General features: G+C 65.7%; 57 protein-coding genes and 2 pseudogenes (1 of these 59 only partly in view). 16 read left to right on the plus strand and 43 right to left on the minus strand.

Features of this window, described 5'->3' with window-relative positions:
* The first annotated feature begins 365 nt into the window (after positions 1 to 365).
* Positions 366 to 830, plus strand: a complete 465-nt coding sequence (locus EDF24_RS18280; RefSeq protein ID WP_132050598.1) for a hypothetical protein — start codon at positions 366 to 368, stop codon at positions 828 to 830.
* A 69-nt stretch (positions 831 to 899) separates the two neighbouring features.
* Here the strand turns inward: EDF24_RS18280 and EDF24_RS18285 are convergent.
* From EDF24_RS18285 to EDF24_RS18295, 3 genes and pseudogenes are all read right to left on the minus strand, one after another.
* A pseudogene (locus tag EDF24_RS18285) lies at positions 900 to 1,282 on the minus strand (HAD family hydrolase); the annotation flags it as partial.
* A 353-nt stretch (positions 1,283 to 1,635) separates the two neighbouring features.
* Positions 1,636 to 2,745, minus strand: a complete 1,110-nt coding sequence (locus EDF24_RS18290) for a cellulase-like family protein (RefSeq protein WP_260233508.1) — start codon at positions 2,743 to 2,745, stop codon at positions 1,636 to 1,638.
* A gap of 29 nt (positions 2,746 to 2,774) precedes the next feature.
* The gene (locus EDF24_RS18295; RefSeq protein WP_165931576.1) at positions 2,775 to 3,575 is read right to left on the minus strand and encodes a FadR/GntR family transcriptional regulator; all 801 of its coding nucleotides are present in this window, start codon (positions 3,573 to 3,575) and stop codon (positions 2,775 to 2,777) included.
* 75 nt (positions 3,576 to 3,650) lie between these two features.
* On the opposite strand from EDF24_RS18295, the gene EDF24_RS18300 reads away from it, so the two are divergent.
* The 8 genes from EDF24_RS18300 to EDF24_RS18335 are packed head-to-tail and all read left to right on the plus strand — an operon-like array spanning position 3,651 to position 12,382.
* Positions 3,651 to 4,979, plus strand: a complete 1,329-nt coding sequence (locus EDF24_RS18300) for an ABC transporter substrate-binding protein (protein ID WP_123704806.1) — start codon at positions 3,651 to 3,653, stop codon at positions 4,977 to 4,979.
* 10 nt (positions 4,980 to 4,989) lie between these two features.
* The gene (locus EDF24_RS18305) at positions 4,990 to 5,979 is read left to right on the plus strand and encodes a carbohydrate ABC transporter permease (RefSeq protein ID WP_123704808.1); all 990 of its coding nucleotides are present in this window, start codon (positions 4,990 to 4,992) and stop codon (positions 5,977 to 5,979) included.
* The gene (locus EDF24_RS18310) at positions 5,976 to 6,860 is read left to right on the plus strand and encodes a carbohydrate ABC transporter permease (protein WP_123704810.1); all 885 of its coding nucleotides are present in this window, start codon (positions 5,976 to 5,978) and stop codon (positions 6,858 to 6,860) included. Before EDF24_RS18305 ends, EDF24_RS18310 begins: the two co-directional genes overlap by 4 nt.
* 7 nt (positions 6,861 to 6,867) lie before the next feature.
* Entirely contained in the window at positions 6,868 to 8,067 is a 1,200-nt protein-coding gene (locus EDF24_RS18315) for a mandelate racemase/muconate lactonizing enzyme family protein (RefSeq protein WP_123704812.1), read from the plus strand.
* Positions 8,064 to 9,116 carry a zinc-binding dehydrogenase gene (locus EDF24_RS18320; RefSeq protein WP_123704814.1) on the plus strand — a complete coding sequence of 351 codons (1,053 nt, stop codon included), beginning with the start codon at positions 8,064 to 8,066 and terminating at the stop codon, positions 9,114 to 9,116. The genes EDF24_RS18315 and EDF24_RS18320 overlap by 4 nt, the downstream gene beginning before the upstream one ends.
* 7 nt (positions 9,117 to 9,123) lie before the next feature.
* Positions 9,124 to 10,029, plus strand: a complete 906-nt coding sequence (locus tag EDF24_RS18325) for a fumarylacetoacetate hydrolase family protein (RefSeq protein WP_165931577.1) — start codon at positions 9,124 to 9,126, stop codon at positions 10,027 to 10,029.
* Positions 10,030 to 10,074: 45 nt separating this feature from the next.
* Complete coding sequence (locus EDF24_RS18330; protein ID WP_123704818.1) at positions 10,075 to 11,529, plus strand: aldehyde dehydrogenase (NADP(+)); 1,455 nt, start codon at positions 10,075 to 10,077, stop codon at positions 11,527 to 11,529.
* 4 nt (positions 11,530 to 11,533) lie between these two features.
* On the plus strand, positions 11,534 to 12,382 hold the full coding sequence (locus EDF24_RS18335) for an SMP-30/gluconolactonase/LRE family protein (RefSeq protein WP_123704820.1): 849 nt from the start codon (positions 11,534 to 11,536) through the stop codon (positions 12,380 to 12,382).
* A gap of 239 nt (positions 12,383 to 12,621) precedes the next feature.
* On the opposite strand, the gene EDF24_RS19720 is transcribed toward EDF24_RS18335, so the two are convergent.
* From EDF24_RS19720 to EDF24_RS18390, 11 genes are all read right to left on the minus strand, one after another.
* Positions 12,622 to 13,473: a substrate-binding domain-containing protein gene (locus EDF24_RS19720; RefSeq protein ID WP_123704822.1), complete on the minus strand. Its 852-nt coding sequence runs from the start codon at positions 13,471 to 13,473 to the stop codon at positions 12,622 to 12,624.
* A gap of 253 nt (positions 13,474 to 13,726) precedes the next feature.
* Positions 13,727 to 15,559, minus strand: a complete 1,833-nt coding sequence (locus EDF24_RS18345) for a glycoside hydrolase family 2 protein (protein ID WP_207909668.1) — start codon at positions 15,557 to 15,559, stop codon at positions 13,727 to 13,729.
* 21 nt (positions 15,560 to 15,580) lie between these two features.
* The gene (locus EDF24_RS18350) at positions 15,581 to 16,954 is read right to left on the minus strand and encodes a glycoside hydrolase family 28 protein (protein ID WP_123704825.1); all 1,374 of its coding nucleotides are present in this window, start codon (positions 16,952 to 16,954) and stop codon (positions 15,581 to 15,583) included.
* Positions 16,951 to 19,464 (minus strand): glycoside hydrolase family 2 protein, encoded by a 2,514-nt coding sequence (locus EDF24_RS18355; protein WP_165931578.1) that lies wholly within the window; start codon positions 19,462 to 19,464, stop codon positions 16,951 to 16,953. The genes EDF24_RS18350 and EDF24_RS18355 overlap by 4 nt, the downstream gene beginning before the upstream one ends.
* A gap of 46 nt (positions 19,465 to 19,510) precedes the next feature.
* Positions 19,511 to 20,152, minus strand: a complete 642-nt coding sequence (locus EDF24_RS18360) for an SGNH/GDSL hydrolase family protein (protein WP_123704829.1) — start codon at positions 20,150 to 20,152, stop codon at positions 19,511 to 19,513.
* Positions 20,149 to 21,138 (minus strand): glycosyl hydrolase, encoded by a 990-nt coding sequence (locus EDF24_RS18365; RefSeq protein ID WP_123704831.1) that lies wholly within the window; start codon positions 21,136 to 21,138, stop codon positions 20,149 to 20,151. Before EDF24_RS18365 ends, EDF24_RS18360 begins: the two co-directional genes overlap by 4 nt.
* 51 nt (positions 21,139 to 21,189) lie before the next feature.
* Positions 21,190 to 22,038, minus strand: a complete 849-nt coding sequence (locus tag EDF24_RS18370) for an ABC transporter ATP-binding protein (RefSeq protein WP_123704833.1) — start codon at positions 22,036 to 22,038, stop codon at positions 21,190 to 21,192.
* A complete protein-coding gene (locus EDF24_RS18375) occupies positions 22,035 to 22,901 on the minus strand; it encodes an ABC transporter ATP-binding protein (protein ID WP_123704962.1) in 867 nt (288 codons plus the stop codon). Before EDF24_RS18375 ends, EDF24_RS18370 begins: the two co-directional genes overlap by 4 nt.
* Positions 22,901 to 23,830 carry an ABC transporter permease gene (locus EDF24_RS18380; protein WP_123704835.1) on the minus strand — a complete coding sequence of 310 codons (930 nt, stop codon included), beginning with the start codon at positions 23,828 to 23,830 and terminating at the stop codon, positions 22,901 to 22,903. Before EDF24_RS18380 ends, EDF24_RS18375 begins: the two co-directional genes overlap by 1 nt.
* Positions 23,831 to 23,845: 15 nt before the next feature.
* Positions 23,846 to 24,832: an ABC transporter permease gene (locus tag EDF24_RS18385; RefSeq protein WP_123704837.1), complete on the minus strand. Its 987-nt coding sequence runs from the start codon at positions 24,830 to 24,832 to the stop codon at positions 23,846 to 23,848.
* A 33-nt stretch (positions 24,833 to 24,865) separates the two neighbouring features.
* Complete coding sequence (locus EDF24_RS18390) at positions 24,866 to 26,551, minus strand: ABC transporter substrate-binding protein (protein WP_165931580.1); 1,686 nt, start codon at positions 26,549 to 26,551, stop codon at positions 24,866 to 24,868.
* Between the two features lie 459 nt (positions 26,552 to 27,010).
* Here EDF24_RS18390 and EDF24_RS18395 point away from each other — a divergent pair, with 459 nt between their 5' ends.
* On the plus strand, positions 27,011 to 29,158 hold the full coding sequence (locus EDF24_RS18395; RefSeq protein ID WP_165931581.1) for a cellulase family glycosylhydrolase: 2,148 nt from the start codon (positions 27,011 to 27,013) through the stop codon (positions 29,156 to 29,158).
* A gap of 36 nt (positions 29,159 to 29,194) precedes the next feature.
* Positions 29,195 to 30,880, plus strand: coding sequence for an ABC transporter substrate-binding protein (locus EDF24_RS18400; RefSeq protein ID WP_123704843.1), 1,686 nt, complete (start codon positions 29,195 to 29,197; stop codon positions 30,878 to 30,880).
* A 15-nt stretch (positions 30,881 to 30,895) separates the two neighbouring features.
* Here EDF24_RS18400 and EDF24_RS18405 read toward each other — a convergent pair whose 3' ends face one another.
* The 3 genes from EDF24_RS18405 to EDF24_RS18415 form a co-directional block, all read right to left on the minus strand.
* Entirely contained in the window at positions 30,896 to 34,147 is a 3,252-nt protein-coding gene (locus EDF24_RS18405) for a glycoside hydrolase domain-containing protein (protein ID WP_243698434.1), read from the minus strand.
* A 274-nt stretch (positions 34,148 to 34,421) separates the two neighbouring features.
* Positions 34,422 to 35,561: a cellulase-like family protein gene (locus EDF24_RS18410; protein ID WP_165931582.1), complete on the minus strand. Its 1,140-nt coding sequence runs from the start codon at positions 35,559 to 35,561 to the stop codon at positions 34,422 to 34,424.
* A 186-nt stretch (positions 35,562 to 35,747) separates the two neighbouring features.
* Positions 35,748 to 36,554: a FadR/GntR family transcriptional regulator gene (locus tag EDF24_RS18415; RefSeq protein WP_123704850.1), complete on the minus strand. Its 807-nt coding sequence runs from the start codon at positions 36,552 to 36,554 to the stop codon at positions 35,748 to 35,750.
* A gap of 140 nt (positions 36,555 to 36,694) precedes the next feature.
* Between EDF24_RS18415 and EDF24_RS18420 the strand changes: the two genes are divergently transcribed.
* On the plus strand, positions 36,695 to 37,771 hold the full coding sequence (locus EDF24_RS18420; RefSeq protein ID WP_123704852.1) for a Gfo/Idh/MocA family protein: 1,077 nt from the start codon (positions 36,695 to 36,697) through the stop codon (positions 37,769 to 37,771).
* A gap of 85 nt (positions 37,772 to 37,856) precedes the next feature.
* Here EDF24_RS18420 and EDF24_RS18425 read toward each other — a convergent pair.
* The 4 genes and pseudogenes from EDF24_RS18425 to EDF24_RS18440 all read right to left on the minus strand — a co-directional run bounded on the left by EDF24_RS18425 (position 37,857) and on the right by EDF24_RS18440 (position 40,099).
* Positions 37,857 to 38,840 (minus strand): annotated as a pseudogene (locus tag EDF24_RS18425) (IS481 family transposase).
* Positions 38,841 to 38,922: 82 nt separating this feature from the next.
* Positions 38,923 to 39,279 (minus strand): hypothetical protein, encoded by a 357-nt coding sequence (locus tag EDF24_RS18430; RefSeq protein WP_123704854.1) that lies wholly within the window; start codon positions 39,277 to 39,279, stop codon positions 38,923 to 38,925.
* A 10-nt stretch (positions 39,280 to 39,289) separates the two neighbouring features.
* Positions 39,290 to 39,667 (minus strand): TetR/AcrR family transcriptional regulator, encoded by a 378-nt coding sequence (locus EDF24_RS18435; protein WP_123704856.1) that lies wholly within the window; start codon positions 39,665 to 39,667, stop codon positions 39,290 to 39,292.
* Between the two features lie 33 nt (positions 39,668 to 39,700).
* Positions 39,701 to 40,099, minus strand: a complete 399-nt coding sequence (locus tag EDF24_RS18440) for a hypothetical protein (RefSeq protein ID WP_148070930.1) — start codon at positions 40,097 to 40,099, stop codon at positions 39,701 to 39,703.
* An 88-nt stretch (positions 40,100 to 40,187) separates the two neighbouring features.
* Here EDF24_RS18440 and EDF24_RS18445 point away from each other — a divergent pair, with 88 nt between their 5' ends.
* The gene (locus EDF24_RS18445) at positions 40,188 to 41,108 is read left to right on the plus strand and encodes a hypothetical protein (protein ID WP_148070931.1); all 921 of its coding nucleotides are present in this window, start codon (positions 40,188 to 40,190) and stop codon (positions 41,106 to 41,108) included.
* Here EDF24_RS18445 and EDF24_RS18450 read toward each other — a convergent pair.
* Together EDF24_RS18450 and EDF24_RS18455 are read right to left on the minus strand one after the other, a co-directional pair.
* Entirely contained in the window at positions 41,097 to 41,321 is a 225-nt protein-coding gene (locus EDF24_RS18450) for a hypothetical protein (RefSeq protein WP_123704862.1), read from the minus strand. The genes EDF24_RS18445 and EDF24_RS18450 overlap by 12 nt on opposite strands.
* A gap of 32 nt (positions 41,322 to 41,353) precedes the next feature.
* Positions 41,354 to 41,818: a helix-turn-helix domain-containing protein gene (locus EDF24_RS18455; protein WP_123704864.1), complete on the minus strand. Its 465-nt coding sequence runs from the start codon at positions 41,816 to 41,818 to the stop codon at positions 41,354 to 41,356.
* Between the two features lie 153 nt (positions 41,819 to 41,971).
* Between EDF24_RS18455 and EDF24_RS18460 the strand changes: the two genes are divergently transcribed.
* On the plus strand, positions 41,972 to 43,186 hold the full coding sequence (locus EDF24_RS18460) for a competence protein CoiA (RefSeq protein WP_165931583.1): 1,215 nt from the start codon (positions 41,972 to 41,974) through the stop codon (positions 43,184 to 43,186).
* On the opposite strand, the gene EDF24_RS18465 is transcribed toward EDF24_RS18460, so the two are convergent.
* The 12 genes from EDF24_RS18465 to EDF24_RS18520 form a co-directional block, all read right to left on the minus strand.
* Entirely contained in the window at positions 43,144 to 43,359 is a 216-nt protein-coding gene (locus EDF24_RS18465; protein WP_123704868.1) for a hypothetical protein, read from the minus strand. The genes EDF24_RS18460 and EDF24_RS18465 overlap by 43 nt on opposite strands.
* Positions 43,360 to 43,378: 19 nt before the next feature.
* On the minus strand, positions 43,379 to 43,615 hold the full coding sequence (locus EDF24_RS18470) for a hypothetical protein (RefSeq protein ID WP_123704870.1): 237 nt from the start codon (positions 43,613 to 43,615) through the stop codon (positions 43,379 to 43,381).
* Positions 43,612 to 43,836, minus strand: a complete 225-nt coding sequence (gene nrdH, locus EDF24_RS18475) for a glutaredoxin-like protein NrdH (protein ID WP_123704872.1) — start codon at positions 43,834 to 43,836, stop codon at positions 43,612 to 43,614. Before nrdH ends, EDF24_RS18470 begins: the two co-directional genes overlap by 4 nt.
* A gap of 16 nt (positions 43,837 to 43,852) precedes the next feature.
* Positions 43,853 to 44,071 carry a hypothetical protein gene (locus tag EDF24_RS18480; protein ID WP_123704874.1) on the minus strand — a complete coding sequence of 73 codons (219 nt, stop codon included), beginning with the start codon at positions 44,069 to 44,071 and terminating at the stop codon, positions 43,853 to 43,855.
* Positions 44,068 to 44,256: a hypothetical protein gene (locus EDF24_RS18485; RefSeq protein ID WP_123704876.1), complete on the minus strand. Its 189-nt coding sequence runs from the start codon at positions 44,254 to 44,256 to the stop codon at positions 44,068 to 44,070. Before EDF24_RS18485 ends, EDF24_RS18480 begins: the two co-directional genes overlap by 4 nt.
* A complete protein-coding gene (locus EDF24_RS18490) occupies positions 44,253 to 44,675 on the minus strand; it encodes a hypothetical protein (protein ID WP_123704878.1) in 423 nt (140 codons plus the stop codon). Before EDF24_RS18490 ends, EDF24_RS18485 begins: the two co-directional genes overlap by 4 nt.
* Positions 44,676 to 44,895: 220 nt before the next feature.
* A complete protein-coding gene (locus tag EDF24_RS18495; protein WP_123704880.1) occupies positions 44,896 to 45,408 on the minus strand; it encodes a hypothetical protein in 513 nt (170 codons plus the stop codon).
* Positions 45,290 to 46,231 carry a DUF1524 domain-containing protein gene (locus EDF24_RS18500; protein ID WP_311316816.1) on the minus strand — a complete coding sequence of 314 codons (942 nt, stop codon included), beginning with the start codon at positions 46,229 to 46,231 and terminating at the stop codon, positions 45,290 to 45,292. The genes EDF24_RS18495 and EDF24_RS18500 overlap by 119 nt, the downstream gene beginning before the upstream one ends.
* The gene (locus EDF24_RS18505; RefSeq protein ID WP_132050610.1) at positions 46,177 to 46,599 is read right to left on the minus strand and encodes a hypothetical protein; all 423 of its coding nucleotides are present in this window, start codon (positions 46,597 to 46,599) and stop codon (positions 46,177 to 46,179) included. Before EDF24_RS18505 ends, EDF24_RS18500 begins: the two co-directional genes overlap by 55 nt.
* Before the next feature lie 5 nt (positions 46,600 to 46,604).
* Entirely contained in the window at positions 46,605 to 47,072 is a 468-nt protein-coding gene (locus tag EDF24_RS18510; protein ID WP_123704884.1) for a hypothetical protein, read from the minus strand.
* Positions 47,069 to 47,377: a hypothetical protein gene (locus tag EDF24_RS18515; protein ID WP_123704886.1), complete on the minus strand. Its 309-nt coding sequence runs from the start codon at positions 47,375 to 47,377 to the stop codon at positions 47,069 to 47,071. The genes EDF24_RS18510 and EDF24_RS18515 overlap by 4 nt, the downstream gene beginning before the upstream one ends.
* Positions 47,378 to 47,445: 68 nt before the next feature.
* Complete coding sequence (locus tag EDF24_RS18520) at positions 47,446 to 47,853, minus strand: hypothetical protein (RefSeq protein ID WP_148070932.1); 408 nt, start codon at positions 47,851 to 47,853, stop codon at positions 47,446 to 47,448.
* A gap of 39 nt (positions 47,854 to 47,892) precedes the next feature.
* Here EDF24_RS18520 and EDF24_RS18525 point away from each other — a divergent pair, with 39 nt between their 5' ends.
* Positions 47,893 to 48,105, plus strand: coding sequence for a hypothetical protein (locus tag EDF24_RS18525; RefSeq protein ID WP_132050620.1), 213 nt, complete (start codon positions 47,893 to 47,895; stop codon positions 48,103 to 48,105).
* A 135-nt stretch (positions 48,106 to 48,240) separates the two neighbouring features.
* Positions 48,241 to 48,777: a hypothetical protein gene (locus EDF24_RS18530; protein WP_123704892.1), complete on the plus strand. Its 537-nt coding sequence runs from the start codon at positions 48,241 to 48,243 to the stop codon at positions 48,775 to 48,777.
* 166 nt (positions 48,778 to 48,943) lie between these two features.
* Here the strand turns inward: EDF24_RS18530 and EDF24_RS18535 are convergent, their stop codons facing one another.
* The 8 genes from EDF24_RS18535 to EDF24_RS18570 form a co-directional block, all read right to left on the minus strand.
* The gene (locus tag EDF24_RS18535; protein ID WP_123704897.1) at positions 48,944 to 49,543 is read right to left on the minus strand and encodes a prepilin peptidase; all 600 of its coding nucleotides are present in this window, start codon (positions 49,541 to 49,543) and stop codon (positions 48,944 to 48,946) included.
* Positions 49,540 to 52,599 carry a LysM peptidoglycan-binding domain-containing protein gene (locus tag EDF24_RS18540; RefSeq protein ID WP_123704899.1) on the minus strand — a complete coding sequence of 1,020 codons (3,060 nt, stop codon included), beginning with the start codon at positions 52,597 to 52,599 and terminating at the stop codon, positions 49,540 to 49,542. Before EDF24_RS18540 ends, EDF24_RS18535 begins: the two co-directional genes overlap by 4 nt.
* A gap of 138 nt (positions 52,600 to 52,737) precedes the next feature.
* Positions 52,738 to 53,628, minus strand: a complete 891-nt coding sequence (locus EDF24_RS19590; RefSeq protein WP_243698435.1) for a hypothetical protein — start codon at positions 53,626 to 53,628, stop codon at positions 52,738 to 52,740.
* Positions 53,629 to 53,771: 143 nt separating this feature from the next.
* Positions 53,772 to 54,413 (minus strand): hypothetical protein, encoded by a 642-nt coding sequence (locus EDF24_RS18550; RefSeq protein WP_123704901.1) that lies wholly within the window; start codon positions 54,411 to 54,413, stop codon positions 53,772 to 53,774.
* A gap of 17 nt (positions 54,414 to 54,430) precedes the next feature.
* Positions 54,431 to 54,805, minus strand: coding sequence for a hypothetical protein (locus EDF24_RS18555; RefSeq protein WP_123704902.1), 375 nt, complete (start codon positions 54,803 to 54,805; stop codon positions 54,431 to 54,433).
* A 4-nt stretch (positions 54,806 to 54,809) separates the two neighbouring features.
* Positions 54,810 to 55,268, minus strand: a complete 459-nt coding sequence (locus EDF24_RS18560) for a hypothetical protein (protein ID WP_260233506.1) — start codon at positions 55,266 to 55,268, stop codon at positions 54,810 to 54,812.
* Complete coding sequence (locus tag EDF24_RS18565; RefSeq protein WP_123704903.1) at positions 55,250 to 55,651, minus strand: TadE/TadG family type IV pilus assembly protein; 402 nt, start codon at positions 55,649 to 55,651, stop codon at positions 55,250 to 55,252. Before EDF24_RS18565 ends, EDF24_RS18560 begins: the two co-directional genes overlap by 19 nt.
* Before the next feature lie 43 nt (positions 55,652 to 55,694).
* Positions 55,695 to 55,830: the 3' portion of a hypothetical protein gene (locus tag EDF24_RS18570; protein WP_123704904.1), read on the minus strand. It continues 80 nt past the right edge of the window; 136 of the gene's 216 nt are visible here — the last part of the coding sequence; its start codon lies off the right edge, out of view — the gene reads right to left on this strand; it ends in the stop codon at positions 55,695 to 55,697.

A 55,830-nucleotide genomic window follows, 5' to 3' on the forward strand; every position in this document is an offset into this window, starting at 1 on the left:
TCGTCGAGGCCGCCCGCAGCACCCTCGTCATCGGCACCACCTGACCCGACACCGATCGCAGCGAAAACGACGACACAGAGCGAGGCTGCTCACAGAGATGTCACCTACTTGTCACTTGCGACAAGTAGCGCGGACACCGACTCAAGCTCACCCGATCGGTCGTCCGGTATTGGGCCAGCTGCCGAGCAGCCGTAACACGCCTCTCAAACCGATGTCGCCGGCAACCGACATAGTGCAACCATGGGATCAAAACCGAACGAGGCCGAAGCGCACGAACGCACGCAGCCGAGTCTGCAGAGCAAGCACTTGCCCTGCTGTTCCCGCACCTGATCGAACGAGAGCACCCGCGTCGGACAAGGGCAGGTGTGACCCGAAAGGGCATGCGCACCGCAATACGCGACCTGTACCAGTACGAGTTGGACTACCTGCCGGGCCGTACTCTCTTCCTGCAACCAAGGATGACCGTCGGTCGCCAGCGCGGCACGTTTGACCTCGCCCGAACCGAACCCAGCGGCCCGATCTTGACGAACACCTGGACGTTCAACGCCGCGACACTGGACCACCTCGAGCGGGACATCCAGTCCTGGAACTACCTCGTCTCGCGATTCCGCAGCGACGGTGGCGATGCCACCCTCGACGCTACGGAAACGCACCTCGCGGGTCACGAGCCCATTGAGGCTGTATACGTCAAGCCGACGGCAGAAACGAACTCGTCCTGGCGGACGGACATCTTCGAAGCGGCACTGGAAGCTTGGCGGCTCGCCGATGTTCAAGCCGTCCCGTACAACGACTACATCAACACCCACGCCTCGATCGGCGCGCACTCGTAAGGCTGCAACGCGATTCGATCCGGCGCTGCAGCTGAGTGCCACTGATCTCAGGTGACGGCTTAAGTCGTTCTAGCCGCGTCCGTACGACCGCAGCCGAAGACTGTTCGAAACGACGAGCGTTGATGACAGCGCCATCGCGGCGGCGGCAATGAGCGGATTGAGGAGTCCTGCTGCTGCGAGCGGGATGGCGGCGATGTTATACCCGAACGCCCAGACGAGTCGACGACGGCGCGGAGGTCTTCACGGACGATGATGATGTCGGCGGCCTTCATGGCGATGTCGGTACCCTGCATGACGGCGACGCCGAGGGTTGCGGTCGCGAGGGCTGCGGAGTCGTTGACGCCGTCGCCGACCATGGCGACGTGGTGTCCTGCCGCTTGCAGCTGAGCGATGCGTTCGGCTTTCTCGTCGGGGAGGACGCGGGCGATGACCTCGTCGACGCCGACCTCAGCAAAACCTAACGACACGGTATCGCGGTCCGGCCGGCAGAAATTGACGCCGACGCCCGTCATCGTTACCTCGGCGATGGACATTTCTTTGTGCGCCGGACATGTACAGGGTGATGGCGCGTTGGTGAAACGATGACCCACACCCCTGATCTCTTAGGCCTGCTCCTCGATGCCGGCGCTCGAGGCCCGTCTCCGCCGGAGGCCGCCTGACACGGTGATCGGTACGAAAAGCAGCCGAATGTTGGCAGCCTAGTTACCTTCGTACATATCGGATCAAACTTGGGTACCAGAAGTCCGACATCGTCTGCCCCTTCGTCGAGCCAACCTCGAACGTCAAGCCGTGCTCATTAGAGCGGTCACCGGTTATGGATCAGGTCATTCATTCGTCGGTGCCAGTCCGCATCGGCCCAGAGCGCTTTGTGGTGCGGCTGAGAGAAGTTGCTGGTAGCGATCCCGACCCACCCGTACTCGATGGCCCTCGGCACAGCGAACTCGGCAACGTCCCTTACATATGCCCAAGGGTCTGCGTCATCAGAGAGATCGGGGTTCCAGAACACGCTCGCCCAGCACTCCGTCGTCCAGAGCGGAAGCCCGCGATCGTCCGCCCAGTGCTTCCAACGGCGCATCAATTGGTCAAGGTCATCCATCCACCGGGCTCTGTCCGGCCAGTAGGCCTGCGCGACCGCACGTTGATGTTCGGCCAGGCGGTCCCATGCGACCGGGGAGTTGGCGAAGGACGTGTCGCGGACGAAGTCGGGGGTCGAGCTCAGCCAGAGGTGGGCCTCGGCGAGGTCGTACCCGTCCGTCGCGATGCGCATGCAGTCGTCTGCCGCTGGCAGTTCCGCGTTCCGGAGACAGTAGGAGAACAGCACGGGAAGCTCCGGGAACCGGTCCTTGACCGCACGGACAGCGGCCGCGAACGCGTCGATGCGTGCAACTTCTTCGTCGGACCACGGCTCGAGGTGTTCTCCGTGTGGTGCGCCGTCGGGCCAGATCGTCGTCTGCGGTCCGGGCGTGAACAGCGGCCACTCGTTGCAGAGATCGACGTAGTCGATCAGATTCGTGTAACCGGCTTCCTCGATCAGGGTGAGCGTTTCGATCCAGACGCGGGCGAGGTCCTCCGGCGTGCGGACCTGTTCGGAGCGCGCCGTGGCGTCCGGGGTCAGCCATGTCGACAATGCAACTCGGAGTCCTCGGGCACGCAGCCCGTCGAGGAACTCCAGCAGGGCCGTCGTCGGCTCGACCTCTACCGTCTCGTGGTTGCCCCACATGAACGTCGTGCCCTGCGGAAGTGCCGTGATGCGTTCCGTCCTGACCCCGTTCTCATCCGCGGCGACCCAGTGCGGGAATGCGTCGATCCGGACGCTGTCGTATCCGCGCTCTGCAAGCTCGTCGAGGACGCGGTCGACATCGGCGTACTCGGATTCACGGCCGTGACGGCGCAGGAGCCAGGAGAAGTCCCACATCGTCACCGAGGTGGGGCGAGTTGCAATGGTCATACCGGTTGCTCTTCCTTCGTGGGCAGGGATTGACTGGCGCTGATCCAACGTGACAAGAGGTGGTCGCGGGACCACTCGAGGTGATCGCGCATGGCTGCCGCGGCGAGGTCCGGATTGCGGGCAGCAAGCTGGTCGTAGATGCGTTGGTGGTCGACCTGCGCCTGGTCGAGCGCGTGCGGGATGGTGTTGGTCAGTCGTCGGCTGGATCGGAGCGGCTGTTCGATCGAACTCAGGATCGAGTGGGCGATCATGTTTCCCGCAGCGGCGGTGAGGATGTCGTGGAACTCGACGTCGTGCTGCAAGAAGGCTTCGGGGTTGGTCAGCTCGTCGGACATCAACGCCAGGAGCCCCGCGAGCCGGCGGAGATCGTCCGCGCCGATCGCTGTGGCAGCCTCCCGGGCCAGCTCTGGCTCGAGCATGGTCCGCACGGCCATCAACTGCTCGAAGGCTGCCGGAGTCGGATGGTTCTCGAGCATGGCCGACAGCACGAGAGGATCGAGGAGGTTCCACTCGGAGGGCGCGCTGACGACTGCACCGCGTCCCTGGCGGATGGTGATCATGCCGCGGCTCTCCACAAACTTCAGCGCTTCGCGGAGCACAGTACGGCTCACCCCGAAGCTCCGCTGCAAGGACGGCTCCGGGGGCAGCCGGTCTCCTGCTCCGAAGTCGCCGCGAGCGAGCATCCGGACGACTTCCTCGGCGACGACGTCCCCGAACCGTTGCGGGCGCTCGAGCCGACGCAGTACCGGATCTGGGGAGCCGCCGACTGCGGACGGAACTTCTTCTTCGGCGGTCACGCTGGACAACATACCCCTGACTGTGCATATCATTCAATCGTCGTATGATTCCATGACTCCAATGAGGGAGATCTGATGGACCGAGTTCCGCACACTCCTGCCGCCATGTACGGCCGGCGGAGTTTCCTCGGCCTGGCCGGCGTCGCGGCCACGGCCGTGCTGGCCGGTTGCGCCAGTGGCAGCAGGCAGCAAGCGAAGACAGCCGGGGCGCTCGACCTGGACGTCTGGACGAACGACCCGAACTACGTCTCGTACTTCACGGAGCGCGCGAAGGAGCTCACCGCGTCGCGCACGACGCCGTACAACCTGTCGATCAGCTCGCTCATCCAGTCGCCGGACCAGATCGTGACCAAGATGCTGACCTCGTACATGTCCGGCACGAAGCTGCCCGACATCGCGGGGTTCGAGATCAGTCAGTTCTCACGGTTGCAACGCGACGACATCGGCGGTGACATCGCGGTCGACCTCCGTGCGGAGATACCGGATCTCGACAGCCGGTTCTACACCTCGCGGATCGTTCCCTACAGCGTTGGTGACGCCGTCTACGGCCTAGAGTCGGACATGTGCCTCGGGGCCTACTTCTACCGCGAGGACCTCTGGAAGAAGTTCGGGCTCCCGACGGACTTTGAGACGTGGGACGACCTGGTGGAGATCGGAGCCGCCGCGCACAAGAAGCACCAGGTCTCGGTTGCGGCAGTGAGTTCGAGTGACATCGCCTGGATGGCGATGCTCATGCTGCAGCAGGGCGGACAGTTCTTCGACGATCGCGGGAAGCTCCAGGTCGACAACCCGTACACCCACACCGCACTGGAGCTGCTCCGGCGAGGTGTCGATTCCGGCGCGTTCCTCAGCCTCTCGAACTTCTACGGCGCCGCCGGCGTCGCCGCACTCAACTCTGGTCAGGTCATCGGGTACTTCATGCCCGACTGGTTCCTGCCGTTCGTACTGCAGCTGAACGCTCCGAAGCAGACCGGTCAGTGGCGAATACGCGAGTTCCCCAGGTTCCCGGAGGGCGGTCCGACCGGAGTCTGGGGCGGCACCGGTTTCGGCGTGCCGAAGGACCAGGCCGGAACGAGAGCCGCCCTCGACCTACTCAAGCAGGCGTACACCACGACCGACGGTCAGGTGCAGCGCTACCTCCAGGCCAGCTACCTCCCGACCATGAAGGACGCCTGGAAGGACGACCGGCTGTTGTCGTACGAGTCGAAGTTCCTCGGTGGCCAGCGCCCGTTCGACGTCTACGGCACGATCGTCGACCAAGCACCGACGATGACGACCAGCCCCTACTGGGACGTCATGAGTGCCCGGATGGTCATCGCACTGTCCGACGTCATGAGTGGCAACACCAAGTCAACGGACGCGGTGCGCGACGCCGCCGCGTCGATCCGATCCCAGATGGCGTGAGGCACCGACCATGACATCCGACATCTCGTCCGCACGGACGACGCGACCACGAGACACGCGACGCCGCGAGCAGGCGGCACCGTCGACCGAGCCGCGGCGTCGACAGCCGTCACACCATCGATCGGCGCAGTACCGGCGGGGGGTCCCGTACGCGTTCCTCTCCCCGTTCTTCGTCCTGTACGCCCTGTTCCTCCTGATCCCGACGTTGATCGCGCTGTGGATCAGCCTGCACACCTGGACCGGGATCGGTGCGATGCAATGGGTAGGGCTCGACAACTACGTACGGCTCTTCCGTGACACGAGTTTCCAGACCGCCGCGCTGAACACCTTCTGGTACGTCGCGGCCAGCGTCCTGATCATCGTGCCCATCTCCCTGATCATCGCGACCGCGCTCGCAGCGAAAGGCCTCCGAGCACGCGACCTGTTCCGCGTCGCGTTCTTCATCCCCTTCATACTGTCGCCGGTCGTCGTCGCACTCGTGTTCACGATCCTGTTCGACCCCAATGCGGGACTCGTCAACAGCCTGCTCAACAGCCTGTTCGGGATCGGACCCGTGAACTGGCTCGGCGATGCGTTCTGGGCGAAGGTCACCGTCATCATCCTCATGGTTTGGCGGTACACCGGGTACCTGGTGATCTACTTCCTCGCCGGCCTGCAGTCGATCCCGACCGAGCTCTACGAGGCCGCAGAGCTGGACGGTGCCGGACTGTTCGCCAAGTTCCGCAACGTGACCATCCCGATGCTCGCTCCGGTCACCGCGTTCGTCGCCATCACCTCGTTCGTGGGCGCAGCGCAGATCTTCGAAGAACCCTTCATCTTGACACAGGGCGGCCCGGGCGAATCGACGCTGAGCATCGCCTACTTCATCTACCGCGCCGCGTTCACCAGAGAGCAGCTCGGGTATGCGGCCGCTGCCAGCTTCCTGCTGTTCATCGTGCTCTTCATCTTCACGCGGTTGGCGCGACAGTTCTTCGGCATCGGACGAGAGGACCGAGCATGACCGCCACGACACCTCGACCGCCTCGGGCCGCGACGGGGCGGCTCGAACACGCGAAGAGCCGACGCATCCTGCTCAGGACGCTCCTCTACGTGGTCCTCGTGATCATCTTGGTCATCGCCGTGCTACCGATGGCCTGGGCTGTGTCTGGATCGTTCAAGGGCATCACTGAGATCTTCGCGATACCGCCGAACCTGATCCCGACGAGCCCGACACTCTCGAACTACGCCGCCTTGTTCACCGAGATCCCGCTGCCGCGGTGGTTGTGGACCAGTTTGTGGGTCGCGGTGGTCAGCACGACGATCGCTGTGGTGTTCTCCACGATGGGCGGCTACGCGTTCGCGAAGTTCCGGTTCCGCGGCGACCAGCTCCTGTTCGATGTGATGTTCTCCTCCATGATGATCCCCATCACCGTGCTGGTCATCCCCTTGTTCGTGATGATCGCGAAGGCCGGTCTCGGCAACACCTACGTCGCCCTGATCCTGCCGTGGCTGGCACCGGCGTTCGGGGTCTTCATGATGCGACAGTTCATCATCCAGGCCGTACCCGACCAGATGATCGAGGCTGCTCGCATCGATGGCGCCGGCGAGCTCCGGATCTTCTTCACCATCGTGCTCCCGGTGTTGCGGCCCGCACTCGGTGCACTGGCTGTGTGGCTGTTCCTCACGAGCTACAACAACTTCATGTGGCCGCTGATCGTGCTCGCCGACAGCAGCAAGTACACGCTGCCGCTGGGGCTGAACTCGCTGACGAGTGCCTACACTGCGAACTACGGTGTGATCCTGGCCGGTTCCGTGATCGCCGCGATACCGACAGTCGCGTTGTTCATCGGACTCAGGAAACAGCTCATCAACGGTCTCACCGTCGGAGCCGTCAAGGGATGAGGACATCATGATCGTCGCTGTCGAGACACTCCGCCCAACCGTCCAACCCAATCTGTTGTTCGTCCTGCTGCACACCGACGACGGCGAGATCGGTCTCGGCGAGGCGTTCTTCGGAGCGAGGACCGTCGAGGAGTACATCCACGAATCTGCGGCGGAGGTCCTCCTCGGAGCACTCGACCCGACCCCGGAGAGCGTGGCCCGCGCGTTGAACCCGTACACGGGGTACCAAGGCGCCGGTGCCGAGGTGAAAGGCAATGCAGCAATCGACCTTGCCCTGTGGGACCTCATCGGCAAACGCGCAGGACTGCCACTGGTCACGCTCTTCGGTGGCCCAGCCAGGTCGGACATCCCGATCTACAACACCTGCGCCGGCCCCGGGTACGTCAGCACGAGCACACGCCAAGAGCCGAGCAACTGGGGCGTTCCGACAGACCCGACCGCGAGCGCCTGGGAGGATCTCGAAGCATTCCTCACTCAGCCCGCTCGTCTCGCTAGGGAGCTGTGGGACGAAGGCATCCGTGGGATGAAGGTGTGGCCCTTCGACCGTGCCGCGGAGACGACGAACGGCACCCACATCTCCGGGCCAGCGCTGGCGGACGGCATCCGGATCATCGATGCCATCCGCGGAGAGGTCGGTCCGGAGATGAACCTCATGGTCGAGATGCACGGTCTGTGGAACCGACGTGGAGCGACGACGATCATCGGGGCGCTCGAGCCGTATGCGCCGTACTGGGTCGAGGATCCGATCCGGCCCGACGCGATCGGTTCGCTCGCCGCGCTCCGTGCCGATGTCGGTGTACCGATCGCAGCGGGCGAGACGGTCGTCGGCCGACGGGGATTTCTCCCGCTGTTGGCCTCCAACGCCATCGACGTCGTCACGGTCGACGTGCAGTGGACGGGCGGCCTGACCGAAGCTCGGAAGGTGGCGTCCCTCGCAGATGCCTACGGGATCCCGATCGCACCACACGACTGCACCGGCCCGGCAACCCTCGCCGCCTGCGCCCACCTCGCACTCTCCGCCCCGAACGGTCTGATCCAGGAGACGGTCCGGGCCTTCTTGCGCACCTGGTACGACGAGCTCGTCATCGGCGTGCCGGAGATCGTCAACGGTGTCATCGTGCCTCCCACCACGCCCGGACACGGCGTCAGTCTGCGACCGGGGATCCGGGAGGACGGGTCGGTCCAGCGACGGGTCAGCAACCGGTGACCAAGACGTTCTCGCGTCCCGACACCATGCACGCGCTGCGCTGGCACGGCGCCCGCGATGTCCGCTACGAGGAGGTTCCGGTCCCCCGAGCCGGCGCGACCGAAGTCCTGATCGCCGTCGAACGGGTCGGACTGTGCGGCAGCGACCTCGAGGAGTACCGTCACGGGCCAGTCGCGATCCCACCCGAGGCTGTTCCGCTGATCCTCGGTCACGAGGTCGTCGGCACTGTCGTGGAAAGCCCCAGCGGACTCCCCGCGCCCGGTACCCGCGTCGTTCCGGACGTGGTCGTCGGCTGCGGTCACTGCTGGTGGTGCAACCGCCACGAGGAGGGGCTGTGCCCGCAACTCCGTGTGCGCGGGCAGCAGCAGGACGGCGGCCTGGCCGAGTACATGCTGGCTGATGCAGCGACGTGCGTCACGGTTCCCGAGACGCTGGACCTCGACGTTGCAGCGTTCGCAGAACCCGTTGCGGTCGCCGTACGAGCGATCCGGAAAGCAGGGGATCTCACCGGCGCCACCGTCGCCGTGGTCGGAGGGGGCACGGTCGGCAACCTCGTCGCGCAGATCGCACTCGCCAGCACGTGCCGAGACGTCGTCACAGTCGACCCCAACGCTTCACGCCGTGACCTCGCTGCGCGGTTCGGAAGCCGGACGGCTGCCCCCGAGGACGCTGCCGCCCGGATCGGGTCGATCACCGGCGGTCGCGGCGCCGACGTCGTGTTCGAGTGCGCCGGCGCGCGAACGACGCCCACGGCCGCGGTACGCCTGTCCAGGAGAGGCGGGACGATCCTCCTCGTCGGCTTCCGCGCCGGGACACTGGAACTCCCGTGGCTTGACGTCGTCCTCCAGGAACGGCACCTCATCGGATCAGCAGCGCATCTCTGGGACGAGGACGTAGCCGCGGCCGTCGCGATGCTCGCTCGGAGCGTGGTCGATCCGACGCCGCTGCACTCGGCGACCGTCAGTCTGCGTCAGGCTGCAGACGCCTATGCCCGCCTCGACACGGAACCGGACCTCACGAAGATCCTCGTCGCACCAACCGACAGATGATGACCGATTGTCCGAGCTCCCGCTCCGGACCGATCCAGGAGAGCACCCGATGATCCTCCGCTACCGCCACCACGACCACACCCAGATCGGTTGGGCCGACGGCAACGTCGTCGTCCCGCTCGCCGACAGTCTGAGCGATCTCCTGCAGCTGCGCATCGATGACCTGCGTCGGATGATCGACAAGCGGGGCGACACCTCCGTTCCACGCACCGACGTGGAGGTGCTGGCTCCCATCGACGGACGAACTGAACTCTGGGCCGCGGGCGTGACCTACGCCACGTCCCAGAGCGCCCGCATCGACGAGAGCGAAAGCTCGGCCGACGTCTACGCAAAGGTCTACGACGCGGACCGCCCTGAGCTGTTCTTCAAATCGGTCGGCTGGCGCGTCATCGGCGACGGCGGAACGATCCGAGCGCGCGCCGACTCCGTCGTGGACGTCCCGGAGCCAGAACTCGCCGTCCTCGTCAACGCACACCGTGAGCTCGTCGGCTTCGCGGTCTGCAATGACATGAGCTCCCGAACCATCGAGGCAGCCAACCCCCTGTACCTCCCACAGGCCAAGATCTACGAAGGATCCAGTGCCCTGGGCCCAGGTGTCGTACCCGTGTGGGAGATCGCCGACCCGTACGAACTCGAACTCCGTCTCACCATCGTCCGCGACGGCAAAACCGCATGGGCAGGCTCCGCCGTCGTCGCGCAACTGCACCGGCGTATCCACGACCTCGTCGACTGGCTCCACCGTGAACTGCGGTTCCCCGACGGAGTGTGGCTCTCCACCGGCACCTGCCTCGTACCGGAGCTCCCGTTCTCCGTCGCCGATGGCGACGAGATCATCATCGACATCCCGACTGTCGGCACGCTCACCAACCTCGTCCAGCGCGTCCCGCCGGCGCCTGCACCGATGGCGGGATGACCGCCGCAAGTGATCGTTCGTCCTCAGAACCCACTGAAGGAAGCCATGACCCCAGAACTCGATTCGATCCTCACTGATGCAGCTAACGCCAGCACCAGCGTTGCCGGGAGCACTCCGTCCGAACGGGCGACCTGGCTGCGTGTCATCGCCGACGGGCTCGACGCGGCGGTGGGCGAGCTCGTGGATCTCGCCACGCGGGAGACCCACCTGGAGATCGGGCGTCTTGAGGGCGAGGTGGCACGCACGAGTTTCCAACTGCGCTTCACCGCCGATGCAGTCGTGGAGGGTTCCTGGCTCGAAGTGACCATCGACCACGCTGATGCGGCCTGGCCAGTTGCACCACGACCGGATCTCCGACGCATGCTCCAGCCCGTCGGGCCGGTGCTCGTCGTCGCTGCCAGCAACTTCCCGTTCGCGTTCAGTGTCGCCGGCGGGGACACCGCCACCGCGCTCGGGGCCGGCTGCCCCGTCATCGTGAAGGCGCACCCCGGCCACCCGCTGCTCTCACGCCGGACGGCGCAAATCGTCACCGACGCTCTGCGCAGAGCTGGCGCACCCGAAGGCACATTCGCGATCATCGAAGGAGAAGACGAGGCACGGGAAGCGCTCGCTGACACGCGTGTCAAGGCTGGCAGCTTCACCGGCTCCGTGCGCGGCGGCCGGGCCCTCCTCGACATCGCTTCGGCACGGCCCGACCCGATCCCCTTCTACGGCGAACTCGGCAGCGTCAACCCGGTCCTCGTCCTGCCGTCTGCCCTCGCGAACCGGAGGCGCGCCGTCCTCGAGGGCTTCGTCAACTCCTTCACCCTCAGCGCAGGACAGTTCTGTACCAAACCCGGGGTCATCTTCGTACCTCGTGCATCTGGTGTTCAAGAAGAACTCACTGATCTCGTCGCTGCCGTGTCCGGTTCCCAGTTGCTGAACCCACACATAATGGACGGGTTCAACGACCGCATCCAGGCCATGCAAGAAGATTGGTCTCAGGTGCAGCGCGGAGCGAGTTCGGACAGCAGCGCATCGCCGTCACTGTTCGAAGCCTCCATGCAACAGGCCCGCTCGGCGCCAGACGCGCTCTTCGCGGAGACGTTCGGGCCTGCCGCTGTCCTGATCCAGTACGACGACCCGGCGGAGCTCGTCGAGGTCATCGCCACCCTTCCAGGCCAGTTGACCGCTACCGTCCACAGCGACGACAACGACCCCGCCGCGCAGCCGATCATCCACGCGCTGATCGAACATGCCGGACGAATCGTGTGGAACGGCTGGCCCACTGGAGTGTCCGTGACGTGGGCCATGCATCACGGCGGTACCTGGCCGTCGACGACTGCCTCCCTCCACACCTCCGTCGGTCCGACCGCGATCCGCCGGTTCGTACGCCCAATTGCTGTGCAGGGGCTTCCCGCGAAGCTCCTGCCACCGGCAGTTCGGGATGACAACCCTTGGAACGTATGGCGTCGCGTCAATGGTGTCCCCACCGGTCCGGTGACCGAGCGAACGAGCTGAACCGATGCGAACCGAGCAGCTGACTGCAGCGGTCACACACCACGCTGAGGGTCCCGCCTGGGCGCCGGAATGGGCAGGCCCACGCTGGGTAGACATGCTCGCCGGCGACGTCTGCGAGCTCCGACCCGATGGTGGGGTCCGCCGGCGCAACGTCGGCACAATCGCGGCAATGATCAGGCCGAGAAGTGATGGCGGCTTCGTCGTGGCGACCGAACGCGGTCTCATCCTGGCTGAGGATGACGATCTCGATGCCCGATTCAATACATTGCCCGACATCGTCACCAGCAGCGCAGTCCGGATGAATGAGGGCGGCTGCGACCCAGCGGGGAATCTCTATGTCGGCACGATGGCTCACGACAGTTCCCCGGCTCGTGGCACCTTATACCGGATCGACAGGGCGCACTCCCCCACCGTCGCGGAATCAGGGGTCACGATATCGAATGGCATCGACTGGTCGCCCGACGGCAGGTCGTGCTACTACGTCGATTCCCCTACGCAGCGGATCGACCAGTACGACTGGTCGCCCAGCGGGCTCAGCAACCGGCGTCCCCTCGCCGACGTCGCCGGTGCCGGAGCGCCCGATGGCCTGACCGTCGACGCAGACGGCAACATCTGGGTCGCGATCTTCGGAGGCAGTGAAGTCCGGTGCTACTCGCCGACCGGTCGCCTCGAACAAATCGTCGGCCTTCCGGTCAGTCAAGTCACGGCCGTCGCGTTCGTCGGCGAACAGCTAGATACGCTTATTATCACCACGTCTCGACACGGTCTCGTCGACCCAGAACCGCAAGCCGGAGCGATCTTCACGTGCCACCCCGGCGTACTAGGCCAACCAACGCGGCCATATACCGGATAAGGTAAAGCAGGCTCGATATGCCCATTCATAGCCAATGCAAACCAAAGCATTCGATCTCTCGGTTTGACTAGCAGTGGCGACGATTTCGCTACCTTTGTTGTGAAACCATTCCGAGTGGGCGCAATGAAAAAATGTCTAGATAACCAACCACCGGGCAACCCAAATGATATACTACTAAGCCAGGTGGCTCACTATCGAGACGTTTGATCACCCCTCGTTGGCCGGAAATACGGGTCAGCTTAGGGAGACACATCGATTGAGGCCCTTGCAAGACATGAGGCCGTCGAAGCCTTCGCGATTGACGCCGTTCCTGAACGCAAGAGCGCAAGAAGCACATCAGCCGCCAATTGGCCGATTTTCTGAATGTCGTAAATCATCACAGCAAGATTTGGATTCGATAGCTGGCAAGCTACCGAGTCACCCCAGGCCAAGATGGATAAAACCTTGGGTATCTGCAATCCGAGGATCTGCGCCGCAGCAACCCCGCCAAGCGCCATCAGATCGTTATCATAAATGATAGCAGTGGGTGAATGGGGCAGTGCCAGTATGCTCCGGGTCGCGTCAGCCCCACCTACTTCCGTGTAGTCGGAAATTATATGGACTGCATCAATATGAAGGGCTTTTGCCCGCGATCGGAAAGCATTCAATCGAATCTGAACGTGAGCGTGCCGCTGAGGCCCCGAAACGAAACCGACGCACCGGTGGCTAAGCTCGAACATCCGGTCGACAGCATCCCGCATCGCTTCGGCATCGTCAGTCCAAACTGCCGCAAATGGACCAGCCGTGGCCGGGTCTCCAATCACGACAGTGGGAATACCGAGCGCGGCGAGAAGGGCAACGCGGTCATCGTCGTAAGCGAGATCTGTGAGGAGTACCGCGCTCACCATGCCACCACGCGCCCAGCGCTCGTACGTTGCGCGCTCGTCGGCTTCGCGTGCGACCACCTGCAGGACAACGGTTATTCCCGAGAAACTGAGCACACCCTCCAGTCCAGCAAGGAACTCCTCATAGAACAACTCTGATGCTGATTGCAGGCTTGGGCCGACGAGAACGAGACCGACCGGCGGAGAAACTTGCTGAGAAGCCTTCACAAGTCAGCGTCTGGATTCGAAGTTGGCCCAAAGCGCTTCCCACGAAACGACCGGTATGTCTCGCCGCCCCAGCGCATCCCCTACCTTGCGATACATCACCGCACCGTCGCGGGTGTGCGTGAGGCTGGTGTCAAGACGACCCAGGTCGACAGAATGCCCTCTCGACGCGAGGTGTGATTGCACGAGCGACAGCGTCGCAGAAGACGAGTCGATGTCCATGGTGCGGGTGGGACGGCTCTGTTGGTCGTTTCCGTCATACGCCGCTGCTTCCGTTGCGGAGCTGCGCGGCCCGGATCCGGGATACGTCGAGTTTCTCGGAACGGTCGAACCGGTAGATGCCGTTCTGCTCCTGGAACACGTCCGTCAACTGCGTGTAGCAGTAGCCGAACATGCGGGCATCGTCGAGGAGCACGCCGACCAGGCCGGCGAAGCGCTGCTGGAGGACTTCCTCGGAACCCGGCAGGGCGCCGTAGCCCCAGGAGCGCTCGCGGTCGACGTCGGTCTCCGGCGCAGACGCCGACTCAGCCGCTGCCTCCGGGTTCCACCAGATCCCGCCGAACTCGGAGCAGAAGTACGGCTGGCCCGCGTACGGGACGGAGATCGGCCGGCCGTCGTCGTTGACGTTCGTGTACGCCCGCCCCTGGTCGAGACCCTCCATCTGACGAGCGAACTCGACCGGATCTTGCTCGTAGTTGTGCGAGTCGTACACATCGGACCCAGGAACGCGGTGGGAGTACCCGGACGCGTCCACGACGGGTCGCGTCCGGTCGGCCAGTTTCGTCGCGTTGTACATGGCCAGGGTCACGTCGTCGAGCTGGCGGATGTGGTCGGTGATGACCTGCTGCGACTCGTTGAGCGGGCACCATCCGACGATCGCGGGGTGGTTGTAGTCGCGCTCGAGCGCCTCCAGCCACTGGGCCACGAAGGAGGCGGTCGGCTGCTGCGAGTCGTCCGGGTCTCCGTACCCTCCGGACCCCCAGTCCCCGAACTCCCCCCAGACGAGGTAACCGAGACGGTCCGCGTGGAACAGGAACCGCTCTTCGAAGACCTTCTGGTGCAGCCGCGCACCGTTGAACCCCGCTGCCAGACCGAGCTCGATGTCCCTGATCAACGACTCGTCGTCAGGCGATGTCATCAGCGAATCCGGGTAGTACCCCTGGTCCAGGACGAGCCGCTGGAACACCGGCTCTCCGTTCAGCAGCAGACGTTGTCCGTCGATCGCGATCGAGCGGACGCCGGCGTAGGAGCGGACGGAGTCGAGAACGGTGCCGGCTCCGTCGAGCAGTTCCAGGACGACGTCGTAGAGGTGGGGGTCGTCGGGCGACCACAGGCGCAGCCGAGCCGGAGGTATGACGAGCCGCGCTGCTGGTACGAGGTCGAGGTGCGCCGCCACCTCCTGCGAGACGACCGTGCCCTCCGCGTCGCTGATGACGACCCGCACGGTGTCGTCCGGCCGGTTGGCGCTGAGGGGGACTTCGACGGTCAGGCTGCCGTCGGACAACGACGGTGTGATCCGCGGGACGAGGATGCGGACGTCGGGGACGGCTTCGAGCCAGACGGTCTGCCAGATGCCGGTCGTGCGCGTGTAGTTGCAGGAGGCGTTCCCGAACGGGACGGACTGCTTGCCGCGCGCCTGCGGACCGCTTCGAGGGTCCCGAGCCCTGACGACGATGGTCGCCTGTTCACCCGGCTGCGCCACCGCGTGGAGATCGGCGGTGAACGAGGTGAAGCCACCCCGGTGTCGAACGACCTCGGTGTCGTTCACCCACACGGTGCAGTCGTGGTCCACTGCACCGAAGTGGAGGAGTGCGCGCTTGCCCCTCCACTCCGCAGGGATCGTGACCGTTCGGCGGTACCAGACCGCGTGCATGAAGTCGACGTTCTCCACGCCGCTCAACTTCGACTCGGGAGCGAACGGGACGAGTACCTCGCCGGACAGCTCCCGATCTCGGAGTCCTCGCTCGAGGCCGGAGTCACCCGGGTCCACTTCGAACCCCCACACGCCGTTGAGGTTCACCCAGTCGTCCCGCACGAGCTGTGGGCGCGGATGTTCCGGCTTCGGGATGGCGGGGATCTTCAAAGACATACAAATTCTCCGTCGAAGGAATTAGCGTCGCGCGTCGGCGGTCGCACGGGTGCGCTCGACGATCGCGTCGAGGTCCTCCGGGTGCGCTGCCGCTCCGCGGAAGCCCTCGATGGTCAGCCCGCTGACGTCGATCGCCTCGACGGCGTGCGCGAAGTTCTCCGGACGACTCCCCCACACGACCTCGCAGTTCCGCAGCGTGACGTCGGTGGCGGTGTCGATGTGGAACCCGCTCGTCGGGTGCTGGTAGATCTCCTGCCCGCGGTCGTACGGGCGCCGGTCGTACTCGCCGCCGGGCCAGTGCGACCACCGGTCGAGTTCGACCCGGACGCCGTCAAGCACGACCCCCTCGATGAGGCCGACCGACTCGGCGGCGACGTACACGCCGTTCTCGGAGCGCGCGAGGATGTTCCGGAAGCGCACGTTCCGCATGCGTCCGACCTCATTGTGCCACGGGAAGGCGCTGACGTAGATCGGCTCGCCGTGTCCCCACCAGGCATCGTCGAAGTGGCGCGTCTCGACCACGCAGCCGGAGAACAGGATGTTCTCGAAGTCGCCGCGCTGCCCGAGGTTCACGGCGAGGCCGCGGTGCGACGAGCGGATCACGCAGTTCGACACGACCACGTTGCGGATCGGCTCCACGGCGTCCACCCCGACGACGATCGCGCTCGAGGTCGAACGGATCGTGCAGTTCGTGATGACGATGTCCTCGGTGGGTCCGAGGTCCGGGAACTCCTCGCACGTCTTCAGCGAGATGCCGTCGTCACCGCTCGAAATCTCGCAGTCGCTGATCCGCACCTGACGGCAGCGGTCGATGTCGATGCCGTCGGCGTTCGGGTACTTGAGGTCGGTGTCCACGCGGATCCCGGTGATGAGCGCACGGTCCACGCCGGTGAGCCGGATGCACCAGAGCCCGGCGTCGGTGAACGTGGTGTCGCGGAGCGTGACGTCCTCGCAGCGGATGAGGAACACCGTGAACGGCCTGGCGTTCGGGCACTCGTAGATGTACCCGGTGTCGCCGGTGATGAAGTGCCGGCCACCACCCCGTACTGTGCCGCTCCCCGTGATCGCGATGTCCCGGGCGTCCCGCGCGCCGATCAGGATGAACGCGTCGTCCGTGCCGTCGCGGAGCTCACCGCCGGAGAGCGCCGACACCGTGAAGCGCTCGGTGTAGTCGGCGGGGTCCGCACTGCCGTCGAGCACGGATCCGCGCTCGAGGTGCAGCTCGACGTGGTCCTTCAGCATGATCGAGCCGGTGAGGAACACGCCGTCGCTCGGCACGAGCACGCGGCCACCGCCCGCGGCGGAGCACGCGTCGATCGCCGCCTGGATCGCCGGAGCGTCGTTCGTGACGCCGTCACCGACGGCACCGTGGTCCCGGATGGAGACGGTGGTCATGCGCTGATCCCCTCGAGGTCGGTCACGGCGACGGAGATGTCGTCCGGGTGTGCGAGCACGTTGGCGGCCTGCAGGACGGGGTGACGGAGGAAGGCCGTCGGATCGGGTGCCCCGGAGGTCCGGACCGTGAACCGGTGGGTCTCCCCCGGGAACAGCGTGACCAGCTGGTCGTCGACGACCGCGTCCGCTGCGACGCGGTCGGCGGCGAGGACGAGGTCCTTCGTGAACGCGTCTGCGCGCACGTCGACGACGACCCCGTCCCGGGTCGCCGTCGCGGATGCTGCGATCGTGAGCGGCGGGAGCGCGAGGTGCCGGTCCTCCGACGCGTACCAGACGGCGCGCCGCGCCGATCCGGCCGTCGCGACGAGCACCTCTGACGACGCGTCCTGGACCGTCGCGACGTAGGACGGGAGGATCATCGTGAATGAGCCACGGGCATCCAGGTCCACGGTGACCACCGCCCGACCCTGCTCGGTGCCGTCCAATGTGGTGCGCACGACCGTGACCGACTCCGCCCAGCGGGTCGCGGTGTCGTTGTGCGCGACGAGCGCGAGCCCCTCCGGACGCGGCTGGAAGGTCAGCAGACGCGGAGCGTTCACCGCGCGCAGCGCGTACCAGACCGGCTTCCGACGGCGGTCGCCGTCGACAATCGCCCAGCTCGTGACGGGCCAGCAGTCGTTCAACTGCCAGATCACGCTACCCGTCGTGCGCGGCCAGTAGGACCGGAAGTGTTCGACCCCGAAGGTGATGGCGCGCGCCTGCGTGAGCTGTGTCGCGAAGTGCCAGTCGTCGAAGGACGTGGATGCGGCCACGTGCGGTGCCATCCCGCGTTCAAGCTTCCCGTTGCCGTCCTCCGCCTTCTGGTGGGCGAGGAAGCCGGGGGCGTCCGCGCGCAGCGGCTCGTCGTGCACCGCGCGGGTGAGGGTCGCCCAGTTCGGCGGTCCCTGATACCCGAACTCGGCGACGAACCGGGGGATGTCGTTGCGGTACGCCGAGTAGTCCTCGCGGTTCCACACCTCCCAGCTGTGGACGCTGCCGTCGGACGGTTCGCGCGGGTGCTCGTAGTCGTTCGGCGAGAAGGGGCTCGACGGCAGGTAGGACCTGGTCGGGTCCACTTCGCGGACAATCCGGGGCAGCAGCTCGTCGTAGTACCCTCGACCCCAGTCCACGCCCTCGCCGAGCGCGTCACGCCACCCCCACTCGTAGTAGCCCTCGACGTTCTCGTTGCTGCCGTTCCAGAACACCAGCGACGCGTGCGCGGCAAGTCGACCGACGTGCTCCCGGGCCTCGGCCTCGACCTCGTCGCGGAGCTCGTCCGCCTCGGAGTACGCGGCGCACGCGAACAGGAAGTCCTGCCAGACCATCAGCCCCTCGCGGCTGCATGCCTCGTACAAGGCGTCGTCCTCGTACAGGCCACCGCCCCAGATCCGGAGCAGGTTGAAGCCACCGTCGACGGCGTCGCGGACCCCGGCCTCGTAGTCCTGAGCGGTCACCCGCGACGGAAAGCAGTCGTCCGGGATCCAGTTCGCGCCCTTGACCCAGACGGGTGTCCCGTTCACGACGAAGACGAAGCTCGTGCCGAACTCGTCACGGTCGTTCCGGACCTCGACCGTACGGAACCCGACGGAACGCGACCAGGCGTCGATCGGCTCGCCGTCAGCGAGGAGGTCGACCTCGAGCCGGTACCGCGGCTGGTCACCGTACCCGCGCGGCCACCAGAGCGCAGCGTCCGGCACGATGAGCACCCCGGTCACGTCGTCACCGGGCGCGTCCACGCTCACCTCGTCCCGGCTGGCTCCGTCCGGACCGACGATCCGGACGCGGACGGCGACCGGGGCGTCGGTGGCGTGTTCCAGGTGCACCCGGGCCTCTACCGTGCCGACGCCGTCGGCGCCGACCGTGACGAGCGGTACGACCTGGTCGATGCGCGCGGTCGACCACGCGTGGACCGAGATGGGCTTCCAGATGCCCGCGGTCACGAGGACGGGTCCCCAGTCCCAGCCGAAGTTGCAGGCCATCTTCCGGATGGCGTTGTACGGCAGAGCGTTGCCGACGAACGGCCGGGCACCGATCCGCTCCTCGGCGCCGCGCGCCCAGCGGAGCGCCGACGTGAAGTCGACCGTGAGCTCGTGGTCGCCGTCGGGGTGCTGGTCAAGCGCTTCCCGGAGGTCGAAGCGGTGGGTCCGGTGCTGGTTGCGGGTCTCGCCGATCACCACGCCGTCGACGCGGATCCGCGCGATGGTGTCGAGCCCCTCCGCAACGAGGTCGATGCGGTCGTGCTGCCCCTCTGGGACGCTGAACCGGGTCGCGTAGGCGAAGTCCGACTCGCCGATCCACGAGAGCTCGCGCTCGTTCTCGTCCAGGTACGGGTCTGGGATGAGACCGGCGGCGAAGAGATCGGTGTGGATCGTGCCTGGGACGGTCGCGGGGACCTCGGGCGGGAGGGTCGTCGGTACCGGGCCGCCCGTAGGGCGGAGCGTCCAGCTTCCCGTCAGCGCGAGCTTGTTCATCTGATGCTCTTCTCTTGTGCCTTGTCGTGCGTCAGTCGGTATGTGATCACGCGTCGCCACGTCCCACGACCGTCCTGATCCACTCCGCTGCCAGCAATGCGTGTCCGAGCGGGGTGGGATGCACCCCGTCCTCCAGCAGGTCTTTGGGGTCGCGTTCGGTCGCCCATCGTGCGAACGATGCATGCGCCGGCACGAGGAGAGCGCCGTGCGCGTCGGCAAGTTCATGTACGACGGCGATTCGTGCAGCGATGTCGTCCGACCAATCCGGGGTGACTACGCCGATCGGCAGCGTGAACGGCTCGATCAGGACGATCTCTCTGACTCCCCCTTCGCGGGCGCGGGCGATGAGGTCGTGCAGCGTGTCCCGGAATGTCTCGGCCGTCGTGATGTCGCCTGCGTCGAAGCGACGCCAGGTGTCGTTGACGCCGATGAGGAGCGACAGGACAGTCGGTTGGAGGGCGAGGCAATCCTCCTCCCAGCGTTCCCGGAGATCGACAGCGCGATTGCCCCCGATGCCCCTGTTCCGAACGTCCATGCCGGCGAACGTCGGGTCATCAGCGAGCTCCTCGGCGACCAGGGCTGGGTACCCGCTCCCGAGGCTGGTCGGGTCGTCACGGTCTCGTCCGCTGTCGGTGATCGAATCACCGATGAAGAGCAGTCGGTCGCCTGGGTGTAACACACAGGTCATGACGCAGCGTCATCTCCATCCGACCGCCAGCTCATGGCCGGCCGGTTCAACACCCGCCCGTCGGCGAACAGATCGCGCACGTCATGACGATCGTTCCCCGTGGTGAGGAAGTCGGTCCACGTCATGAACCACGTCCACTGCGGCTGCTCAGCGAGGACGGCAGGCGATGGCATCGTGCCCACTTCACCGAGCGCGACCGGTCGCCCGTCCGCGAGAGCAACCAATCCGTCGTGGTGGTCCTGCCGGAAGTCGTTCGCGTAGATGTCGACTGCGAGGACGTCAACGACGTCATGCCCGGGGTAACAGTCTCCGTAGGGCAGGATCTTCTCGTTCGGTGTACTGCCGTTCCAGACCCAGACGAGGTTGTCGAGGTGGTGCACCTGGACGAATCGCTCGTACATCATCCGGTACAGCGCCGCGTACCCGTCCTGCCCCGCACGACCACACCACCAGAACCAGTCGCCGTTCATCTCATGGTACGGCCGCCAGAGCACGGGGACATGCGCGTCGCGGAGCTCCGCGAGATGGCCAGCGATCACGTCCACCTGGCGTTCCCAGCGGGTGTGTACCTCGGTTCCTTCGGTCAAGAGGTCTCGCCAAGCCGACGCTTCGAGCGGTCCCCGACAGACACTCCCCTCGAACGTCACCGGCTCTTCTTCGGTGGGACGGACGGCGTGCCACATCAGCGTGATGACTGCACCAGCAGCGTACTGCGCCTTTGCCTCGCTGACGATGGCGGGCCGGAAGTCGATCCCGTCCATGTCGCCGTTAGCGGCGAAGCCGAAGTCCTGACCCCAGACGGCGGGCGCACGTCCGGTGATCTCCTCGGCCTCGTGACTGTACTTCGAGATCTCTCGGGGTGTGTTGTGTTGTCCGCTCATCGTTCGTCGCCCTGCCAGGGTGTACAAGAAGGCGAGCAATTGCCGTGCCTCCGTCGAGGCGCTCGGATTGACGGGCTCACGAGTGGTCGAGGGGTGGTTGTTCATCGAGATGGGAGTTCCTTTCGGGACGTGGTGCTGCTTCACAGCGACTGCAGTTCAGGGTTGTCTGGGACTCGTGCCGAGTCCTCTGCGCCGTTCGGCTTCTCGAACGAACCGTTCACTGCGGGCCGGCTCAGGAGCTGCAGCAGCAAGTGCCTTTGTGAAAGCGGCCTGCGGGCGGAGGATGACGTCATCGGCCGCGCCACGCTCCACGACCTTCCCCTGGTACATCACGAGGATCTCGTCCGAGAAGTGCCGCGCGGTTGCGAGGTCGTGCGTGATGTAGAGCACCGCGAGGTTCTCCTCGCGCTGGAGTCGCGCCAACAGGTTCAGGATGCCGAGTCGGACGGAGACGTCGAGCATTGAAACGGGCTCGTCCGCGATCAGGACTGACGGCGAGGGCGCAAGCGCTCGTGCAATCGCGACACGCTGACGCTGCCCCCCTGACAGCTCGTGCGGTTTCCGATCGATGAAGTCCGACGCAGGCGACAGGTTCACTCGTTCAAGGAGTTGCAGCACCTGGTCGCGCACAGAGCGCCGATCCTTCGCGACCCCGTGCAGTACGAGCGGCCGGGCCAGATGGTGCGCGATGGTGTGGAACGGGTTGAGCGAGGCGAACGGATCCTGGAACACCATCTGGACTTCGTCGCGGTACGCAGCGAGCCTGCGGCCGCGTCCCCCGATCGCTTCGCCGTCAAGCAGCAGGGCACCGCTCGTGGGCCGCTCAAGCTGAGCGATGATCCGAGCAACAGTAGACTTTCCACTCCCCGACTGACCGACAAGGGCCACGGTGCGGCCGGGCTCGAGCTCGAACGACACGTCGTCCACCGCCTGCAGGCGCGTGACTCGGAGCCCGTGACGAAGGTTGAACGTCTTGTTGAGAGACCGTACGGACAGGGTCGTCATCGTCCTCCTCCTTCGTTGGCGTCGATCCCGCTTCGGATGAAGTCACCGCGATCACCGGTGAGACTCGGGAACGAACCGAGTAACCGGCGCGTATAGGGATGCTGCGCATCGAAGAAGACGTCCTCCGCTGACGCCTTCTCCACGATCTCACCGTCCTTCATGATCGCGATCGTGTCGCTCACCTCGAGCAGTAGCGGCAGGTCATGTGTGATGAAGACGACGGCAAACCCGAACTGCTCTCGTAGCCGCATGATCTCGGTGAGGATGTCGCGCTGCACCACGACGTCAAGCGCTGTCGTCGGCTCATCCATGATCATGAGCTGCGGCTGCAAGGCAAGCGCCATCGCGATCATCACCCGCTGACGCATCCCGCCGGAAAGTTCATGAGGGAAGCTCCCCAGCCGTCCTTCGTCCACGCCGACGAGTTGCAGCAGTTCGCGTGAACGCTCTTCTCGCTCGGGCTTGGTCAAGTCCGGCCGGTGTGTGGTGAACACGTCCGCGAGTTGCGCCGCGACGTTCGTGACGGGGTTCAGGGAGTTCATGGCACCCTGGAAGACCATCGACACCTTGCTCCAGCGATAACTCCGCAGGGCACGACCCTGCAGACGGAGGACGTCGATGTCCTCACCGGACTCTTCGTGGAACACGACCTCACCCGCGATGATGGCGGCGGGCGGTCGAAGCAGCTGGTTGAGTCCGTACGCAAGAGTGGACTTGCCACACCCGCTCTCACCAGCAAGTCCAAGGATCTCCCCGCGCGCGAGCTCGAGGTCCACGGAACGGACGGCATGGGTGGTCCGCGGACCCTCGTAGTCGATGCTCAATCCGCGTACCGAGAGGAGCGAGGGGTTGTCTGGAGACATCACGCGGTGATCTCCTCGGTCTTGACGACGGGAGACGTCCGCTGCGACCGGAGCTTGGGGTTGATCACTTCGTCGAGGCTGAAGTTGATCAGCGCGAACCCACACCCGAACACAGCGATCAAGAGGCCCGGCGGCACGAACCACCACCATCCACCCAGGAGTAGCGCTTGCCCGCTCTGCGAGTTGGCCAACATCGTTCCCCAGGTGATCGAGTCCGACGCTCCGATGCCGATGAACGACAGGCCTGCCTCGCCGAGGATCGCCCCGACGATTGCGAACACGAAACCGCTGGACATGACCGGTAGCAGATTGGGCAGGATCTCAACGAAGATCACGCGCCACGCTCGTTCGCCGGAGACCCGCGCTGCGAGGACGTAGTCGCGACCGCGGATCGAGAGTGTCTGGGCCCGGAGCACCCGTGCGCCGGCAGCCCAACCCGTAAATGCAAGGACCGCTGCCACGAGCAAGATCCCGCGCTGCGGGACGTAGCTGCCGATGACGATCATCAGTGGAAGGCCCGGGATGATGAGCATGACGTTGCTGATCAAGGAGAACGTCTCATCGAGCAAACCGCCCGCGTACGCGCCGAATATGCCGAAGACGGCGGTCAGTGCGGTCACCATCACAGCCACCAGGACACCGATGAGCAGTGACCCACGTGCGCCGTAGGCGAGCTGAGCAAGCACATCCTGACCTGTCTGGGTCGTTCCGAGGAGGTGCTGAGAGCTGGGCGCCGTCATACCGATATCCGACACCGCTCGCGGATTCTGTACGAGCAGCGGACCGATGAGTGCGAACAGGACGATCGCGATGACGATCACGGAACCGACGACGAACTTCCCGCTGAGCAAGCGGCGCAGACCGCGCTTCTCCCCCAGGTCTGATTCCGCCACGGAGGTGGCGCCTGCATTGATGAGCAATTCACTCATGGCTTTTCCTTTAGCTCAGGCACGGGCGCGGGTCCGGGGATCGATGATCCCGTACAAGATGTCGACGATGAGGTTCGCCGCAAGAACGGCAATGGTGATGATCAGGAAAAGCCCCTGCATGAGCGAGTAGTCGTTGTTCCCAACGGCGTCGAGCATGCGGTTCCCGATACCGGGGTAGGAGAAAACCTGCTCGGTCACGATCGATCCCGCCACGACGAATCCGAGCGAGATGGCGAACCCGGCCACCGACGGCAGCACTGCGTTTCGCGCGGCGTAGGTGATCATGACCCTCATGGGGTGCAGCCCCTTCGCCTCCGCTGTGACGACGTAGTCCTCCGACAGTGTCGAAACCATCATGTTGCGCATCCCGAGCAACCAACCCCCGATCGAGGAGAGCACGATGGTGAGCGCTGGAAGGGTCCCGAAGACGATCGCACTCGAGATGAACGACCACGAGAACCCGGGAACCACCGTGTTCACGTCGTACCCACCGTTGATCGGGAACCAGCCCAGAGCCAACGAAAAGACATAGACGAGAACCAGCGCCAGCCAGAAGTACGGAATGGACTGCATCAGGGTCGTGGCGGGGATGATCGAATCGACCCAGGTCCCTCGTTTCCAACCTGCGAAGGTCCCGAGAGCGATCCCGATGGCGAAGGTGATACAGGTGGAGAGCCCCACCAGGACCAGCGTCCACGGTATTGCCTGGGCGATGATGTCCACTACCGGTGTCGGATAGTAGGTCACGGAGATCCCAAGGTTCCCGTGTGCGAGCTGGCCGAGGTAGTCGCCGTACTGCTGCCACAAGCTCTCATGGGAATTCGAGCCGAACAACGCCTGCAGGGCTTTCCGCGTCCCGGGGGCGACCGGTCCCTGCCTGGACAGCTTTGCCAGGAGCGCATCGACCGGGTTCCCCGGAAGGAGACGCGGGATGGCGAAGTTGAGCGTGATCGCAGCCCAGAAGGCGACAAGGTAGAAACCGAGTTTCCGAAGTATCTGCATACTTGACCTAATTCTCTGTCCTGATTGCTCCTGTCACTTGACCTCGAGGTGGGTCAGGACTATCTCGTTATCGGGGAACGCACCGGGCGAAGCCTGCGCGTAGAGATCCTCGGTCGTGGGGAATCCGGTGACCTGCTTCGTGCTCCACTCAGCACCGCTCGTGTTGTTGATGATGGGGATGTACGGCATGGCTGGCACGATCTGACGCTGAATCTTCTTGTATGCCTCAGCCTTCACGGCCGAGCTCTCACTGCTGGCTGCCACCTTGAGCTGCGCGTCCACGATCGGATCCGAGAACCGCGATACGTTCCCGTAGGGGTTACCCGATTGACCAACGGGCTTTGTGTTGATGGTCGAGAACGCGTTCTGGTAGACGTAGTACGGGTCCGGGGCGGGGCCTTGGAAGAGGCCGGTGATGGTCATCTGGAACTGCCCTAGGCCCTGCTGGTTCAGCATCTCGTTCAATGCGATCTGCTGCGTGTTGATCTCGATGCCGGCGGACTTCAGTTGTTCCGTGATCGCGCTCAGCGCAGCGATGTAGTCCGTGTAACCACTCGTTACCGTGACGTTGATCGCGAGCTTCTTCCCGTCCTTTTCGTAGACACCGTCGGACCCCTTCGTGTAGCCAGCTCCCTCGAGGATGGACTGCGCTTTCGCGACGTTGGGGGTCATCGGTGCCGCTGCGGCGTACTCGGAAGCGATGAACTGCTTGTCGCGTCCGAGCAACGCGAACGTCGGAGAGATCGCCGTTGCGTTGTCGTAGTAGGCAAGCTTGTCAACCTGGCCGCGATTCAGCGCGTAGTAGATGGCCTGGCGGACTGCGGGGTCGGTCTGCGGACCGGTGCACCCAAGTTCTGCGTTGGAACATGCGGCGAGCGCTACCTGCTGGCTCCCGTAGAGCGTGTATCCCAACGGTGAACGGTTCTTGAGTACCTTCTTGATGTCCGGGATGAAGATACCGGCCCAGTCGAGCTGGCCGGCGAGAAATCTATCGGTAGCCGCCTGGTTGCCGGAAAGCGAGAGAACGCGGATCCCGCCGACACGCACCTTCGACGCGTTCCAGTAATCGGGGTTCTTCTTGAGGAGGTACGACTGGGAGGTGAAGGACGAGAGCGTCATGGGGCCGGTACCGACCGGCGCCTTGTTCACGAACTTGGTCGGGTCTGCGACCTTCTTCCAGACGTGCTCGGGCACGATCGCCGTCTGACCCAGGACGGTGGCTCCGTCCGCGAACGAGGGCCGATCGAACGTGAGCGTCACATGCGTGGTGTCCGATGCCTTCGCTTCTGGCGCGTTGCCAGTCGTGTTGAAAGCTGGTGTGTCGTGCTTCAGGTTGAAGGTGTACGCAACGTCTGCCGCGGTGAATGGCTTGCCATCACTCCATTTGACCCCGTCGCGAATGGTGACGGAGAGCTGCGTCCCTGCTTTGTTCCAGTCGTACTTCGTACCGAGTAACGGCATGGCCGGGTTATTCAGCGGTTTGAGTTCGTTGATGAAGAACAGCGGTTCGTAGAGCATGCCCGCGGTCTCGCCGAGCACGGTCGGACTGAATGGGTTGAAATTCTCGACGAACGTCCCACTTCCTCCCAGGTAGGTCGTCAACGTCGGACCGCCGACGGCGGATTGCGAAGCCGTCGAGGTGCACCCGCTGAGCGACAGTGCTGCCAGGGCAACAGCAACACACATGGCGGGGAGCCCCCGCCGCTTCCAGTTCTTCATCGAACCCTTCATTCTCAGTCGACGACGCCGTCGACTGTGGTAGTAGACGCTGCAACTGTCCTTGGCCAGGGGGCACCGGGACCATGCAACTCGAAGCTGATCTCACAGTAGCACTGGTCCAACCGGTTCTACCGCGCTACGTTGGACGGGCAGCGCGCCCCTCCCAACGACGAGAGAGATTCGATGACGAACTCACGAGAACGCTCAGGTTCTGGCCCTACCGCAAGATGGAGGCGTGCCGCGCTCATCACGGCGGCGATCGCTATCACGGCGGTTGTCACATCGGGTTCCCTGTCCGCGGGTGCCTCAACGGCAGCTCCGACACCACCGTCTGGATTTCGCAGTTCCTACGACTTCGAAAGCGGTACCGAAGGGTTCACCTCGGCGCGACGTCCGGCAAACGCGGGCGACACGAGCACAACGACGGCGCAGAGGACTGGCGGCGTTCAGTCGCTCGTCATGCCGGTGTCGTACTCCGGTGGAAGCTGGGACGAGGCCGCCACGACGGTTGACTTCGGCGGCGACGCCGACCTGAACCAGTTCGGATCCGTGACCGCGCACGTGTACATACCGCAAGCGGGAGATCTGGTCGACATCGGCTTCGACTCACCTACACGAGTCCCTTCGCGCATGGTCACTACGACCGCGGGATGGAACACGGTGACCTTCGACATCGGCGCCGCCAGCACCGACTTCGCCGGTGGGGTCCATGAGGCCTCAAGCCTGACGATTCGCGTTGTGGGCCGATCAGCGACGTACTCAGGCGACGTTGACGTGGACGACGTGACGTTCAACCCGCTGACGAAGCCGGGACTCGACATCACCGCTCCTCTCCCCGACGCCACAGTTTCATCACCGCAAAATTCTGCATATTCGATCAAGGCCACTGTTACAGCTCCGCCCAGTCGAGCGATCACGTCGGTCACCTGGGCCACCGCCACACAGAAAGGTGCCTTGACGACCACTCAGGAAAGTGATCAGTGGACGGGCGATTGGAACCTCTGGAACGAGCCAGAGGGCCCAACCGGTCTCACGATCACCGCCACCGACTCCTCCGGCGCAACGACAACAGTCCCCGAGCGCGTGCTCGTGCAGAACAGTAAGCTCCGCATTGAGGCAGTCACGCCAACGTTTGACGCAGCACTGTCAGCAACGAAGACACTCTCCGCGACCGTCACCCCTGACCCAAGGTTCGCGCTTCGGCGGGGAACCGTGAAAGTGGGCAACTCCAGCTGGCCGCTGTCGTTCTCACGGCCAACGCCGGCCGGCACCGTGCGTGCTCACGCAATCGTCGACACCAGGGCCGTCCCAGATGGTGTGGAGTCTGTTGTCTTCTCCGTGACCGACGCTCACTTCACTGTTCGCGACACGGTAACCGTCACAGTCGTCAACCACCCCACTAAGGCACAGTTCGTCACCGCGAAGAATGGCGTGTTCCGGGTCGGCCGTACTCAAGAGCGCTTCGTAGGGGGCAACGACTGGACTCTCCCGCTGTATCAGGACATGACCACAACGAGCCTTCAAGTCGGTGCAGACGGCGCAGTGATCCCGAAGGGCACGACGATGTCGTGGAAGGAGCAGGTCGACCGCGACATGCTCAGCGCCGAACAGCACCACATCACCTGGCTCCGCACCCTCGCCTTCAACGACAATCCGACCGATCCCGCCGCGTTCCGGACGTCGCTCACCGGGTACAACGAAAGCGCGTTCCAGCGTCTCGACTACGTCCTCGCAAGTGCGCAACGGCACAACGTACGTCTCACGCTCGTTCTCACGAACAACTGGGCCGACTACGGCGGCATCCACCAATACGCCCAGTGGCTCGGACTCCCCGACGACAACGCGTTCTACACCGATCCGACAGCGATCTCCGCGTACCGTGCTTACGTCGCACACCTCGTGGATCGCACAAACACAGTAACTGGACAACGCTACGCTGACGACCCAACGATTTTCTCGTGGGAGCTCATGAACGAGCCGCGCTACGCCTGCACGGCGAACGCCTGCGACGAGTCTGGCGCGACACTCCGCGGCTGGATCGCCGACCAGAGCAACTACATCAAATCGCTCGATCCGAACCACATGGTGTCTGCGGGCAGCGAAGGGCACGGCCTCATCCACACTACCGGCGGGGATGTCCAGTGGGCGGGGCAGACCGAGGGCGACGGTAACGATCCGTTCTTGACCCAGAACGTGCCGGGCATTGACTTCTTCACCTTCCACCCGTATCTGAACGCAGGCTGGTTCAATCCGACGCCTACCAAAGCCAATCAGATGGTGAACGCGTTTGTGAAGACCGCGCAGTCTCTCGGGAAGCCGCTCGTCATGGAGGAGTACGCGTTCGACCGCAACGCGCCCCTCTACTCCGACGACCACACGCTGTTACGGCCCACGGATGCCGCGTTCACCGACGCGTGGACGGCTCGGACCGAGTCCCTTAACACCCGCTTCTTTGCCGCTGGTGGTGGTGCGTCAGGGATCTGGGCGCTGACGAACTCGGTTGACCCGGACTTCAGCGTGAACCTCTACCTCCCTGAGAGCGGAGTTCGGCAGAGCCAGCCTCTCATCGACTTCCTGAGCCGATTGAGTCAACGACTCAATCCTTAATCATGACCAGATCATCGCTTCAGGAGCAAATCCAAAATGAAAAACGCTATATCGCGCATCGTTGTTATGGTCGCCGCCGCAACAGCCGTGATTGTTACGTTATCCGGGTGTACCGGGGCTCGATCAACTGGCACGTCGGGACCGCCGATCCTCGGCATTAGCAATGGAGGCACCGGACCGTTCACGGACAACTTCAATCCGCTGTCACCGACAGGCATGTCCGGTACCGCCGGCTTTATCTATGAACCTCTGTTCTTCTTTAACCGCCGTGCGGCTTTGTCAACGAAACCTGTACCGCTGCTCGGCGCTTCGTACTCCTGGAACAGTTCCGGTACTGTCCTCGACGTGCGGACACAGCCTGGAATCACCTGGAGCGATGGGCGACCGTTCACAGCGCACGATGTTGCGTTCACCATGAACCTGCTCCGCACCAATCCCGCGCTGGACGTCTCAGGCGGTGCACCGCAGGCCACCGCGACCGATAACACGCATGTGGAATTGAAGTTCGACAAACCGTCATTCACTTTGGCCCCGACACTTCTTGGGCTTACATATATTGTTCCCGAACACATCTGGAAGCAGGTTCCTGATCCGTCCAAGTATCTAAACTCGCACCCGGTCGGTACGGGTCCCCTAACCAAGGGAAGCTTCACCTCGCAGGCGTACACGCTGGTCCCGAACAAGCGCTTCCGAGATCAGCAAGATGTCCATGTCGGCGGGGTCCGTTACTACTCGCTTGCCACGGATGAGGTTGCTACGAAGAAGCTGTTGGCCGGGCAACTTGACTGGGCCGGTGTCGCCATCCCGAACATCAGCAAGGTCCTCAGTGCTCGAGACGACCTGAGCTTCTCCGTCGACACGCCGAACCAGGTTGTTCTCCAGACATGCTCGAATGCGGCACTCGGGTGTAGTGGACCACAAACGGATCCGCAAGTACGAAGGGCAATATCCGCCGCCATCGACCGCCGTCAGCTCAACAAGCTCGTGTGGTACGGCACTGCGGAGTCTATCTCCCCGACCCTGCTTCAGCCAGGCCGAGACAAGAATTTCATCAGCCACGCTCACACATCAGTCCTACCGAATGAGGCGGATGTGCAGGGAGCCCAGACGATTCTCCGCTCGGCGGGCTGGTCGAAAGGCCCGGATGGCATCTTTGCGAAGAATGGTAGACCTCTCGCTGTAACTGCGCTCGTGACCAGTGGGTACAGCGGCTACGTTTCAGCTCTCGGCCTCATTCAGCAACAATTGAAGGAAGCCGGAATTAAACTTACTGTACAGCAGGTTGCTGGACAGGAAGCGAATAGTGAGGTGGGACAGGGGCACTTTCAGCTGGCCATTAATGCCCTATTCTCGGGGCCTGTTCCAGACCCTTACTACTTGTATCACCAGTATTTTGCATCATCACAGACGGCGCGCGTCGGGTCTACGGTTGATCCAAGCGGTAATGTCACGCGCTTTTCCGACCAGTCGGTGGACGCCTCGCTCAGTGCGGCCGGCGGTACGACCGACATCAGCCAAAAGGCAGAGGCCTATGCTTCCGTGCAGGACCAGATAGCAACCTCGATGCCGTACATCCCGCTCCTCGCGGCCGGGAGTACTGCTGAGTTCCGGTCAGGACGCTTCTCAGGATTCCCAGACGCGTCGAATCCGTACGCGGAGGCGTCGCCCTGGGCTGCGCCAGATAACGAACAGGTGCTGATGCACCTCCGGATCAGATCTTAAATCGGAGGCGCTAACTCAATGACTACTGGAGTCCCTGGCGACAAGCTCGAGCTGCGTCAAGGCGAGTCTTCTTTCTGCGTAAAATCGAAAAGTCCCGGACCTCACGCCGCCCTGAATTCGGAATGCGCGTGTCTGCCCCGCCCACTCAAACAGCTCATCTGTTTGCTCGTCCGAGGAGCGGACTCGCCCTTCGATGTCCATCAGCATGGTGATCCAGCTGAACCTGCCCGGCTGCGCGACCGTCACGGTGTAGAACGACGCTGCCTCGACCGAAACCGGGACGTCGACGGCCTCGCCCGCTGCAAGTTGCACTTCGGTCGCACCGAGGTCGTCGGTCAGGACGGCGGCTTTCCCGGTGGCGGCACCGACGGGCAGGACGTCCGCGGGGGTGTCTGCAAACCCATGTAGCTCCGACGCACTTGCCGGCCGTGTATCCGATGCCCACCCGCTCGGTTCGTCCGAGAGTGTGAACACGATGTGCGTACCGGACGCCACCACGGAGTGTGGGATGGAGATTGAGGTCCAGGGTTTGCCGTCGACCGTGACCGACTCGATGTAGCGGCCGAAGTGACCGTCCGCCATAGGGTTGCCGATTTCGATCACCGTCGCTGCTCCTTCGGGCCGGCGCAGCTCAGTGCGCCGCACAGACGGAGGGATCAGTACGTAGGTTCCCGTTGCCGGGGCAAGCGGGTACAGCCCGATCGTCCCGAAAACATACCAGGCGCTCATCTCGCCGTTGTCCTCGTCACCTGGGTAGCCCTGCCCGAAGTCCGAGCCGACGAAGAGCCGGTCGAGCGCCTCGCGGACGGTGCGGTGTGCATCGTCGTGGTGCCCGGCATACATTGGAAAAAACGGGATGTGGTGCGCCGGCTGGTTCGACAGGCCGAGCATCCCCATACGAACGTCGCGTGCCTCGGTCATTTCGTGGATCGGTGACCCATAGTGGCCAGCCACCGCCGTGCGGCCGGTCTCGGCCCGAGCGCTGAACGCCGCCAGCGCGCGGAGGAGGCCGTCCTCACCCCCGTGCAGCGCGGCAATCCCGGCGCCGTCGTGCGGCGCGGTGAACATCGTCCCCCACGCGTTCGTCTCGGTGTAGTCGCCGCCCCACTGGTCCGGGTCGTACTCAGCGTCGGGCACCCGCCACGATCCGTCCGCGTTCCGACCGACAAAGAACCCCAGACCGTCGATGTTCGTCTGCGGGTCCGATGTAACGTCACGTGCGGATAAGGGGGTCAGCTGCTTCTCCTGTCTAGAGCCCGAAACCACGCGAAATACGTTTCGGTACTGGAGCGATCTTCGCGCAAACCACTCAGCCTCAACTTCGTAGCGGATCGCATCTGCCGATCCCGACGTCGACTGCTCGGCGAGAAGCCGCGCCATAACCGACGTTGACCAGTCGTTGATCGCAGCGTCGAGGGTCCACGACATGCCCTCGTTGGTGTCGACGTCGACAAATCCGCGGAACGCTCCCGGCTGGAGCCCCTTACGACCGACACGGCAGTCCCGTGCCGGGACGGTCGCATTCTTCACCGCGCTCCGGTACGCCTGCACCAGGTCGATGTGCGGAACACCCTTGATGAGCAGGTCGGCGAACACGGTGTCGCTCGTGGTACCGGTCATGACGTCCTCGGCGCCGGGTGCACTCCACCGTGGCGTCCAACCACCGTCGATGAAGTGCTGCACGAATCCCCGTGCAAGCTCCCCGGCCGTGTCGGGCGTGAGGAGCCCGAGGAGCGGCCATGCGGTCCGGTACGTGTCCCAGAATCCGTTCGTAGTACTGAACGCCGCGGCCACGATTTCCGTCGCAGGTTGATCGCGGATCGGCTCCTCGAGGATCTCGCCGTACGGCGAACGGTAGTGCGGCTCCCCGGTCAGCGCGCTCTCGCCCGCACGGTTGGGATAGAGGAAGAGCCGGTACAGGTCCGAGTAGATCGACAGGAGCTGATCGTGCGTGGCACCCTCCACAGAGAGCGTTGAGAGCTCATCCGTCCACAGCTGCTCCGCGTGAGCCAACATCGCGTCGAAGGTCCCGGCTGCATGGAGATTTGCGGTCGCATCCTCGAACGAAACCGTCGAGATCCCAAGGAGCACGTCGACGGGGGCGTCCGTGGCGACGGTCAGAGAGCCGCGGAGCTCGCCGACACCGTCGGGCGTGTGGTCGAACGAGAGATGCTCGCCGGTGACACCGGCCACACGGAGGTGGATGTGATGGGGCGGAGTCTGCAGGCGGTCGTCAAGGAGTGCTTCCACGACGACGACGTCACCCTCGTAGCGAATGTCGACGTCGCGCACCGCGCCATGGTGGTCGAGGATGATTGACGCCCCAGTACTCACGGACGTCCCGGTATCCGTGGTCTTGGTGCTCCCGGCGTCCGAGAACGTGAACCGCCAGCCAAGCGCGAACTCACCGGCCGTCATGGTCGCATCGATGGTTCCGTCGGTGCCGCCGTCGAGCAGCACGCGGTAACGGTGCGCATGGTCTTCCTCGTCGGCGTGGTTGAACGCGAGCGCGCGTTCCGAACGATCGACTGGAGGGTGGGCGAGCGGCGACGGCATGATCTGGAACACGCCGCGGTCGCCCATCCATGGGGAGGGGATGTGTGACGTCGCGAACGCTTGGATTGTTGGGCGATTGTCGCTGGCTCGGTTGTGCTCCTGGTACGAGTACGGCCACCGGGCCTCGGACGCGTTCGTCATCGGTAGCCCGAACACTCCACCGTGCGGGATCCCGACGAGCGGCGCGTTGTTGCCGCGCGAAAACCGGGCGGACGATTGGGTCCCTCGCGTGGTCGAAACCAGGTCGATTGGCCGGGACGGTCGGTCCGACGCTTGCGCAATCGTCACATCATCGAGCCACCCTCGGAGCGTCAAGGGCGCATCCACGCTAGTCGAGGTGCCGCTCGTCGCGGACTCGTCCCTCGCCGTGCAATCCGTCTCGGTCCCGTCCGTGCCACCGAACTGGAGGAGCCGCGTGGGGGATGGAAGGCGCCTCCCGATCGTCGCGACCACCGTCGTCACGGTGCGCCCGGCGACGGCATCAAGTGAAACCGTCCGTCGATTCCACTGGTCTACCCAGGCCGTCCGCGCGTCGTACTGTGCATCCGCATCGATGCGGGCGCCGTACTGGTCCCGCGCGCTCGACGAGAGGCGCGTACCGTCCTCGAACTTAATGTCGAGCCCGAACGCGGTGGCGTCCCAGAATCGGCCGAGATCGGCGACGAGGGGTTCGTTGCGCCCCTCGGGCAGCGTCCGCTCGGGAAACCACACCCAGACGAGCGCATCCCCGGGCCGAATGACATGACCGGACCAACCGGGCACCTCAGCAGTCGTGACGCCCCTCGTGTCTCCCTCGACTAGGAGCGGCGCCGTCGAAGTGAACCCGGCGCCATTCCTCGCGGCAACGGCCGTCGTTGGGCCAGCGCTCCGTCTCAAAACTCGCATAAATGAGGCCTCATCATAGATGTGAACACAAAAAGGCCGAATCACTCGACCGTTCATTTCTGCTCGTGAGGTCTTGCTCTTGATTGGCCAATGTGCCGGCTTAGGCGTGAATCAAATCAGTCATCCGTCGGTGCCATTCGACGTCCTCCCACATTCCAGGGAAATGAGGCTGGGAAAAGTTACTCGTACAAATACCAACCCATCCCCGATCGATCGCCATGGGCACGACCTGTTCCGCCACGTCCTTCACGTAATCCCACCCGCTCCACCCCTGCACGAGGTCAGGTGACCAGCCGACGCTTGCCCAGCCCTCCGTCGTGTACAGCGGGATGTCCCGCTCCTTCGACCACTGACTCCATTCATCGAGCGTCTTCGCAAAGTCGGCAAGGTACATACCGCGTTCGACCCAGTACCGGTCATGCACGAGCTGCTCGTGCTCAGTCAGATTGGTGGTGTCTTGGGAATAGTTGTCCTGATACTTTGTCTGTTCGATAAATTTTGGGGCGGCCGTAGACAACCACAGGTGCGGCTCGCCGAGTCCATACGCGGCCGTCGGCAAGCGCATGATGTCACGACTGAGCGGCGGCTGGTTGCCTCGCAAGTAGTACGATAACGTCGTTGGAATCATCGGGAATTGCTCTCCGACCAGCTCGAGTGAGCGTGCGTATCGAGAAAGACGAACGACCTCGTCATCAGTCCAAGGACGTTGCTCCAGGTCGCCACGATCTTTCGGCGGACCGAAGACCTCGTCCATCACTCCCCCCGCCCAGCCGGGCCACTCATTGCACAGGTCGACCCACTCGACCGCGTCGATCAAGTTGGCCAGTTCCAAGACCTCGAGCGTCTCGATCCAGATACGCGCGAGATCCTCAGGTGTGCGGACTTGTCCGGCCCGGTCCGTGGTGTCGGGCGTGAACCACGTCGAGAGCCCGACGCGCATCCCTCGTTGCTTGACGCCCGCAACGAAACGGATGAGCTCCGGCCGCGGCGCGACACGGACGGGTTCGCGATTGCCCCACATGAACCCCGGAGGCTGCGGCAACACAACGTGTTCCTCCACCGTCACTCCGTCGGAGTCCGCAGCGATCAGGTGCGGGAAGGCGTCGATCCGAACCGTGTCGTACCCGCGCTCGGCGAGCTCATCGAGCACCCGGTCGACATCTGCGTATTCCGCGGTAGCCCCTTCGCGCCGCAGCAGCCATGAAAAATCCCACATTGTCACAGCGGATCTCTTCGTCAACGTGTTGCCTCCTGATCTCGAACGCGGAACGCCGCATAGCGGTCGAACCGGTTGGACCAGCATCATGCTTCACGGCGCAGCCGTCAAGGTGCGGTGACGACCGATGGCGCCAGTGCCCAGCAGAAGCGCGCAACGCTTCAGCTCAGACAACGCTCCCAACACGCGCGTGTGACCGCGCCACGACGGTCATCCCCCATTCGCACCGGGCTGAACCTGCCCTACACGCCCGACCTCGAGAAGGTCCCCCAATGTTCGCCTCGAACCAAGGACCTCAGAGAGCTGGCGCTCCGCCACCGCGTCCAATCCCTGATCCAAATCGAGGCCATACCTAGACATAGCAACGTCAAGGTGCTCGCACATGAGCGTTCGCGCGCCCACGCCGTCCCCTGAGCGGATCGCATCCAGTATCTCGGCATGCTGTGGTAGGCCAACTTCCGACACCTCAGCGTCCGACAGGCTACGCAAAATGAGCTCGGCCGTGAAACCACTGATGGCGCGGAACATCGTTTCCAAGACGGGGTTGTGAGAAGCGTGAGCAACGGCCAAGTGGAACTCGAGGTCAGCTCGAACGCGCTCTAGCAGCGGATTCCTAATGCCTAGATTGGTAAGGGCGCGCTGCATCTCGTCAAGATCAGAAGCTGTGCGAGCGGTCGCAGCGAGTGCGGCCGTTTCAGCCTCGAGCATCCTGCGGCCCACAATCACGTCTCGGGCGGTGACCTGTTCGCGGCGAAGGGCGTTTGTCACGGCAGCGGCTGCAGCCGTGGAGTCGGGCTCGCGAACGAACGCTCCGCGCCCACTCCGTACCACGATGAGCCGTCGCTCAGCGAGGACGCGGAGAGCCTCGCGCACGCCTGATCTGCTTACGGAATACTGTTCTGACAGTTTACGTTCCGAGGCGAGCATCGTGCCGGCTGCCAGCGTCCCATTGAGAATCTGACCCTCAAGGATCGTCACGAGCTCCTCGCGAGTCGTGACCCTCTCGCTAATTTCCATGGCCCCATCGTATGGTGGTCCGACCAGTCCTGAGGCCTAAGCTTGAGTCCCTCGGCTCGATTTGATCTTCTGCTGCACGAGTGAAGCTACGATGCCTCAGCCTTCCGGTCGCGGCCGCCGATTCCCGGTCGTAGCCGCCGTTGACACCGTCACGCGTGGGAATAATCGGCGTGGGGACCATCTCAGCCCAGTACTTCGCCGCGTTCGCCGGCATGGACACGGTCCGCGTGGTCGCCGTTGCCGACATCGACGCGGCCCGCGCCGCCACCGTCGCGGCCGAGCACGGAATTCGCGCCCTGACTGTCGACGAGCTCGTCCGCGATCCCGAGGTCGATCTGGTGCTCAACCTCACCATCCCCGCGGCGCATGCCGCGATCGCGCTCGACGCGATCGCGGCGGGCAAGTCGGTGTACGGCGAGAAGCCGCTCGCGACGAACCTCGACGACGCCGCCCGCGTCGTCGGAGCGGCGCGTGCCGCGGGTGTGCGTCTCGGATGCGCACCCGACACGGTTCTCGGCACGGGCCTCCAGACCGCCAGGCGGGCCATCGACGACGGCCTGATCGGATCGCCGATCGCTGCGACGGCGACCATGGTGACGCCGGGCCACGAGCGATGGCATCCGAACCCCGACTTCTACTACCAGCCCGGCGGTGGTCCCCTGCTCGACATGGGTCCGTACTACGTGTCGGCGCTCGTCACGCTCCTCGGCCCCGTCGCGTCGGTGGTCGGGCTCGCGAGCCACACACGATCCGCCAGGACGATCGGCTCCGGACCCCGTGCGGGCACGGTCGTTCCGGTCGATATCGACACTCACGTGTCGGGCGTGCTGCGGCACGAGTCCGGTGCGCTCTCCACGCTGGTGATGAGCTTCGACGCCGTCGCGACGCATGCATCAAACATCGAGATCCACGGGGACGCGGCGTCACTCGTCGTGCCGGACCCGAATCAGTTCGAGGGCGACGTGCGCCTCCACGTCCTTGGCGGATCGTGGGAGACCCTCGACCCGAGCGCCGGGTACCGGGGTGTCGCGCGTGGCATCGGGGTCGCGGACCTCGTCGCCGCTCCCCCCGGAGTACCGTTCCGCGCGAACGGCGATCTCGCGTACCACGTCCTCGATGTCATGCTCTCGCTCCTCGTTGCCTCCAAATCCGGGTCCGCCGTCGCAATTTGCTCGACGTGCGACCGGCCCTTGCCGGTTCCACTCCAACACGCATAAGAGGCCGAACCGATCCGCGGCGTGCGCCTTGGCCCAGCCAAACGCGCAAACCCGGCACGCGTCGCTCTCTTTCGCCTACCCTTCCCTAGTTGTACTGACCGGGGACGTTGATCAATCGTGAGAAGGGCGGCTGGTTCGTGCAGGCCGTGTGGGGCCGGTGTTCGTTGTAGTAGTGCAACCACCCATTTAGCTCGCCTCGGCGTTCGGTCTCTGACATGTAGCAGCGAGCGTAGGCCCAGCCATCAGCCAAAGTGCGGTGAAACCGCTCCACCTTGCCGTTGGTCTGCGGCCCATACGGACGCGTCCTCTTGTGCCTGATTCCCAGGTCGGCGCAGGTGTCGCGCCACAGGCGTGAGCGATGGGCGCCGCCGTTGTCTGATAGCACCCGCTCGACGCTCACCCCGTGCGCGTTGAACCACTCGACGGCCCGGACCAGGACCGCTGTGGCGGTGGGGCTGTTTCGTCGTCGTGGATCTCGCGTAGGCGACGCGGGAGTGGTCGTCGATAACTGTGTGGACGTAGGCCTTGCCCATCAACGGGTCGTAGTGCTTGTTCTTGGGCTTGCCTGGTGTGGCTGCTCGGTTCTTCTCGCCCTGTTGCCTACCGACGAAGCGCCAACCTCCGCCGTCGAGAATGTTGCCGAGCTTCTTCACGTCGACGTAGAGCATGGCGCCGGGGTGGTCGTGCTCGTAGCGCCGTACTGATTCCCCTGTGCCGCGGTCGACGTGGGAAAGCCTCTTCAAGTGCGCGTCGACCAGGATGCGATGGACCGTGGACGGTGCGATCCCGAGCCGACACGCGAGCTGGACCGGCCCTTCCCGCAGTCGTAGGCGGAGCTGGATGCAGCGCTTCGTCGTCGCCTGGCTGGCCTTGTTCGGGGAGTGGTGTGGGCGTGAGGAGCGGTCTTGCATCGACTGGCCGGCGCGGTAGCGGTCGGCCCAGCGCTTGACGGTGGGCGAGGAGACCTGGAACCGAGCAGCCACCTCGCTGACATCCAGCCGTCGTCGACGACAAGCCGAGCGACGATCAGGCGATGACGTGGCGTGAGGGTCGCATTCGGGTGGGACATCGTGGACTTCGTCGTGATGCGATGAGGGGCCGGCTTACCGCCGGCCCCTCATGAGAGTGGTTGTGGTGGGTGGTGCGGCGTATCAGTGGGCCGCTGCTCGGGCCGTGATCTCGGCTGCCTGTCGGGAGGGGTCGTCCGCCGACACCACGATGCGGCTGAAGTGCTCGTCGGAGAGTTCGATGACCACGGTGTTCTCGAAGCCGTTGACGTTCCAGAACTGGCGCTCACCGTCGGCATGGAAGGTTCCGCTCAGCTTGGAACCAGCACGCAGGCCCGGTCCGCGCCACCCCTTGGGCTCGGTCTTCATGCCAGAGTCGTGGGTGGCGCCCCGGACGTGGCCCCACGGGATGGACAAACTCTTGGTGAAAGACCACACCTTGTCGAGTCCTCGGGGTTCGATGACAAGGGCGTCGTCGGTCAAGGTGACGATGTTGTTCATGGCAGGCTCCTCAGGCTGTAGTTCGATTGGCACGGGCCAGCATGTGCTGCCCGATCAGGGTGGGGTTGGTGTCGAAGCACAGGTCGACTGCGCTGGACGTCAGCTGGGCCATGACGTCATTGACTGGTGCCAGCTCGAGTAGCGACACAACGACCAGGTCCTTGGAATCTTGGTCGATGTCGCCATCACGGGCGCGTTCGCAGACTTGGGCGAGGGCTGTTTGGGCCAGTCCATGTTTTGACCCGTAGAGCTTGTAGAAGCTCGCCCTGTTCAGTCCCAGCGCGGACAGGACCGCGTCCACGGACACGGCATCGAACCCGCGCTGCCCGAACAAGGTAGTTGCACGCCGGAGTACATCCGATTCGTCGAACTCTCTCGGCCTTCCCATGCCAATCAGACTAAACGTTCTAGAACGATATGTCTACAACTGGGCTGGGCGACCCCTTGGATCAACATGTCCGGCGGCCCATGTGTCCGCGGAGACCGCACCGTCGACGAACTCGGATGGTGGAAGCTCCTGCAGGATCTCGGGGACACGCTGCCGGATGCGTTTGAGGTTGCTGCCGTGGTGGAGGGCGACGTACCAGCCAGGAGCGCCCGAGGCGATGGCGACCGTCTCGCCCTGCCGTTCGAGCGCGTCGCTGAGACGCCGGTGCGGGACGTCGTTATCGCTGACCACCTCGAGGGGCGCGTAGGACCCGTCCGTGAGGTAGATCAGGCCGTCGGGCTGCCCGGGCAGTGCCGTCGTCGCTGCGTTCGACGAGGGTGTCGAGGTGATGCGCAACGATCGCCCGTGCCATCCGCTCGATTTGCTGCTCATGGGTCCAGCATCCACCGCGGAGTGTTCGGCCGCCCGGTGAGCCGCTCGTGACCGCGGCGGTGTCGCTCCTGCTGGGTAGGGTCCTGACGTGGCTGACTACTCCCCCGAGGATCTCCGCCGGCTCGATGTGCTCGGCCGGCTCATTGCTGCTGCCGCCGCGCGGAGTACGAATCCACAGGCGCTCCCGCAGGATCTGCTCGGCGCGGAAGCCGACCACGGCACCGTGACTGAGCTGCGAGAGCGGGTCCGAGATCTTGAGGGTGTCGGCTACCTGTCGGTCGACTGGCGGAACAGCGGCGGGTGGAGCGCACGTCCGACGACGCAGGGACGGGACGCCTGGGCGGTGCTGGAGGCTGCTCGGGGCAACGTGCGTGCTCGCCGGCAGCAGCTGCGGGACGAGTACCTCGTGTGGATCGTCGATCAGGACGACGCTGGCGCCTCACCGACAGTGGATGACTTCCTGCCGACGGGCGCGAACTATCTCGGAATGCCGTACACGCAGGAGGACATCGAGCAGACAGGCAAGTGGCTCTCGGAGTCCCGCTACATCAAGGGACCTGGGGTATGGGGGCGGCCGGACCCGATCCATCCCGAACCAACTGCGAAGGGCCGATGGACCGTCGAGGAGGGGAAGTCCGTGAACGAACCAACGAACGACGAGGCACACGCTGCCGCGACCTTCACCAACCACTATTACGCGCCGGCGAACGTGGCGCAGAACAGCCACGACGTGCACCAGACGATCAACATCGGTTGGCAGGACCAGGCGCGCGAGCTCATCGACGAGATCGCTCATCGGCTCGACAACGTCGAAAACGAGCAGGCGCGCACCGAGCTCGCCGCGGCCGTCGCGGAGCTGCGATCCGAGGTCGATGGGCAGGCACGTCCGCACGCGGTCCGCGGGATCGTGACGAAGCTGGGCCTGGCGATCACGACGGCGATGGCCGGTGAACTCGGGTCCGAGCTCACGCAGCACGCGTTCCAACTGCTCGGCGCGCTACCCGCCTAGGTGGAACTCGAACGGCTCGTCGCCGGCAACCGCCGCGGCGTACTCGTCGAGCGTCTCGGCTGAGAGCTCGATGTCCTTCGGCAGCGCATCGGCGACGTCAGCGCGGACGACATGCACGGGGAGCCCAGTGTGCGTCTCCTGGAAGCTGCGACCGGCGTCCTCGAGCTGGCGAGCGATGCCCTGCATGAGCTTCCGGAGCTCACGCTCGTTCATCTGAGACCCTCGAGCCATCTGGACTCCGCTGCTCAGACCAGCTCGAGGGCGCCGGTGAGCTCATCGACGGAGACCCGGAACACGCGGGCGATCTTCTCCAACTCCGCCGGCTTCCATCGTGTCTGACCACGCAGTCGATACCGCAGCGCCGGCACCTCGAGACCCAGCAGCCCCGCCAGTGCCCGTACGTCGCTCACTGGGGCGTCGGGAGCGTCCATGAGCCCTCTGATGCGGTCGCCAGCTGATCGGCCCGTAGAGACCCGCTCAGAGGCGTCCTGGACGCGGGGCGGGTGTCCGGCGCGTCCGCGGGCACGCTCACGCTTCTGCCGGCAGTACTCGTCGACTTGCTCCTCGAGGAACAGCGGCGAGCGCTCCGTCTCAGGGTTCACGCGTGTGGGGAAGTCGCTGTCGCGGACGGCGTAGGCCCAGACGGTCTCGATCGAGACGTTGAGAGCCTTGGCGATGTCGGCGTAGTTGAGCAGCTTCGTCTTCGTCATGGTCAGGGCTCCTCTCGCTAGGACGAATGTACCTGGGTGGGCCTCGGCGGTGGGTGTGGTGTGCGTGTTGCGCGGGCTTTCGGCTGCTGGACGATGACGGCGGGGTGCAGCAGGATCGCGTGCAGCGGGCGTCGGCCCGATGAGGGAGCTGCTGTGCCGCTTGTTGCCCTGTGGGGTGGGGAACGTGTCGAGTCTTGGGGGCTCGGTGATGAGGCGTGGGCGCAGGTGCGGGCGACGTACCGGGATCGTGGTCTGGTGATGTCGTGCGGTGAGCCGGGCGTCCCGGTGGAGCGGGCCGGGACCCGGTACTTCCGGCACAAGGCAGTCAGCTGTGAGCTGCACGAGGGCGGGCCGGAGTCGCGTGAGCACTTGGCGGCGAAAGCACTGGTGGCGGAGGTCGCCCGGGAGCACGGTTGGGAGGCGATCGTCGAAGCGCCGGCGGCGGATCGTTCGTGGATCGCTGACGTGCTCGTCTCCAAGCCGGGGGTGTCTTCTGTCGCTATCGAGGTGCAGTGGGCCGGCCAGACCCCGGAAGACTTCGCTCGTCGAACGGCTCGGTACGAGGCCGCCGGCGTGGAGTGCGTGTGGCTGGTCGGGCCGAAGAACCGCGATCGGGGCTTGTGGAACATGCGCGGGACAGCGGACGCGCTGCAGATGGACATGCCTGTCGGGCTGGCGCAGGGGCGTGAGTTCGTTGCGATGCGCACTGCGCTCACGCGGTGGTTTCGCAGCGAGATCCGGCTCCGGTACCAAGCGGTAGTCGAGGCGGTCGAGATCGTCACGGCGATGTCGAAGTGCCACAACGAGCGCTGCGGTGCGTGGTTCTCGTTCTGGTGGCTCGGTGAGGTGCAGCTGCAGACCCGATGCGGCCAGGTCGGGACGGTGTCGTTCGGTTCGAGGTACCCGACCTGGGTGCGGGACCGACCGGAGTTGGTCTTCCAGGCGGAGGTGCGGAAGGCGTTCGCTGCAAGCTCGTTGCCGCCTGCGACGGAGTACCGGGCGGCGCATAGCCAGACGACGAACACCGACTACACAGCGCAGCACTGCCCCCGCTGCCGGTGGCATCTGGGCGACGGCTTCATCGTTGCGAAGTACCGCAACTGGTCCTCGTACGCGGTCCCGGTGCCGCTGACGCGGATACCGCTCGATCCGAGGGTGACCGCGGTCGAGCACCTGTGCGTCGACGTCGGGAACGGACGATGCTCGCCGCCGCCGGTCCAGGGGACGGCGTACCCGGCGGAGCGGAACGAGTCCGGCGACGTCGTCTGGTTCAACACCTTCGGCACGGCGTCGGGGCCGATCTACGCTGATCGGCTCCCCCAGGGTCAGCGCGGGTCGTCGAGATCCTTGTCGAGGTCGTCGATGTAGATCTCGCTGTCGTCGTGGGTGAAGACGTGGGTGTGGCGGAGCTCATAGCCGCGGTTGGCCCAGCTGTTGAGATCCTCGAGGCGCTGGGCGAGCTTCCGCGTGCGGGAGTAGTCCGTGCTCAGGGTGTTGTCGTGTGGGACGACGGTCTGGAGGGACTCGTAGCGCTTGGTCACAGCGCCGCTCCTTCGGTGCTCACGCGGCGCAGACGTGCCACTGGTTGCGGGGGAAGTCACGCAGCTCACCGTCGACTTCGAGGGTGATGGCGTTGCGGTTGCGGCGTCGGTACCTGCCGCGGACGAGATCGTGGGACCAGCCGTCGGCTGTGTGCCACCAGCGCACGAGCTCGACCGGCTTGCCGCGCTTGAGGGTGACCGGCTCGAACTCGACGATCGGCTCCACCTCGGGTCGGGTCTCGGCGATGGTGCTCATGCGCTGAGCGCGGCGATCTTGTCGGGGCGGAAGCCGGACCAGTGGTCGTCATCGGTGACGACGACGGGGGCCTGCAGGTAGCCGAGGCTCTTGACGTGCTCGAGCGCACGCTCGTCAGCGGAGACGTCGTGGGTCTCGTATGGGATGCCCTTGCTGTCGAGCGCCCGGTACGTCGCGGTGCACTGGACGCAGGACGGCTTGGTGTAGACGGTGACGGTCATGGGTGGGTCCTTCCAGTCAGGCCGCTGCGAGTGCGTCGAGGCGGCGTCGCCAGCTGGCGATGGTCATGTCGAGCACGGCGGCGTGTGCGAGGCCGGTCTCGGTGGCGGTGTCGGTGGTCTCGAGGTCGTGCTCGTAGTTGCTGATCGTGCGAGTCAGGTAGGCGCGGGCGCGCTCCCGCTGCGCGGGGGTGATCGGGGCGGTGCGTGACTCGGCGGTGGTGGTGTGCGTGGTCACTGGAGGACTCCTTCCTCGGTGAGGGTGAACAGGGGCGGTTCCACGTCGGCCGGCTTGCCGGTTTCGAGGTCGAACCAGCCGTAGCTGCAGCAGGTGGTGCAGGCGACGGCTGCGGGTTCGTCGGTAGCGAGCTCGTCGTCGAGGTAGCCGGTTCCGGCGCAGGAGGGGCAGCGGACGTACTTCACCGGGCTGCCTCCGCGGTGTGCAGGGCGCGGGCGCGCATGACGCCGACGCGGGTCGCGTTCTGCTCGCGCCAACGTGCCCAGGAGTCGTCGGTGAGGATGTGTGCCTCCCACTCGAGCAGGTCGAGCTTGGGCTGCACCGGAGCGTGTTCGCTGGTGCGCGTCCTGTGTTCGGGGCAGAAGTAGAGCCCGCAGCCGTCGCGTTCCTGCCAGACCTCCTCGGCGTCGGGTTCGTCGGCGTAACGGTCGTAGGAGATCTCCTGGCCGTCGAGCATCAGGACGTAGTCGCCGTGGTCCTCGCACTTGTACGCAAGGCCACGGTCGATCCGGGTGTCGCAGCCGTCCCAGTCGCACTCGGCGGGGACGGCGTACCCCGCCCAGCGCCAGCTGTGGTCAGGGTCTTCATAGACCTGGTACCCCATGTCGGTCCTTCCGTTCGTCGGTGTGAGACGGCTTGCTTCCTCTACTGGTTAGAGGTGCCTTTACTGGTTAGAGGTGCCTTCCGTCGCGGCCACCGGGACAAATCCGTCCGCCGCGCTCACGCTGCGATCGCGTAGGTGGACGCGGCGCCGGCGACGTAGCGCCGCAGGCGCACGCTCGGGAGCGCGAGTATCAGCGCGGCTCGGATCTGACGGCCGTGCATCACGCGTTGCTCCTGGGGTCCCGGAAGATGCGGGCCGTGTTCCGGACCCTGCTGCTGACGCGGTGCCCAACCGCCGGGTCAGTGGCGATCGCCAGGACGTGCACGGCTGCAGCGCGGCCGATCTGCACGAGCTCGTCGAGCCGCTCGAGGAGGAGCTGCCGTCCGGGCTCGGGAAGGGCCGGCGGGGTACTCAGCAGTGGTCCGAGGTCGATGACGACATACAGGCGCCGGGCCTGCACGGACGTGAGGGCGGTCGAGTAGCGGCGTGCGACTTCCCCAAGGGTTCGCTCGAGCAGCTCGTCCCAGTCGGCGGGGTCGGGGGTGGTGGTGATGCGGGGGCCTGTGAGACGGGCGGAGAGGTCGGCGAGTACGACGATGTCGGCGCCCGGTGCGTTAGCGAAGCACCAGCCCACGGCTTCGCTGCCGGCGGCGGCGCCGAGGATCAGTGCGTGCCCGTCCCGCTCGGGGATGAAGTCGCCGAGGCCTGCTGGGTCTGAGGGTGTCCGGGTCATGGCTGGTCCGTTCACTTGCAGGTGTCGAGGGTGCGGTTGACGGCGGCACGGTCAGCCGAGTCGAGGGTGAGGTCGTAGCGGTGCACGACGTAGGTGAACCGGGTGACGTACGTGCACGCGTAGGACGCTGCAGGCGGGAGCCAGGTCGCCGGGCCCTGGTCGGACTTGGACTCGTTGCTCGGACCGTCGACGGCGTGAGGTTGTTGAGGTCGGTGGCGAGCTGCTCGCGCCGCTGCTCAGTCCACGTCGATGCTTCGTGCTGGTAGGCCCAGGACAGCGGCACCATGTGGTCGATCTGCACTGCGGTGCTCGTCGTTGAGCCGTGAGTGAAGGAGATCTCCTGGCCGGTGTACGGGTCGGCGAGGGTGCCGGTGAGGACGACGCAGTCGTGCGTCCCGGGCTTGTAGGTGACGGCGGTGAGGTCGCGGGCGAGAACGTCGTTGCGTTGGTCGCAGCCGTTGTGGTCGGTATCTGCCCACGCCGGGCCGAAGGAGTCGCGGTCGTACGTCGTCGTAGGTGCCGCGGCCGTGGCCGGGATCTCGGCGAGGAGCTTGCGGACGGCGGGGGCGTTGATGCTGTCGCCGTCGACGAGGCCGGCGTCATGGAGCTGGTTGGTCACGGAGGGGGCGCCCCTGATGGACAGGCTGCCCACGGCATGGGTGCCGCCGCCCGGGTGGAGCGCACCGGTGACCACTTGGGCGACGATGACCAGGCCAGCGGACACGGTGCCGACGATGAGACCGGTGCGGAGTTGCGCACGGCGGCGGCTCACGCGTGGGCTCCAGCGCGCTCGGCGGTGGCCCAGGCGGCGACGTCGCCCCACTGCGGTCGGCGTACCGGGCAGTGAATGTCGGAGTTGTGCAGAGCTGCCGCGCGCTCGGCGGCCTCGTACGTGGTGGCGTCCTCACGGGCGGGGTTCCACTTGCAGGAGGTGCAACGGGCGATCCACTGGCTGCCGATCGGTACGACGGTGCCAATCGGGGTGGTGTCGACGAGCTGGCCGTACTCGAGCACGTTGTCGTCGGCAAACTCCGCTGGCGTGGGCTGCGCCAGGTCCGGGTAACGGTTCGCGGGAGCGTCCTCGAGCAGGGTCGCATACGCCTCGGCGAACTGGTCGGCGAGGGCAGTGTCGGCGCCGTGGCTGGTGGCCCAGAAGATCGCGCGGCGGTAGTGGGAGACGAAGTTGGTCATGGCGTTCACGCGGTCCTCTGCTGCTTGGCGGGGCGCCCGGTCACGTTCTTCGGCAGGCCGAGCTTGGTGTTGCGGAGCCGGAACGCCGTGTGTTCGCTGCAGCGCAGCTCCGCGGCGATCTCGACGTCGTTCAGGCCGTCGCGGTGGAGGCGTCGCACGTCGTCGTCGGTGACGGTGCGGAGTGCGACCACGGGCGTCGGGGCTTCCGCTGCAGCCGGCTCGTCGTCCGGCATCGGCGGTGCGGGGATCTGGACCGGTGCCGGCGGCGCCGGGCGGACCGGGGCCGGGGTGGCTCCGTCGATGGCCGCGGCGCCGGCGACGTTGAGGATGTGCACGGCGGTGGCCCGCAGGAGCGCGGCGATCGTGGTGCCGTTCGCCGTGGCGTAGGCGTCGAGCGCCATCCAGTGGGTGCGCGGGAGATCGGTGTGCACGGGAATGTCGAAGCCGAAATCCACGTCGTCGGGGCGGTTCATGCGATGGCCTCCAGTCGATTCCGGGGCTGCCGGTGGGTCTTGCTGCGGTGAGCGCTGTCGAGCTGCTCGAAGTGGGCGGCGGTGTCCTCGATGGACAGGCCAAAGATCTTCGCGATCTGCTCCGTCGTGTAGCCGGAGAGGCGGTGGGCGAGCATCTGCATCGAGTCGCCGCCGGTGAGGCTGTCGAGGGTGCGGTGCACGACGGGCGCGAGCGGGGTTCGCCGGGGCGTGTGGATCGCTTTGTCGACGAGGGTCTCGACGAGGGTCTCGACGAGGGTGCTCGGCGCGACCGGCTCGGGGCGCATGCGCAAGGACTGACCTACACCGCGGTGTCCGCGTCGTCGCGCTCCGTACCGGCCGCCTCGGAACGTCTCTACCGATCACGCCCCGCGCGAGTGACAGCCCCACGCCAGACCCACACCCGGTACCGCGACCCGTCGCGGCGAGTCACCTCGACCTGCACAGCGCGATCGGTGAAAGCAACCACCACGGCACGTTCCTGAACCCGCGTCTCGACGAACCGGAGCCACACGTCGACCGTGTCGCCGCCGTCGACCTCGACCACGGGTGCCGCTCCGATCTCCTCCGGGGACAGCGAGACGGGCGAGGCACGGGTCAGGAACTCGTTGATCGCAGCACGCGACACATCCGTGCCGTATCGACGGTTCTTACCCATGCCCGTCATGATCCCACGTAATCGAACATGCGTTCGAACGAGCGGCAGACTGGGCGCATGACTGACGCGTTCCTCGACCGCGACCGTCCGGCTGCCGGCGGGCATGGTCGGCGGTATGTCTGGCACCCGCCCGATCACCCCGACGTGACCCTCTACACGCCCGAGCAGGCTCCGGAAGCGGACCGAGCAGATGCAACAGCGTTCGAGAAGCCGATGCCGGTGTGGGTCGAACTCGAGTACGTCGAGATCGGGCACCTCAAGACGCACGGCTTCGCGGTTGCAGCTTCGGAGCGAGCCGTGCTCGTCGATACCACCTGGCAGGGACGGCTGCAGAAGGTGTGGGTGCTCCGCTCGTGAGACATCGGCAGCTCCGACCGCGCGGTCGCGTCGACGCCGAGCTTGACCAGATCGGTCGCGACGTCGGCGGGCAGCGATCACGCTGACTTTTCCCTGACGGCGAGTGCTCGGTACACGAGCTGGCACGATGCCGGGATGGATCTCGGTGCGCTCAACGCCCTGGAGCCGGCCGACCAGCGAACGTTCCTCCTCGGTCGGCTCGTGGCCGAGACGACGAGCATGGATGCGGCGCTGCGGTTCCTCCACGCCGCGCTGGACGGACAGACCGACGTCCACGCGTTCCGGGACGCCCCCGACGTCTTCCAGCAGAACGCCACGAAGTGCGCTCGGAAGGTCGCGACGACTGATCGACTGACCGACGAGGAACGTCCGAAGATCCTGGCAACGCTCGACGCCGCCCGTGCCGTATACGAGCGGCGCAACCGGTTCGTGCACGACCTGCTCCGGGACGACTTCTTGTCGAAGGAGTGGGAGCTCATGCGTCTGAACCGGAAGGGCGAGGAGTTCACGACGACGAACGCCGATGCCATGATCGCGCTGGCCTGCGAGCTGATCGGCGTGACGTACCGGCTCCGCGGTGCCGCAATCTACGTGCTGCAGGGAGGGTGGGCTGTGTGGGCGTTCGGGACGGTGGAGGGGCAGTGGGACGGCACCGCAGACGCGAGTCGGTGAGCGGCGGGGTTGACACCCTCACAGCTGCCGACCCCGCCGTCTCGGACCCCTGCCGCGGTTGACGGTGGACCCCTGGCCCAGGAGCTCGCTCAAACCGGGTTGACGAGACCCCAGTTCGGTGACCCTCGGAGCCGCTAGACCCCGGCGCGACGCAGCGTCGGGCCGGTCACTGCAGGGCGCCGGCGGCCTGCTGCAGCGCGATCGTCGTGACCAGGATGGCGACCGCGGCGATCGCGATTGCGGGGCCGTGTGCTCGAGGCCGCTTGCCGCGGCCGGCAGCGGCCAGGACCGCCCGCCAGAGTCCCCCGAGGAGCATGGCGATCGGGATCAGGTAGAGGGCCAGTGGGCCGGCGTAGATCGCGACGGTGATGCTCAGCGCGGCGGCAAACTTCGCGTCGCCCAGCCCGAACATGCCGGCGAGGCCGAGGGCGATGTAGAACGCAGCGACGATGCTGGCGACGATGACCGGCCAGAACACGCGCCAGGGGTCCACGGTGGCGTAGGCGATGGCGAAGGCCTGGGCTGCGCCGGCCGCGGCGATCGGGGCGACCCACCGGTTGGGCAGCTTTCGGACGCGCAGGTCGATCGCGACGGGCGCGATCGCGGCGGCGGTGATCAGGGCGGTGAGGACCCACGCGTAGGCCGCCGTGCCGACGACCGCGTGCAGCGCGATCGCGAGCAGCGCGCTGCCGCCCGCTGCCGCGATGCTCGCGGCGAGCGTGGTGGAGATCCGGAGACGTTGGGCGTCCGGGGCCACGTCAGTCATTGGGTTGCGGCGTCGACGAGCTCGGCGGTCTCTTCGTCGAGTTCGTAGTCCGGGTCCCCGCCGCCGACGCGGGCGTACATCTCGTCGACGATGCGGTTGATCTCGTCGACGTCGCGGTCCTGCATCGCGGCGCGCAGCTCGGTGCGCCAGCCAGCCTCGTTGAGCGGTTCGACGGCCTTGGCGATGCCGGCGGCGTAGCGGGCCTGGTTGACGTCGCGGATCTCGAGCGCGCGGCGGGCGAGCTCGTCTGCGGCGTCCATGACCGCGGCGATCATCTCCTCCTGCAGGACGGAGATCCACGCCCACCATCCGCGGCGGGTGCTGATGCCGGCGAACGGTGTCCCGCGGACGAGCTTGATCGCGGTGACGAGGTTCTCGTTGCTGGTGCGGGCGAGGTCGTCCCCGATGAGCCGGCGGAAGTCGTGCCAGTCGGTCCCGATGGCGGGGTGGAGCTGGTAGCCCTCCTGGTTCTTGTTCTCGGGGAACAAGGGGGTGCCGTCGGGGTCGGCACCCAGTGCCTGGCGGACGAGGCGGACGAGCTTGCGCTGGCTGTCCTTCGCGTTGACGGTGTCCGGCCAGAACGCCTGCTGCAGCATCGTCCCGTTCACGGGGGCGGACAGGCTGAGGTAGGTCAGCAGCTCGGCTCCGCGGCCGGGCAGCCGGTCCGGGTCGGCCAGGTGCAGCACGTCGACGGGGCCGAGCATCCGCACGTAGGGGGCGGGCCAGTCCGGCGCGGTGGCGGTTTCGGTCGCCGTTGGGACATCCGGAGCCGCGTTCGGGACATCGGTCGGGGCCGCTGCGACATCGGCGGCCATGTCTGCGACAACGGCGGGCTGCACGGGAGCGGTGTCTCCGTCATCGGATGCCGTAGCCGGCTGATCCTCCCCTGCGGACGCCTTCACGTCGCTGTCTGTGACGCTCTCCGGGCTCAGGGCGGACGGGACGACCGAGACTTCGGCCTGCTGCGCTTCGTCCGTGAGAGCGTCGTCTGCGGCCTGTGCGGCGTCGACAGTGACGATCGGGGCGGTGACGGGTGCTGCAACGCTGTCCTGCTCGGTCGTGGCGAACAGCTCCTGCACGAGCTCAAGTTCACGCCCCTGGAGTACCTGGGGCGTGAAGGGCAGCGGCGGCATGACGTCGCCGGGTGAGACGAGCTCTGCGCTCGTCGCTGACGAGATCCGCACGATCGAGCCGGTGCCGAGCGTCTCGCCGTTGGCGATGGTGGCGATGCCGAGACGCGGGACGCGTTCGACGAGTTCCTGCAGCTCGCGCTGCACGGCTTCGTCGGGGAGCTGGCCGAGGATGACGACGTGCGGCGCCCAGGACTCGGCATCGGTGGCTCGGGTGCGGGCGCTGTGGACCCCGTCGACGCCGTAGCTGTCGAAGGAGGCCTCGCGGCCGGCGAGGCTGGTGCGGAGGTTCCGGACCAGGGCCGCCGTGTCGTCGACGTGTTGGACACGGAACCGGTCGAGATCTTGGGCGAGGCCGCGCGGCATACCCACGAGGGTGACCTCGATCTGTTCGGACCACGGGTTCTCGGCAAGCTCGACGGCGATCGCGTTGAGGACGCCGCGGGCGGTGTCTTCGTCGCCGACGACGTTGAGGGAGCCGATCTGCTCGAGGTCGAGCATGAGTACTCCGCCATGGTCATCGACGCCGATCGTCGCGAGCGCGGGGTACGGGGAGACGGACTCTCGCGCGGGCGTGGTCGCCGTGCTGGGGAGGACGACCCATGCGGTGCGGTCGGCAGAGGCGGCCACGAACGGTGACGGTAGGTCGGCGGGCTCGCTGAGGTAGAGCGCGATCTCCTGGTCCTCGAGGCGGAGGGCGAACAGCTCCGGCAGAACGGCGCCGGTGTCCTCGGCCCAGATCTGCAGGCTGCGGAGTGCGTTGTCGATGTCCTGCAGGCCGAGAGGGTTCTCGATCATCCGCAGCTCGAGCTCGAGGTTCGCGGCGTCCGGCTCGGGCATCGCGATCCGGGTACCAGGACGGCGCTTGCGGCGCTGCTTGAGGCGCCGCGCCGCCAGCGCACTGAGGAGGCCCGCGGCGAGGACGCTGGCGATGCCGCCGGTGGTCGCGAGGGGGATGTTGATGTCGTCGTCGTTGTCGACCGAGGCGTTGTTTGCGTGCTGCGCGCCCGCGGCGCCGGTGTTGCTGTTCGCGGTCGGTGCGGCGGTGGACGACGCGCTCGGCGTGGCTGTGGGCGTCGCAGAGGCAGAGGCAGAAGCGGTCGGTGTTGCCGACGCAGAAGGGCTCGGCGCGGCCGGTACGCCGGCGTCAGCTCCGGCGTTGCTCGAGGACGCGCTCGAGGACGGTGACGGAGCTGGGGCGGCGGGCTTCGGTGCGGGGGCCGGCGTCTGGGTGACCGCGACGTTGGGGACAGTGAGGTTCCACCCGGGCCGGAGCAGGTTCGGGTTGGTCAGGTGCTGCCCGTCCGGCTGCACCGTGGCGGTGGAGGCGTTGAAGATGTCGAGATCCCGGGTGCCGTCGCCGTAGTACTGCTCGGCGATGCTCCAGAGGTTGTCGCCGGGCACCACCGTGTGGTGCACCGTCTTGGTCGTCACGCTGGGAGCAGCGGGCGCAGGGGTCTCAACTGCAGGAGGGGCGCGCGGAGCGGCCGGAGCAGCGGCGGAGGTCTCGGCCGGCTGAGAGGTGACCGTCGTGACGGGAGCAGGGGCGGCGTTGGCGGGCTGGGCAGTGCCGATCATCGTGCCGCCAGCGAACATGACGAGCACGGCGGCGATCAGGGCCGCGGCGACGTGCTGCTGACCGCGGAAGATGGGGAGACGCTTCTTGGTCGGGCGTCCGGTGATCGTCGCGGCGAGCTCGATGAGGAACGGGACGGCGAAGAGCACCCAGGCGACCCAGCCGGCGCAGGGCAGCAGCTTGGTCAGGAGGATCGTGTTGCCGTAGTCCGGGGTGAGCGTGATGACGCTCTGCAGCTGAGCTCCGGTGGGGAGCGGGTTGCCCGCGGCGATGATGAGCACGATCGGGACGCCCACGAGGACGGCGACGATCGCGATGAGAGCGCCGAAACCGGTGATGAACCTACGCATGGTGCTGCCTTTCTGTCCCCCGTGCGGGTGGCATCAGTGTAGGAAGACGGCCGCCCGACACACCGGAGCCGCCTCGGAACAGGCCGCTGGAGCGGCCGAGCGCGGGCTTTTCCACGCTCGGCCGCTCCTGTACGGGCCTCATCCGTAGGTGCCGCCGTCGGGGACGGTGTTGACGCTCTGGAGCTCGCCAACGCGGACGGCCGTGGAGCTCTGCGTGTCGCGGACGGCGATCGTGCCGTCGGTGCCACCACCGGTCCAGTTCACCGTCCAGTGGCTGGTGGCGTTGACCTGGAAGGTGCCGCCCTTGGAGGTGTGCGTGTACCGGAACCCGCAGGTCGGAGAGTCGGTGGCGACCTGGTTACCCATCGCGGCCTGGTTGAACGCGGTGCCGGCGCCGCAGTTGACGGTCTGGCCGTCGCCGCTAGACCACGTGACTCCGGAGACCGACGCGGTGGCGGTGACGGTGACGCCGCCGATGGTCGCGGTCTTGGAGTACGGGCCGTACGTCAGCGGCTGCGGGTTCTCGACCCAGAGCCAGACGGGGATGCCGACCCAGGTGCGGCGGTACGGCGCGGTACCGGCGGGGTCATCGGTGTGCGTCTTGCTGGCCGGAGCCATGCCGATGTCGATGCCCTTGAGCTGGAAGGTCTTCACCAGGGCCGCCGCAGCCTGCGCGGGCGTGTACCGGTTGATGCCGGCGGGCGGGGTGTTGGACCAGAACGTGCCGCCGAAGCAGTCGCGACCGCTGCCGGCGTCAGCGCCCGGGCAGGTGCAGGTGTACCAGGCACCGGTCGCGGCGGACTCGCCCGCCTCGGGTGCGGGCTGAGGGTCGCTGAGCTTGACGTAGCCGGTGCAGTTGCCGTTCGACGACCACCAGCCATCATCGCTCTGGCAAGGGACGTCCTTGTCGTTGTAGGAGCACTTCTGCGGCCCCGGCGTGAAGTCAGCGGGCGCTCCGTCATCGCCGCCCGGCGCCGGCGCCGTCCCGCCTCCACCCGAACCACCACCGGGGGTGCCGGGAGTACCCACACCGACACTGCAGGTCGGGTTCAGAATGTCGCCTGAACATCCGCCGCTACCGCCGCCATCGGCGAACGCAGGGGCTGCAGTGATGATCGAGACCGCGACACCGATTGCGGCAAGAAGACCGGCGATGCGGTACTGCCTGCGCCTCAGCATTGCGGAGCCCCCTCACCGCTGATCGACTTCGTTTCGGCGACTTCCCACGCCTTGTCGTCGGGGATGTATTGCGTCTTGAGCTGCACTGGGAAGCGGACCGTCTCAGACTTCGGCACGACCGTCCCGTCGGCCTTCTTCGAGACCTGGTCGGAAGTGTCGAAGCACCCCTTGACGTAGACGGTGCCGTTGGGGATCTGCGTACCGTCATGGTCGATGAGCGCGCCGTACGTGGATGCAGCAGCGTCGGCGGTCCACTTCGGTGCTCCGTAGACCTTGAACTTCTGGTCTGCGATCTGCTTCGCCACGGCATGGACGGAATCGCGGGCGGTGCCGATGGCGAACTTGTCGATGCGTTCCGGGTTTGCGCCGCCGTCGTGCTGGATCTCGTACTGCACAGCGATGAAGTCCTTCACCGCCGTGGAGGCACCGCTCCAAGCCTCGTTTTGGTCCTTCGGCGCGCTGGCCGACCCCGGCTTGCCGAGGGGTGTGTAGGCCGAGGGTGTCGGGGTGGGTGTGGCGGTCTTGCTCGAGCTCGCGGTCGGGTCCGCTGCGGGGGTGCTGGTGCAGCCGGCGAGGAAGACGAGCGCGCCGATCGCGACCGCGGCAACTGGGGCGAGCCTTGGGGTGATGGTCATGTCGTGTTCCTGTTCGTTCAGTGGTCGACGAGGCGGGCGGATGCTGTTGCGTGGACCGGCATGGGGCCGACCCCGAAGCCGCCGAGGATCTTCGGCGTATACGTCTCCTGCACGGTGACGTAGACCTGGTTGTCGATGATGCTGGCACTGCCGTGGACACCGGCGGCGCTGATGTAGTTCTCCGCCGCGGTCACGGCGGCGTCGGGGCTGAGGGTGAAGGCGTCTCCGTTGACGGAGTTGCCCGTGGCCGCGTTGGTGCCGGCTCGGGCTGCTCCCTGCGCGATGGTGAGGGCCTGCTGCAGGGTCTGCGTCTTCCCGTCACCGTCGACGACGGCTCCGCCGATGACCATCATGGCGATGGCGAGGATCACCATCATCGGGATGAACTTCATGTGCTCACCGCTCTCGGTAGGGGTCGACGGGGCTTGAGGCGGTCTTGGTGATCGTCATCGAGCCGGGGATGAACGGGACGGACAGGTCCGCGGTGTTGATGCGGCAGGTGATCGTCGCGGTGACGGTCCCAGTCTGACCAAGACCGGTGCTGAGCCCGTTGCCGCCGATCGCGACGTCGAGCGAGGCGCAGTGAGCGTTGTCCCCGAGGGCGAGCTGTGCGGCTTCCTTGGCGTGAGAGACGGCGTCCGTCCCCCTCGACATGGAAGCGTCCCGCGCCGCGGCGAACGCGGCGGACTGCACGCTGTTGTCGGTGAGCCCGTACCGCCCGAGGAAGACCACGACCCCGATGATCGGGATCAGGGCGACGATCATCATGATCGTCACCGGAGGCAGGTCCTCGAGGTCGCCGCGCTCGTCGAGGAGGATGCGTCGGATGGTCCTCATCATGGTGCCGGCACCCATCGCTCGACCGGACCGGTGATCGTGCGGTGTACCGCCGGCATCTGCACGCCGGGGATCATCGACACGGCCTGGCCGGTGACGTCGACAGTCACTGTGTTGGCGGTTCGGTTCACCGACACGTTGCTGTGCTGGAGGAACCCGCCGGCTTGGTCGAGCACCTGTCGTGCTGAGGCCTGACCGGCGCCCGTCGTGGACTCGTAGGCGCGGGCGTCGTTGTACGCCGCGACGGCGGCGTTCTGGGCGACGTTGGTGCCCTGGTACCAGAGCGCGCCTTGCAGGGCCGTGAACAGCAGCAGGAAGATCACAGGCGCGATGATCGCTGACGCTGCGTAGCCGTCTTCGTCGGTCCGCAGTCGTCGTGCGATCGCGATGATGCGCTGCATGGTTCCTCCCTTCCTGATGCTGGTAGCGGTGTGGGGTGCGGGATCAGCCCGGGAGCTTGCCGAGGTAGCCGTTGACCCAGGCGACGATGGTGCCGGCGATCGCGATCGCGGCGACGGCGCCGGAGACGACCCAGATCGCCTTCCAGGCCGAGTCCTCGAGGCCGGCTTCGGCGTCTTCG

Origin of the sequence: Curtobacterium sp. PhB130 (assembly GCF_003755165.1) — a bacterium.
Lineage (GTDB): Bacteria > Actinomycetota > Actinomycetes > Actinomycetales > Microbacteriaceae > Curtobacterium.

What these genes read in the sequence shown, in the direction of transcription:
- EDF24_RS18290 (WP_260233508.1), bottom strand. Translation starts at nt 2,745, where the DNA reads ATGTGGGACTTCTCCTGGCTCCTGCGCCGTCACGGCCGTGAATCCGAG.
- EDF24_RS18300 (WP_123704806.1), top strand. Translation starts at nt 3,651, where the DNA reads ATGGACCGAGTTCCGCACACTCCTGCCGCCATGTACGGCCGGCGGAGT.
- EDF24_RS18305 (WP_123704808.1), top strand. Translation starts at nt 4,990, where the DNA reads ATGACATCCGACATCTCGTCCGCACGGACGACGCGACCACGAGACACG.
- EDF24_RS18310 (WP_123704810.1), top strand. Translation starts at nt 5,976, where the DNA reads ATGACCGCCACGACACCTCGACCGCCTCGGGCCGCGACGGGGCGGCTC.
- EDF24_RS18315 (WP_123704812.1), top strand. Translation starts at nt 6,868, where the DNA reads ATGATCGTCGCTGTCGAGACACTCCGCCCAACCGTCCAACCCAATCTG.
- EDF24_RS18330 (WP_123704818.1), top strand. Translation starts at nt 10,075, where the DNA reads ATGACCCCAGAACTCGATTCGATCCTCACTGATGCAGCTAACGCCAGC.
- EDF24_RS18335 (WP_123704820.1), top strand. Translation starts at nt 11,534, where the DNA reads ATGCGAACCGAGCAGCTGACTGCAGCGGTCACACACCACGCTGAGGGT.
- EDF24_RS18345 (WP_207909668.1), bottom strand. Translation starts at nt 15,559, where the DNA reads ATGTCTTTGAAGATCCCCGCCATCCCGAAGCCGGAACATCCGCGCCCA.
- EDF24_RS18350 (WP_123704825.1), bottom strand. Translation starts at nt 16,954, where the DNA reads ATGACCACCGTCTCCATCCGGGACCACGGTGCCGTCGGTGACGGCGTC.
- EDF24_RS18355 (WP_165931578.1), bottom strand. Translation starts at nt 19,464, where the DNA reads ATGAACAAGCTCGCGCTGACGGGAAGCTGGACGCTCCGCCCTACGGGC.
- EDF24_RS18360 (WP_123704829.1), bottom strand. Translation starts at nt 20,152, where the DNA reads ATGACCTGTGTGTTACACCCAGGCGACCGACTGCTCTTCATCGGTGAT.
- EDF24_RS18365 (WP_123704831.1), bottom strand. Translation starts at nt 21,138, where the DNA reads ATGAACAACCACCCCTCGACCACTCGTGAGCCCGTCAATCCGAGCGCC.
- EDF24_RS18370 (WP_123704833.1), bottom strand. Translation starts at nt 22,038, where the DNA reads ATGACGACCCTGTCCGTACGGTCTCTCAACAAGACGTTCAACCTTCGT.
- EDF24_RS18375 (WP_123704962.1), bottom strand. Translation starts at nt 22,901, where the DNA reads ATGTCTCCAGACAACCCCTCGCTCCTCTCGGTACGCGGATTGAGCATC.
- EDF24_RS18380 (WP_123704835.1), bottom strand. Translation starts at nt 23,830, where the DNA reads ATGAGTGAATTGCTCATCAATGCAGGCGCCACCTCCGTGGCGGAATCA.
- EDF24_RS18385 (WP_123704837.1), bottom strand. Translation starts at nt 24,832, where the DNA reads ATGCAGATACTTCGGAAACTCGGTTTCTACCTTGTCGCCTTCTGGGCT.
- EDF24_RS18390 (WP_165931580.1), bottom strand. Translation starts at nt 26,551, where the DNA reads ATGAAGAACTGGAAGCGGCGGGGGCTCCCCGCCATGTGTGTTGCTGTT.
- EDF24_RS18395 (WP_165931581.1), top strand. Translation starts at nt 27,011, where the DNA reads ATGCCGGTGTCGTACTCCGGTGGAAGCTGGGACGAGGCCGCCACGACG.
- EDF24_RS18400 (WP_123704843.1), top strand. Translation starts at nt 29,195, where the DNA reads ATGAAAAACGCTATATCGCGCATCGTTGTTATGGTCGCCGCCGCAACA.
- EDF24_RS18415 (WP_123704850.1), bottom strand. Translation starts at nt 36,554, where the DNA reads ATGGAAATTAGCGAGAGGGTCACGACTCGCGAGGAGCTCGTGACGATC.
- EDF24_RS18430 (WP_123704854.1), bottom strand. Translation starts at nt 39,279, where the DNA reads ATGAACAACATCGTCACCTTGACCGACGACGCCCTTGTCATCGAACCC.
- EDF24_RS18435 (WP_123704856.1), bottom strand. Translation starts at nt 39,667, where the DNA reads ATGGGAAGGCCGAGAGAGTTCGACGAATCGGATGTACTCCGGCGTGCA.
- EDF24_RS18440 (WP_148070930.1), bottom strand. Translation starts at nt 40,099, where the DNA reads ATGAGCAGCAAATCGAGCGGATGGCACGGGCGATCGTTGCGCATCACC.
- EDF24_RS18450 (WP_123704862.1), bottom strand. Translation starts at nt 41,321, where the DNA reads ATGAACGAGCGTGAGCTCCGGAAGCTCATGCAGGGCATCGCTCGCCAG.
- EDF24_RS18455 (WP_123704864.1), bottom strand. Translation starts at nt 41,818, where the DNA reads ATGACGAAGACGAAGCTGCTCAACTACGCCGACATCGCCAAGGCTCTC.
- EDF24_RS18470 (WP_123704870.1), bottom strand. Translation starts at nt 43,615, where the DNA reads ATGAGCACCATCGCCGAGACCCGACCCGAGGTGGAGCCGATCGTCGAG.
- nrdH (WP_123704872.1), bottom strand. Translation starts at nt 43,836, where the DNA reads ATGACCGTCACCGTCTACACCAAGCCGTCCTGCGTCCAGTGCACCGCG.
- EDF24_RS18490 (WP_123704878.1), bottom strand. Translation starts at nt 44,675, where the DNA reads ATGGGGTACCAGGTCTATGAAGACCCTGACCACAGCTGGCGCTGGGCG.
- EDF24_RS18495 (WP_123704880.1), bottom strand. Translation starts at nt 45,408, where the DNA reads ATGACCCGGACACCCTCAGACCCAGCAGGCCTCGGCGACTTCATCCCC.
- EDF24_RS18505 (WP_132050610.1), bottom strand. Translation starts at nt 46,599, where the DNA reads ATGACCAACTTCGTCTCCCACTACCGCCGCGCGATCTTCTGGGCCACC.
- EDF24_RS18510 (WP_123704884.1), bottom strand. Translation starts at nt 47,072, where the DNA reads ATGAACCGCCCCGACGACGTGGATTTCGGCTTCGACATTCCCGTGCAC.
- EDF24_RS18515 (WP_123704886.1), bottom strand. Translation starts at nt 47,377, where the DNA reads ATGCGCCCCGAGCCGGTCGCGCCGAGCACCCTCGTCGAGACCCTCGTC.
- EDF24_RS18520 (WP_148070932.1), bottom strand. Translation starts at nt 47,853, where the DNA reads ATGCCCGCCGGCAGCCGGACGGTCGCGGTCGAGGAACGCGTCAGTCAT.
- EDF24_RS18530 (WP_123704892.1), top strand. Translation starts at nt 48,241, where the DNA reads ATGGATCTCGGTGCGCTCAACGCCCTGGAGCCGGCCGACCAGCGAACG.
- EDF24_RS18535 (WP_123704897.1), bottom strand. Translation starts at nt 49,543, where the DNA reads ATGACTGACGTGGCCCCGGACGCCCAACGTCTCCGGATCTCCACCACG.
- EDF24_RS18540 (WP_123704899.1), bottom strand. Translation starts at nt 52,599, where the DNA reads ATGCGTAGGTTCATCACCGGTTTCGGCGCTCTCATCGCGATCGTCGCC.
- EDF24_RS18550 (WP_123704901.1), bottom strand. Translation starts at nt 54,413, where the DNA reads ATGACCATCACCCCAAGGCTCGCCCCAGTTGCCGCGGTCGCGATCGGC.
- EDF24_RS18555 (WP_123704902.1), bottom strand. Translation starts at nt 54,805, where the DNA reads ATGAAGTTCATCCCGATGATGGTGATCCTCGCCATCGCCATGATGGTC.
- EDF24_RS18560 (WP_260233506.1), bottom strand. Translation starts at nt 55,268, where the DNA reads ATGGGTGCCGGCACCATGATGAGGACCATCCGACGCATCCTCCTCGAC.
- EDF24_RS18565 (WP_123704903.1), bottom strand. Translation starts at nt 55,651, where the DNA reads ATGCAGCGCATCATCGCGATCGCACGACGACTGCGGACCGACGAAGAC.